At 62.1% G+C, this 56,407-nt stretch carries 52 protein-coding genes, 3 tRNA genes and 2 pseudogenes (2 of these 57 only partly in view); 45 read left to right on the top strand and 12 right to left on the bottom strand.

Annotated elements, in window-relative coordinates; all coding sequences use genetic code 11:
* The 4 genes from rpsI to GSQ88_RS34220 form a co-directional block, all read left to right on the top strand.
* A protein-coding gene (gene rpsI / locus GSQ88_RS34235; protein ID WP_159012649.1) for a 30S ribosomal protein S9 crosses the window boundary here: on the top strand, positions 1 to 378 show its 3' portion. 99 nt of this gene lie to the left of the window's left edge; the window shows 378 of its 477 coding nt (coding positions 100-477); its start codon lies off the left edge, out of view; its stop codon occupies positions 376 to 378.
* 297 nt (positions 379 to 675) lie between these two features.
* Positions 676 to 1,896, top strand: a complete 1,221-nt coding sequence (locus GSQ88_RS34230; protein WP_159012648.1) for a GGDEF domain-containing protein — start codon at positions 676 to 678, stop codon at positions 1,894 to 1,896.
* A 56-nt stretch (positions 1,897 to 1,952) separates the two neighbouring features.
* A complete protein-coding gene (locus GSQ88_RS34225; protein WP_159012647.1) occupies positions 1,953 to 2,189 on the top strand; it encodes a hypothetical protein in 237 nt (78 codons plus the stop codon).
* 102 nt (positions 2,190 to 2,291) lie between these two features.
* Positions 2,292 to 2,591, top strand: coding sequence for an antibiotic biosynthesis monooxygenase family protein (locus GSQ88_RS34220; RefSeq protein ID WP_159012646.1), 300 nt, complete (start codon positions 2,292 to 2,294; stop codon positions 2,589 to 2,591).
* 223 nt (positions 2,592 to 2,814) lie between these two features.
* Here the strand turns inward: GSQ88_RS34220 and GSQ88_RS34215 are convergent, their stop codons facing one another.
* Positions 2,815 to 3,957, bottom strand: coding sequence for an AI-2E family transporter (locus GSQ88_RS34215; protein ID WP_159012645.1), 1,143 nt, complete (start codon positions 3,955 to 3,957; stop codon positions 2,815 to 2,817).
* Between the two features lie 329 nt (positions 3,958 to 4,286).
* Here GSQ88_RS34215 and GSQ88_RS34210 point away from each other — a divergent pair, with 329 nt between their 5' ends.
* The 4 genes from GSQ88_RS34210 (at position 4,287) to GSQ88_RS34195 (ending at position 7,403) form a co-directional block, all read left to right on the top strand.
* Positions 4,287 to 5,054, top strand: a complete 768-nt coding sequence (locus tag GSQ88_RS34210; RefSeq protein ID WP_159012644.1) for a gamma-glutamyl-gamma-aminobutyrate hydrolase family protein — start codon at positions 4,287 to 4,289, stop codon at positions 5,052 to 5,054.
* Positions 5,055 to 5,124: 70 nt separating this feature from the next.
* Positions 5,125 to 6,006 carry a polysaccharide deacetylase family protein gene (locus tag GSQ88_RS34205; protein WP_159012643.1) on the top strand — a complete coding sequence of 294 codons (882 nt, stop codon included), beginning with the start codon at positions 5,125 to 5,127 and terminating at the stop codon, positions 6,004 to 6,006.
* Positions 6,007 to 6,018: 12 nt separating this feature from the next.
* Positions 6,019 to 6,357 carry a hypothetical protein gene (locus GSQ88_RS34200; protein WP_159012642.1) on the top strand — a complete coding sequence of 113 codons (339 nt, stop codon included), beginning with the start codon at positions 6,019 to 6,021 and terminating at the stop codon, positions 6,355 to 6,357.
* Entirely contained in the window at positions 6,354 to 7,403 is a 1,050-nt protein-coding gene (locus GSQ88_RS34195; RefSeq protein ID WP_246785196.1) for a CobW family GTP-binding protein, read from the top strand. Before GSQ88_RS34200 ends, GSQ88_RS34195 begins: the two co-directional genes overlap by 4 nt.
* A gap of 175 nt (positions 7,404 to 7,578) precedes the next feature.
* On the opposite strand, the gene GSQ88_RS34190 is transcribed toward GSQ88_RS34195, so the two are convergent.
* The 3 genes from GSQ88_RS34190 to GSQ88_RS34180 form a co-directional block, all read right to left on the bottom strand.
* Positions 7,579 to 8,541 carry a hypothetical protein gene (locus GSQ88_RS34190; RefSeq protein WP_159012641.1) on the bottom strand — a complete coding sequence of 321 codons (963 nt, stop codon included), beginning with the start codon at positions 8,539 to 8,541 and terminating at the stop codon, positions 7,579 to 7,581.
* Positions 8,542 to 9,016: 475 nt separating this feature from the next.
* Positions 9,017 to 9,847, bottom strand: a complete 831-nt coding sequence (locus tag GSQ88_RS34185) for a hypothetical protein (RefSeq protein ID WP_210253956.1) — start codon at positions 9,845 to 9,847, stop codon at positions 9,017 to 9,019.
* 317 nt (positions 9,848 to 10,164) lie between these two features.
* Positions 10,165 to 10,902, bottom strand: a complete 738-nt coding sequence (locus GSQ88_RS34180) for a TetR/AcrR family transcriptional regulator (protein ID WP_210253955.1) — start codon at positions 10,900 to 10,902, stop codon at positions 10,165 to 10,167.
* Between the two features lie 62 nt (positions 10,903 to 10,964).
* On the opposite strand from GSQ88_RS34180, the gene GSQ88_RS34175 reads away from it, so the two are divergent.
* The 6 genes from GSQ88_RS34175 (at position 10,965) to GSQ88_RS35450 (ending at position 19,500) form a co-directional block, all read left to right on the top strand.
* A complete protein-coding gene (locus GSQ88_RS34175; RefSeq protein ID WP_159012800.1) occupies positions 10,965 to 12,107 on the top strand; it encodes an FAD-dependent oxidoreductase in 1,143 nt (380 codons plus the stop codon).
* A 453-nt stretch (positions 12,108 to 12,560) separates the two neighbouring features.
* Positions 12,561 to 16,343, top strand: a complete 3,783-nt coding sequence (locus tag GSQ88_RS34170) for a hypothetical protein (protein ID WP_159012638.1) — start codon at positions 12,561 to 12,563, stop codon at positions 16,341 to 16,343.
* 54 nt (positions 16,344 to 16,397) lie between these two features.
* Positions 16,398 to 17,387, top strand: a complete 990-nt coding sequence (locus GSQ88_RS34165; protein WP_159012637.1) for a hypothetical protein — start codon at positions 16,398 to 16,400, stop codon at positions 17,385 to 17,387.
* A gap of 112 nt (positions 17,388 to 17,499) precedes the next feature.
* Positions 17,500 to 18,498, top strand: coding sequence for a hypothetical protein (locus GSQ88_RS34160; RefSeq protein WP_159012636.1), 999 nt, complete (start codon positions 17,500 to 17,502; stop codon positions 18,496 to 18,498).
* A gap of 23 nt (positions 18,499 to 18,521) precedes the next feature.
* The gene (locus tag GSQ88_RS34155) at positions 18,522 to 18,704 is read left to right on the top strand and encodes a hypothetical protein (protein ID WP_159012635.1); all 183 of its coding nucleotides are present in this window, start codon (positions 18,522 to 18,524) and stop codon (positions 18,702 to 18,704) included.
* A gap of 541 nt (positions 18,705 to 19,245) precedes the next feature.
* On the top strand, positions 19,246 to 19,500 hold the full coding sequence (locus tag GSQ88_RS35450; RefSeq protein WP_210253954.1) for a hypothetical protein: 255 nt from the start codon (positions 19,246 to 19,248) through the stop codon (positions 19,498 to 19,500).
* Positions 19,501 to 19,542: 42 nt separating this feature from the next.
* Here the strand turns inward: GSQ88_RS35450 and glnA are convergent, their stop codons facing one another.
* Positions 19,543 to 20,952 carry a type I glutamate--ammonia ligase gene (gene glnA, locus GSQ88_RS34150; protein ID WP_159012634.1) on the bottom strand — a complete coding sequence of 470 codons (1,410 nt, stop codon included), beginning with the start codon at positions 20,950 to 20,952 and terminating at the stop codon, positions 19,543 to 19,545.
* A gap of 123 nt (positions 20,953 to 21,075) precedes the next feature.
* Positions 21,076 to 21,414 carry a P-II family nitrogen regulator gene (locus GSQ88_RS34145; RefSeq protein ID WP_159012633.1) on the bottom strand — a complete coding sequence of 113 codons (339 nt, stop codon included), beginning with the start codon at positions 21,412 to 21,414 and terminating at the stop codon, positions 21,076 to 21,078.
* A 24-nt stretch (positions 21,415 to 21,438) separates the two neighbouring features.
* Here GSQ88_RS34145 and GSQ88_RS34140 point away from each other — a divergent pair, with 24 nt between their 5' ends.
* Together GSQ88_RS34140 and GSQ88_RS34135 are read left to right on the top strand one after the other, a co-directional pair.
* Positions 21,439 to 21,849 carry a hypothetical protein gene (locus tag GSQ88_RS34140; protein WP_159012632.1) on the top strand — a complete coding sequence of 137 codons (411 nt, stop codon included), beginning with the start codon at positions 21,439 to 21,441 and terminating at the stop codon, positions 21,847 to 21,849.
* Positions 21,837 to 23,336, top strand: a complete 1,500-nt coding sequence (locus tag GSQ88_RS34135; protein WP_159012631.1) for an NAD(P)H-hydrate dehydratase — start codon at positions 21,837 to 21,839, stop codon at positions 23,334 to 23,336. Before GSQ88_RS34140 ends, GSQ88_RS34135 begins: the two co-directional genes overlap by 13 nt.
* A gap of 13 nt (positions 23,337 to 23,349) precedes the next feature.
* Here GSQ88_RS34135 and GSQ88_RS34130 read toward each other — a convergent pair whose 3' ends face one another.
* Positions 23,350 to 24,576 carry a multicopper oxidase family protein gene (locus GSQ88_RS34130; RefSeq protein WP_349628255.1) on the bottom strand — a complete coding sequence of 409 codons (1,227 nt, stop codon included), beginning with the start codon at positions 24,574 to 24,576 and terminating at the stop codon, positions 23,350 to 23,352.
* A gap of 222 nt (positions 24,577 to 24,798) precedes the next feature.
* Here GSQ88_RS34130 and GSQ88_RS34125 point away from each other — a divergent pair.
* The 6 genes from GSQ88_RS34125 (at position 24,799) to GSQ88_RS34100 (ending at position 31,962) form a co-directional block, all read left to right on the top strand.
* A tRNA-Leu gene (locus GSQ88_RS34125) sits at positions 24,799 to 24,883 on the top strand.
* Positions 24,884 to 25,047: 164 nt separating this feature from the next.
* The gene (tig, locus tag GSQ88_RS34120; RefSeq protein WP_159012629.1) at positions 25,048 to 26,409 is read left to right on the top strand and encodes a trigger factor; all 1,362 of its coding nucleotides are present in this window, start codon (positions 25,048 to 25,050) and stop codon (positions 26,407 to 26,409) included.
* A gap of 231 nt (positions 26,410 to 26,640) precedes the next feature.
* Positions 26,641 to 27,273: an ATP-dependent Clp protease proteolytic subunit gene (locus GSQ88_RS34115; protein ID WP_159012628.1), complete on the top strand. Its 633-nt coding sequence runs from the start codon at positions 26,641 to 26,643 to the stop codon at positions 27,271 to 27,273.
* Positions 27,274 to 27,731: 458 nt separating this feature from the next.
* Positions 27,732 to 29,006, top strand: a complete 1,275-nt coding sequence (gene clpX / locus GSQ88_RS34110) for an ATP-dependent Clp protease ATP-binding subunit ClpX (protein ID WP_159012627.1) — start codon at positions 27,732 to 27,734, stop codon at positions 29,004 to 29,006.
* A gap of 304 nt (positions 29,007 to 29,310) precedes the next feature.
* Positions 29,311 to 31,737: an endopeptidase La gene (gene lon / locus GSQ88_RS34105; protein ID WP_159012626.1), complete on the top strand. Its 2,427-nt coding sequence runs from the start codon at positions 29,311 to 29,313 to the stop codon at positions 31,735 to 31,737.
* A gap of 149 nt (positions 31,738 to 31,886) precedes the next feature.
* Positions 31,887 to 31,962, top strand: a tRNA-Val gene (locus GSQ88_RS34100).
* An 822-nt stretch (positions 31,963 to 32,784) separates the two neighbouring features.
* Here the strand turns inward: GSQ88_RS34100 and GSQ88_RS34095 are convergent.
* Positions 32,785 to 33,108: a hypothetical protein gene (locus GSQ88_RS34095; protein ID WP_159012625.1), complete on the bottom strand. Its 324-nt coding sequence runs from the start codon at positions 33,106 to 33,108 to the stop codon at positions 32,785 to 32,787.
* A 148-nt stretch (positions 33,109 to 33,256) separates the two neighbouring features.
* Between GSQ88_RS34095 and GSQ88_RS34090 the strand changes: the two genes are divergently transcribed.
* Positions 33,257 to 33,487, top strand: a complete 231-nt coding sequence (locus GSQ88_RS34090; protein ID WP_159012624.1) for a hypothetical protein — start codon at positions 33,257 to 33,259, stop codon at positions 33,485 to 33,487.
* A 61-nt stretch (positions 33,488 to 33,548) separates the two neighbouring features.
* The gene (locus tag GSQ88_RS34085) at positions 33,549 to 34,409 is read left to right on the top strand and encodes a class I SAM-dependent methyltransferase (protein ID WP_159012623.1); all 861 of its coding nucleotides are present in this window, start codon (positions 33,549 to 33,551) and stop codon (positions 34,407 to 34,409) included.
* On the opposite strand, the gene pepT is transcribed toward GSQ88_RS34085, so the two are convergent.
* Together pepT and GSQ88_RS34075 are read right to left on the bottom strand one after the other, a co-directional pair.
* Entirely contained in the window at positions 34,406 to 35,662 is a 1,257-nt protein-coding gene (gene pepT, locus GSQ88_RS34080) for a peptidase T (RefSeq protein ID WP_159012622.1), read from the bottom strand. The two genes, GSQ88_RS34085 and pepT, sit on opposite strands and share 4 nt — an antisense overlap.
* A gap of 116 nt (positions 35,663 to 35,778) precedes the next feature.
* The gene (locus tag GSQ88_RS34075) at positions 35,779 to 36,078 is read right to left on the bottom strand and encodes an HU family DNA-binding protein (protein WP_159012621.1); all 300 of its coding nucleotides are present in this window, start codon (positions 36,076 to 36,078) and stop codon (positions 35,779 to 35,781) included.
* 225 nt (positions 36,079 to 36,303) lie between these two features.
* Here GSQ88_RS34075 and GSQ88_RS34070 point away from each other — a divergent pair.
* Positions 36,304 to 36,380: transfer RNA gene (locus tag GSQ88_RS34070), tRNA-Asp, on the top strand.
* Positions 36,381 to 37,088: 708 nt separating this feature from the next.
* Here GSQ88_RS34070 and GSQ88_RS34065 read toward each other — a convergent pair.
* Positions 37,089 to 37,283: a hypothetical protein gene (locus tag GSQ88_RS34065; protein WP_159012620.1), complete on the bottom strand. Its 195-nt coding sequence runs from the start codon at positions 37,281 to 37,283 to the stop codon at positions 37,089 to 37,091.
* A gap of 186 nt (positions 37,284 to 37,469) precedes the next feature.
* Between GSQ88_RS34065 and GSQ88_RS34060 the strand changes: the two genes are divergently transcribed.
* Positions 37,470 to 38,483: a TRAP transporter substrate-binding protein gene (locus GSQ88_RS34060; protein WP_174248177.1), complete on the top strand. Its 1,014-nt coding sequence runs from the start codon at positions 37,470 to 37,472 to the stop codon at positions 38,481 to 38,483.
* A gap of 114 nt (positions 38,484 to 38,597) precedes the next feature.
* Positions 38,598 to 39,419 carry an alpha/beta fold hydrolase gene (locus tag GSQ88_RS34055; protein WP_159012619.1) on the top strand — a complete coding sequence of 274 codons (822 nt, stop codon included), beginning with the start codon at positions 38,598 to 38,600 and terminating at the stop codon, positions 39,417 to 39,419.
* A gap of 12 nt (positions 39,420 to 39,431) precedes the next feature.
* Here the strand turns inward: GSQ88_RS34055 and GSQ88_RS34050 are convergent.
* Positions 39,432 to 39,605 (bottom strand): annotated as a pseudogene (locus GSQ88_RS34050) (spinster family MFS transporter); the annotation flags it as partial.
* Between the two features lie 4 nt (positions 39,606 to 39,609).
* On the opposite strand from GSQ88_RS34050, the pseudogene GSQ88_RS35910 reads away from it, so the two are divergent.
* The 18 genes and pseudogenes from GSQ88_RS35910 to GSQ88_RS33960 form a co-directional block, all read left to right on the top strand.
* Positions 39,610 to 39,757 (top strand): annotated as a pseudogene (locus tag GSQ88_RS35910) (MarR family winged helix-turn-helix transcriptional regulator); the annotation flags it as partial.
* Between the two features lie 217 nt (positions 39,758 to 39,974).
* A complete protein-coding gene (locus GSQ88_RS34040) occupies positions 39,975 to 40,340 on the top strand; it encodes an NADH-quinone oxidoreductase subunit A (RefSeq protein ID WP_159012618.1) in 366 nt (121 codons plus the stop codon).
* Positions 40,331 to 40,936, top strand: coding sequence for a NuoB/complex I 20 kDa subunit family protein (locus GSQ88_RS34035; RefSeq protein WP_159012617.1), 606 nt, complete (start codon positions 40,331 to 40,333; stop codon positions 40,934 to 40,936). The genes GSQ88_RS34040 and GSQ88_RS34035 overlap by 10 nt, the downstream gene beginning before the upstream one ends.
* Before the next feature lie 14 nt (positions 40,937 to 40,950).
* A complete protein-coding gene (locus GSQ88_RS34030; RefSeq protein ID WP_159012616.1) occupies positions 40,951 to 41,565 on the top strand; it encodes an NADH-quinone oxidoreductase subunit C in 615 nt (204 codons plus the stop codon).
* Positions 41,566 to 41,567: 2 nt separating this feature from the next.
* The gene (locus GSQ88_RS34025; RefSeq protein WP_159012615.1) at positions 41,568 to 42,758 is read left to right on the top strand and encodes an NADH-quinone oxidoreductase subunit D; all 1,191 of its coding nucleotides are present in this window, start codon (positions 41,568 to 41,570) and stop codon (positions 42,756 to 42,758) included.
* The gene (locus GSQ88_RS34020; protein WP_174248189.1) at positions 42,758 to 43,720 is read left to right on the top strand and encodes an FkbM family methyltransferase; all 963 of its coding nucleotides are present in this window, start codon (positions 42,758 to 42,760) and stop codon (positions 43,718 to 43,720) included. Before GSQ88_RS34025 ends, GSQ88_RS34020 begins: the two co-directional genes overlap by 1 nt.
* A 13-nt stretch (positions 43,721 to 43,733) precedes the next feature.
* The gene (gene nuoE / locus GSQ88_RS34015) at positions 43,734 to 44,345 is read left to right on the top strand and encodes an NADH-quinone oxidoreductase subunit NuoE (protein ID WP_159012613.1); all 612 of its coding nucleotides are present in this window, start codon (positions 43,734 to 43,736) and stop codon (positions 44,343 to 44,345) included.
* A gap of 66 nt (positions 44,346 to 44,411) precedes the next feature.
* Positions 44,412 to 45,737, top strand: a complete 1,326-nt coding sequence (gene nuoF / locus GSQ88_RS34010; protein WP_159012612.1) for an NADH-quinone oxidoreductase subunit NuoF — start codon at positions 44,412 to 44,414, stop codon at positions 45,735 to 45,737.
* A 5-nt stretch (positions 45,738 to 45,742) separates the two neighbouring features.
* Positions 45,743 to 46,234: a hypothetical protein gene (locus tag GSQ88_RS34005; RefSeq protein ID WP_159012611.1), complete on the top strand. Its 492-nt coding sequence runs from the start codon at positions 45,743 to 45,745 to the stop codon at positions 46,232 to 46,234.
* 7 nt (positions 46,235 to 46,241) lie between these two features.
* Positions 46,242 to 48,317 (top strand): NADH-quinone oxidoreductase subunit NuoG, encoded by a 2,076-nt coding sequence (gene nuoG / locus GSQ88_RS34000; protein WP_159012610.1) that lies wholly within the window; start codon positions 46,242 to 46,244, stop codon positions 48,315 to 48,317.
* 10 nt (positions 48,318 to 48,327) lie between these two features.
* Positions 48,328 to 49,398 (top strand): NADH-quinone oxidoreductase subunit NuoH, encoded by a 1,071-nt coding sequence (gene nuoH, locus GSQ88_RS33995; RefSeq protein ID WP_159012609.1) that lies wholly within the window; start codon positions 48,328 to 48,330, stop codon positions 49,396 to 49,398.
* 7 nt (positions 49,399 to 49,405) lie between these two features.
* Positions 49,406 to 49,900, top strand: coding sequence for an NADH-quinone oxidoreductase subunit NuoI (nuoI, locus tag GSQ88_RS33990; protein ID WP_159012608.1), 495 nt, complete (start codon positions 49,406 to 49,408; stop codon positions 49,898 to 49,900).
* A gap of 9 nt (positions 49,901 to 49,909) precedes the next feature.
* A complete protein-coding gene (locus GSQ88_RS33985; protein WP_159012607.1) occupies positions 49,910 to 50,548 on the top strand; it encodes an NADH-quinone oxidoreductase subunit J in 639 nt (212 codons plus the stop codon).
* Complete coding sequence (nuoK, locus tag GSQ88_RS33980; protein WP_159012606.1) at positions 50,545 to 50,853, top strand: NADH-quinone oxidoreductase subunit NuoK; 309 nt, start codon at positions 50,545 to 50,547, stop codon at positions 50,851 to 50,853. The genes GSQ88_RS33985 and nuoK overlap by 4 nt, the downstream gene beginning before the upstream one ends.
* Before the next feature lie 7 nt (positions 50,854 to 50,860).
* A complete protein-coding gene (nuoL, locus tag GSQ88_RS33975) occupies positions 50,861 to 52,981 on the top strand; it encodes an NADH-quinone oxidoreductase subunit L (RefSeq protein WP_159012605.1) in 2,121 nt (706 codons plus the stop codon).
* Positions 52,981 to 54,486, top strand: a complete 1,506-nt coding sequence (locus tag GSQ88_RS33970) for an NADH-quinone oxidoreductase subunit M (protein WP_159012604.1) — start codon at positions 52,981 to 52,983, stop codon at positions 54,484 to 54,486. Before nuoL ends, GSQ88_RS33970 begins: the two co-directional genes overlap by 1 nt.
* A 22-nt stretch (positions 54,487 to 54,508) precedes the next feature.
* A complete protein-coding gene (gene nuoN / locus GSQ88_RS33965; protein ID WP_159012603.1) occupies positions 54,509 to 55,945 on the top strand; it encodes an NADH-quinone oxidoreductase subunit NuoN in 1,437 nt (478 codons plus the stop codon).
* Positions 55,945 to 56,407, top strand: the 5' portion of a protein-coding gene (locus tag GSQ88_RS33960; protein ID WP_159012602.1) for a biotin--[acetyl-CoA-carboxylase] ligase. 350 nt of this gene lie beyond the right edge of the window; only the first 463 of its 813 coding nucleotides appear in the window; the start codon lies at positions 55,945 to 55,947; its stop codon lies off the right edge, out of view. Before nuoN ends, GSQ88_RS33960 begins: the two co-directional genes overlap by 1 nt.

The following is a 56,407-nucleotide window of genomic DNA, read 5'->3' as shown; positions in this document are numbered from 1 at the left end:
GCCTATGCCACCGGCAAGCGCAAGAACGCGGTCGCCCGGGTCTGGATCAAGCCCGGCGCCGGCAAGGTCACCGTCAACACCCGTGAGGTCGAAGTCTATTTCGCTCGCCCGGTGTTGCGGATGCTGATCCAGCAGCCGCTGGTCGCAGCGGCCCGTGCCGGACAGTACGACGTGATCTGCACCGTGACCGGCGGCGGTCTGTCGGGCCAGGCGGGCGCCGTGCGTCACGGCCTGTCGAAGGCGCTGACCTATTTCGAACCCGATCTGCGCGGCGTTCTGAAGAAGGGCGGTTTCCTCACCCGCGACTCGCGCGTGGTCGAGCGCAAGAAGTACGGTCGCGCCAAGGCGCGCAAGTCGTTCCAGTTCTCGAAGCGCTAATTGCTTCGCTGGAATTTGCCGCAACGGCGGCGATCATGAACTTCGAAAGGCGCCTTCGGGCGCCTTTTTGTTTTTGCCGCATCGATTTCACGCGAGGTGGTTGGCCATTTGAAGGCGGTCGGCCGTGGTAGTTCGCTGCCCATTTTTAGCGACGATTAGACGCAATTTTTCCTGAAAACTTGCGTGTGAACACAAACGGATTGCCAACACGGCCGCATTAGTATCGCAGACTGTGCCGGTGCGTTCGATTAGATCCGCCGCGGCATGTGCATCAAACTCGGGCTGGGTGGCACATCCATGTTACTTGATATTTCGACGCTCTATCTCGTTGCCACGATGATGGCCGCGATGCTTGGCGGCATGCTGCTGTTTTTCGGCGCGCAAGAAAGCATCCCGGCGCTGAAATGGTGGGGGACCGCCTATCTGCTCGGCGCCGCATCCGTCGCGCTCTGGACGCTGGCCGGCGATGCGCTCGGCCGGCTGCCGTTGCTGGCGGTGAACGCCGTGGGCTTCGTGGCCTGCGGCATGGTCTGGAATGCCTCGCGGGTGTTTCACGGCCGCAAACCCAATCTGCCGGGGCTCGTGCTTGGCGCGATGGCCTGGGTCGCGGCCGGCGTGACGCTGGCGCCCGAAGCCGCCGAGCTGCGGATGACGATAGGTGCCGGCATTGTCGCGGTGTATGCGGCGCTGACGGCGTCCGAATTGTGGACCGAGCGCCGCCGCACGCTGCAACGGCGGTGGCCGGCGATCGTGGTGCCGGTGCTGCACGGTTTGGTGCTGATGCTGCCGATCCTGCTTGGCGATTTCCTGCGTCCGCAGGACGCCGCATTCGACGGCAGCATCTGGCTCAAGGTGTTCTCCGTCGAACTGGTGCTCTATGCCGTCGGCACCGTGTTCGTCATCTTCATGCTGGTGTCGGAGCGCGCGGTCACGGTGCACAAGACCGCGGCCTCGATGGATCCTCTGACCGGGATGTTCAATCGCCGCGGTTTTTCCGAAGCCTCGGCGCGGGTGATCGAGCGCGAAGCCCATGCGGGCCGCCCGGTGACGGTATTGATCTTCGACATCGATCATTTCAAATCGATCAATGATCGCTTCGGCCATCCGGCCGGCGACGAAATCCTCAAACTGTTCTCGGCCATCGTCATCAATACGCTGCGGATCACGGATTTGTCGGGACGAATCGGCGGCGAGGAGTTCGCGGCCTTGCTGCCGTGTTCGCTCGAGGAAGGGGTGCTCGCAGCCGAGCGCGTGCGCGAGACGTTCGCCGCATCAGGGATCGCGGTCGACGAAGGCCCAGTCGATACCACCGTCAGCATCGGGGTTGCCGGCGGACCGGCCGGCACTGAGCTCGAAGTGCTGCTGGCGTCCGCCGACACGGCGCTCTATCAGGCCAAGCGTGGCGGCCGAAATCGGGTCGAGGCGGCCGAAGAGTTGCCGCTGTCGCTGGAGAAATGGCGGCGCAAAACCGCGGGCCTATCGAGCGCGCAGCGCGGGGGCGTTCCCAATCCCGCGTAGCTTTTGAAACCGAGTGGTAACTCGCTGTTTACCATTCGCTCCATATCCTCAGCGCTATGGAATCGTACCGCAGACAGCCCGCTGACGCCGCCTTGATGTCGCTCGAAGCCGACGCGATGTCGGCCCGTGGCGGATTTGCCTGTACGTTCTCGAGCTCGGACGAATATGAGAGCGCTCTGATCTCGGAGCGGCGCGCGCAAGGCCGCTACGATCAGCCGCGCAACCGCTGGCCGATCGTGATGTTCGTCGGCTGCACGCTGATGGTTGCGGGTTCCGTGCTGCTGCTGAACTGAGTGGTCCCGGACCGGGCAGATGACGGGCGCCGCGAGGCGCCTTTTTCTTTTGCGGGCAGTTGCGATAGAAAGCGTGCGTCGCAATCCAGAGAACGCACCCCCATGATCACCGAAATCGCCCAGATCGACGTCAAGCCCGGCACCGAGAAAGACTTTGAGGCCGCGGTCGCCAAGGCCCGCCCCTTGTTCCTGCGCGCCAAGGGCGGCAAGGGTTTTGAACTGCACAAGTCGATCGAGAAACCGTCACGCTACCGGCTGATGGCGAAGTGGGAGACGCTGGAAAATCACACGGTCGATTTCCGCGGCTCTGAAGATTTCACAGCCTGGCGCGGCCTGGTCGGACAATATTTCGCAGGCCCGCCCGAGGTCGAACACACCGAGACGGTGGTGACGTCAGGCTGAGCGATCAAGGCTGCTACGCGGCCGACGTCATCCCCGGGATGAACGCAATTGCGTTCACCCGTGAGGTGCGAGCACTTGCGAGCCTCGAAGGATGGCCGCAAGCACCGAGCTGAACATCATCCTTCGCGACGCGGCGAAGACGCCGCTCCTCAGGATGACGGCGAACCCGTTGGCTGCGCATTTCAAAGCTTCGCGGCCTTTCAGGACGATGTCTTGATGCGCGCTACGCTGCCGCGGCAACCGGCGCTTTTTCCTCGGCCTTGAAATAGTCGATCATGACTTTCACGATCGCCATCAGCGGCAGCGCCAGCGCCAGTCCCCAGATGCCGAACACCACGCCGAGCAGGATCTGGAACGCAAACAGCGTAGCGGGCGGAATGTCGAGCGCCTGGCGTTGAAGCATCGGCGTGAGAATGTAGCTTTCCAACGCGTGAATGCCGAGGAAAAGCCCGAAGGCGCTGAGCGCGGCGACCCATCCTGAAGCGAGGCTTGCGAGCACTACGATCAGCCCGGCGAGCAGCGCGCCCACCGTCGGAATAAAAGTAAGCAGGCCGGCCTGGATGCCCAGGATGAACGAACTCTGGATGCCGATCAGCGCGAGCCCGATCCAGGTCACGAGAAACACCGCGGCCATGGTCAGGATCTGGGCGATCAGCCAGCGCTCCAGCGTTTCGCCGATGCGGTCGACGATGATGGTGGCGCGCGCCCGCTGCCGCGCCGGCGCCAGGAATAACAGCCCGTTGCGGTAAACGCTCGGCTGCGCTGCGAAGGTCAGCCCGAGAAACAGCACGATAAAGAAATTCCCGACCGCGCTCACGGTGCCCAGCAGCAGCTTGAGGGTCTGGCTCACGATCGCGCCGCCGCTCGAGGCAAATTCGCTCGCGCTCGGAAGATTGCGTGGCGCGGCAGCAGCGGGAGCGGCAGGTGTTTCCGACGGCGATGCGCCTGCCGCCGGGGCGGTCGATGCATTGCCGAGGTTGAAATAGCTGGTGTCGACGCCGTTTTTCTCCAGGAAACCCTTCACTGTGACCAGCTGCGACTTGATCGTATCGCTCAATACCTTGGCCTGTTGCGCGATGGTGGTGCCGCCGAGGAAGACCACGCCCGACAACAGGCCGGCGAGCACCAGGCAGACGATGGTCAGCCGCAGCGCATGCGGCAGCCTGATCACGCGTCCCAACAGGTTGCTGATGGCGTTGAGCGCGACCCCGAGCAGCATCCCGGCGAAGATCAGGAATAGCGTCGCGGCAAAATACCACGTGAACAGCAACAGCGCGGCAAACGCCACCACGCCAATGCCGCCGACGGAGATCGCCCAGGCAAGGTCGACGCGGGCAGGGACACGAACGTCAATGGAGTTTGGCAATTTGCTTCCCTGTTCGATGGCTGGTCCGAACGCTCACTCTTTAGACAAACGGCCACGGGATCAAGCAGGATGGGGATCAGGCAGCGGAACCCGGCGGACGCCAGCCGATGCTGGCCGTGAAAACCTGGCCGTGAAACGGGGCTTCACGCCCCAATGGGGCCGGTTGGCGCAAAGCTTCCCGGTTTCTTGAGGCTCCCCGGTTCTTGCAGGGCTGTGGGGTGACGAACGCTGGCATAAAATGTTGATCCGCGGGCGTTCGGGAGGCATGATCGCACTGGAATCGTGACCAGGTGTAGATAATTCTTGCCCGAGACCTTGAAAGTGGAGCGATGAGACGGCCCGTCGTCGGCGTGATCGGAAACGCCCACCAAGTCGAAAACCGTTTCGCGACACAGCTCGTCGGTGAGCGGAATCTCCGCGCCGTAGCCGAGGTCGCGGGTGCGTTGCCGCTGATGTTCGCGGGAACCCCTGAGATCACCGACATTGCCGCCTTGCTCGATGCTGTCGATGGCATCGTGCTGACCGGGGCGCGCGCCAATGTTCATCCGACGCGCTTCAAGACCGAGCCGGATGCCAAGCACGAACCCTACGATATTCTGCGCGACGACCTGGCGCTGGCGCTGTCGGAAGCGTGCGTCGCCCGCGGCGTGCCGCTGTTCGGCATCTGTCGCGGCTTGCAGGAAATGAACGTCGCCTTTGGCGGCTCGCTGCACCCGGAAATCCGCGAAATACCCGGGCGCATGAACCACCGGATGCCGCGGCTGGAGAACGGCGAAATCCATCCCGATCCCACGGTCGTGTTCGCCGACCGGCATGACGTCACGCTCACCCCCGGCGGCGCGTTCGCCAAGCTGTTGGGCCGCGAGACCATCCGGGTCAATTCGCTGCACGGGCAGGGCATCCTGGAGCCCGGCAAACGCGTCGTCATCGAGGGCGTGGCGGAAGACGGCACCATCGAGGCGATCCGCATCGCCGACGCGTCAAGTTTCGCACTCGGGGTGCAATGGCATGCGGAGTACGATCCGCAGTGCAATCCGATCAACCGGACGCTGTTCCAGGCGTTCGGCGACGCGCTGACGGGGAGCCAGCGGCGCTAGCCGAAACCTGCGGGGCGCGTGGACCCTCCAAAGCATTCCAAAGTGCCGACACAACGGTGGAGAAGACAGCATGGCCAAGGAAATTCTGTGCGGATTTGGGGTCGATGTCGATGCGGTCGCGGGTTGGCTCGGCTCCTACGGCGGTGAAGACTCGCCTGATGATATTTCGCGTGGGCTGTTTGCGGGCGAGGTCGGAAGCCCCCGCCTGTTGAAGATGTTCGATCGGCTCGGCATCAAGACAACCTGGTTCATCCCCGGCCATTCGATTGAAACCTTTCCCGACGAGATGAAGGCGGTTGCCAATTCGGGCCATGAAATCGGGATTCACGGCTACAGCCACGAAAATCCGATTGCGATGACCCGCGAGCAGGAAGTCGAAGTCCTGGACAAGTCGATCGAGCTGGTCGAAAAACTGTCCGGCAAACGTCCAACCGGCTACGTCGCCCCGTGGTGGGAATTTTCCACCATTACCAACGAACTGCTGCTCGAACGCGGCATCAAGTACGACCATTCGCTGATGCACCACGATCACCAGCCCTACTACGTGCGGGTCGGCGATACCTGGACCAAGATCGACTATTCCAGGAAGCCGTCCGACTGGATGGTTCCGCTGCGGCGCGGGCAGACAACCGACCTCATCGAAATCCCCGCGAGCTGGTATCTCGACGATCTGCCACCGATGATGTTCATCAAGAAGTCGCCCAACAGCCATGGATTCGTAAACCCTCGCGACATCGAGCAGATGTGGCGCGATCAGTTCGACTGGGTTTACCGCGAATATGACTACGCGGTGTTTCCGATCACCATCCATCCGGACGTCTCGGGCCGGCCGCACGTGCTGATGATGCTGGAACGGCTGTACGCGCATATGAGCGCGCAACCAGGGGTCAAATTCGTGACCATGGATGAGATGGCCGATGATTTCGCCAGGCGCTCGCCGCGCACCAAGTAGGAGACGGGTTCGATGTGCGCGCTTTGCGGTGTTTTGGGCGGAGCGGAGCATTGGACTGATGCCCATGACCGGCCCGGCGCGTTCACGCGCAATACCGGCCCGATCGAGCGCCGCAGGGAGCGCGCACGTCGCGTGATCCTGGCAAACCGGATCCTGCGCCATTTTGGCCTGAGCCTCGGCGACTGGCAGGGAAGTACCTTCATATTGTCGACACCGACGGGCAAAACCGAACTCGTCGACAACCTGGCGCATTTGTGGGGTGCCGCCGAGAGGCTTGTCGGTCGCCCGATCGACCCGCTCGATCAGGATTTCCTAGACAGATTGGACATGAGATTGGACTTGCATCCTTGAGCACAAACCTGGATTCCATCCCGGTGTTTTTGCTGACCGGCTTTCTCGGCTCCGGAAAGACGACCTTGTTGGCGCGATTGCTGAAGAATTCCGCCTTCCACGACAGCGCTGTTCTGATCAACGAGTTCGGCGAAGTCGGCCTCGACCATCATCTGCTGGGGCGCATCGATGACACGATGGTGCTGCTCAGTTCGGGATGTCTGTGCTGTACGATCCGCGGTGAACTCGCGTTTGCCATCCGGGAATTGTATTCCAAGCGCGAGCGCGGCCTGATCCCGCGGTTTCGACGGCTGATCGTGGAAACGTCGGGCCTTGCCGATCCGCTGCCTGCGATTGCAACGATCGCAGCCGACAAGGTTCTCAAGCATCATTTTCGGATCGGTGCCGTGATCGCGACGATCGATGCCGTCAACGGTCGCAAGACACTTTTGCAGCAGCCCGAAAGCCTGAAGCAGGCTGCGATCGCTGACCGGCTGGTCCTGACCAAGACCGACCTCTGCGACCAGCGAACCGTTATGGATGTCATCGATGCGGTGCGCATCATCAATCCGGATTCACCCCTCTATGACGCATGCGACGATCGGCTCGACCTGGCCGACGTTCTCGTCGAGCAGTCAACACCGATCCAGCTGCCGAGCGGGATAAGTTGCGCGGAAGTGCCGCCCGGGATGCTGCATGGTCGATCAACGTCGTCCTTTTCACTGCTGATCGACAGACCGGTCGACTGGACGTTGTTCGGCTTGTGGCTGACCATGCTTCTCAATCGCCACGGCGAGAATATCCTTCGGGTCAAAGGGCTTCTCAATGTGGAGGGTACCGATCGGCCAGTTGCACTCCACGGGGTGCAGCAACTGGTGTACCCGCCGACGCACCTTTCGATGTGGCCTGACGACGACCGGCGTTCCAGATTGATTTTCATTCTGCGGGGGGTGGCTTCAACGTCGATTTCGCGTTCGCTGCATGCCTTCGGACTTTTGGACGACGGCAATCCGCCGGGGAACGCGCGACAGCGCATGGCCTCCGGACAAGATATACTGTTCTCGTAAGATTGGATCGGCAAGGATGATCGAGGTTTGATCGACGAAAAAGCTCGCAGGATGGGTTGAGCTCTTCGCGAAACCCATCGTTTTCAAGGACGAAATTGACGGGTATCGCTTCGCTCCACCCATCCTTCGGATCTGCCAAAATCGACGCGAATGACCCAACTCGGACTTCCGCGTGTCAATAAAGGCGCACGGGGAGCGGGACGCCAGCCGGACCGGCCAGCAGGCCCCAGGTCTCGTCGGCAGCGACCTCGAACTCACGGTTCTGCACTGCGCCGCTCGCGACCTTGAGGGTGACCTTGTACGTGCCCGGCGGCAGATTGATTTCCTGGCTCTCGGGCGATTTGCGTCCGGTTGCGGGGGCGTCCGCCAACCTGGCGCCAGCCGCCAGCTCGATGGTCTGCTCGTTGATGGTGATGACGGCCTCTTCATCCGTGTCGTTGCCGAGCAACAGTCTGACCTGCCCTGGCATCGGCAGAATTGGCATCGGCAGGATGGCGGCATCCGTGGCGGCAGGCTTGCGCAGCGACAGATCGGCGATCGTCCGGTCGTCCTGATGGGCGAGCCGAAGCAGCGCCGGCCCATCTGATGTCGTGAACGCGATCACGGCCCCGTCCGACTTGACGACCGCGCCATCAGTCTCCGTCCAGCCGCGCTTGCCCAACTCGAGGCGATAGAAGCGGAGTACGCCTGCGAGATCGAGCGGCGTCTCGACGTGAAACGCCTTGATGAACGTTGAATCCTTCGCCGTCGTGAGAAGCCAGGGCTTGGGCCGCGGCAGACCGGTGACGGGATCGTCGTCCGCCGGCTGTGCCGGCGCCGCTTCCGAGGGGACGGCACAGAGCAGGCGCCTGGCGATGTAATTGCCGGGACAACCGGCAACGGCCCATGACATAACGTCATAGGTTGGCCGGAACGTGTCACGCGAGCCCGATGGGATGGTGCTTGTCGCGTTCGCGGGGGTGGTGAATATCGGGGTCGATTGATGGGTGGTTTTCGATGACCAGTGGTAGGTGCAACTGCTCAACCTTGAAAAACCGGTGTCACAATTACCCTGCGGATCCACGGCCTTTGCGAGCGCCCCCGTCAGGACGACGACCGTCGCTATGGCCGTCACGGCAGCCACGCTGCCGACGAGCAAAACACCTTTCGTTCGACGATTCATCGCCGGAGTCCAACTTCCACGAGAGACTTGGGACCAAGAGCCTTGGGAACAGGTGCTCGTCATGAGCTTAGTGGCGTTGGCCATGTAGAAAGTTCATCGCTCGTTGGTTTTCTCACACCAATTCTACGTTGCGTGAGCGCAGGGATCCCGTTGGTCGCTTGAACGCCCAAACCGACGCTTTCGATCGGCAAACCCGAACAACCAGCACTTCTGAGATTGCTCCGTAACCGGACGTGCCGCGGGCAAGCGGAAATCGACGCGAATGACCCGAAGGCGACATCACGGTCGTTTCAGCAGCGCAGTGTTGAAGTTTGACCTACGAACATCCTGCAAGCCAGGCTACGGCAACTCTCTTCCGCCGCGCTTCTCAACAAAAGCAGATCTCTGCTACGGAGGAAGATAGGACGCAGGCTCGCAGCCGTGAGATCATGTCGAACGCGGCGTATGATGCTTAGCGCTTGCTAACGGCAAGGTTCGGAATGTACTGGCACGGGTCGGATGGATCGACGTAGCCCTGATCGAATTCAATCACGTCGCCCGCATCCACGGTGAGTCCGGCAGGAAGCACCACTATGGCCTTGCCTACCCATGTGTCGGCGAAGACCTCCGTGTTTGTGGCGTAGTTCGGATTGATACGTCTGTCTGCAACGACCTGGCTCGATCGTGTCATGGCTAGCGCCTGAGCCGCGGTTGCTATCCCGATCACCATCGCTTGTTTCCGGATCCTCGCCCGCGGTGGCGACAACTTCGCCTTCGCGCCGCACTCAACCTTCGGCTCCTTGATGGCCGTCAATTCGTCTTCGCCCGACTCGCGCGCCGTCGCCTGCCGTTGTGCGAGGCCGACGGGTTCAACCGCCCAGGACGGGAGGGAAGCAGCGCCGGAAGCGAGGTCGCCGGCAGCGCGCGGCATGGGGAGCTTGGCCGGATTCGAGCTGGGGTCGCCGCCATCGTGTCCTGGCTGCTTCGACAGATCGGCACCATTGACGTCCAGCGTCGCGAGTGGCGCCTTGGCGCGCTTGTCGGCGTCGGCTACGGCTGGAATGCTCGGCAAAACATTCTGTTCATTCGGCGCGGAAACCGGTGGCGGCGGAGCCGCCACAGGCTCTTCCATCACGATTTCAACCGGCGTCGCTGCAATCGAAGCGGGCTCGGTCCGCTCGAAGAACCCGAGCAGTAGAACCAGCGCAATGATGACATGTCCCGCAATCGCCAATCCGTAGGCCATGCGGCGGTTGTTGGATTCCTGCCGAAGGAAATGCTGCAACCACTCCACCACAGCCACCGCGTCAATTGGAACGTGCCTCAACCTATAGCGTTTTCGAGCGAAGTGGGCACCGGTTCGCGTGAAGAAAACGCGTCAAAGCAAAAGACTAGAGCCCCGTTCCGATTCAATCGGAACGGAAAAGGCTCTAGTGCTATTTTACCTTAGGCATGCCGTTGGCTTCAACACTTTCTCCGTCACGCGGATGTGCTCCGACCGACAACGTGTTGGTCTCAGGCCGCTCCAGCGATGTCGGCTTGTGGCACCTTTCGGACGTGAAGCGATGTCCGACGTGAGTCCGTCATGCGCACCAAAGCGGACGTCCGCCGGCGCTTCCTCTACGGCAGTCGCGCGGCGATGCCATCGAGCAGGCATTGCAGGCCCTGTTCGAATCCCTGCTGCACCAGATGCGGATCATGGGGCGTTCGCGCGTCGTCGACGACGCGCATGAACAGGGGAAACTGACCGGAACTGCGGATCGTCTCGACGTACTGCGCCTGGCTTTCCATCCATCGCTCACGACCAAGGCCGGAGCGCGCTTCGGCCTGCTGCTCGGCGATTTCTCCAGCCGCGTAGCCTCGGGCGAAGGTCGAGAGCGTATTGGCGATCACCAGCATGCCGTCGATATCCAGCCCATGCCCGTCCAGCGTTTTCAGCGTGGCTTCCATCGAAGCCAGGCTGTTGGGCCCAAGCGTCGGTCGAAATACCGAGATCGCGATCATCCAGGGATGGCGTTTGATCACCGCGCGCGTGTGATGGGCGATCGCTGCCAGATCCGTTCGCCAGTCGCCTGACCGCTCGGGGCCCCGCGTTTCTCCCATCACCAGATCGACCATCAGGTCGAGCAGTTCGTCCTTGTTGCGCACGTAGCGATAGAGCGAGGTGGCGCGGCTTCCGATCTCGGCCGCCACGCGTCGCATCGAGGCCGCTTCGATCCCATCCGCATCGGCGATCTTCACGGCGGCCTCGGCGATCCGCGCGCGACTATGCGCCGGCTGCGGCCCACGGGACGGCCGGGCAGGCCGCGCGCACAGCAGCGCACTTGATTCCGTCGATACAGGTTTCTTCGTTACCATTGCGTACACTGTACGCAGTATGATAGCGGATGTAAATATCCGCGTTTCTGAAAGGGAATATGATGACGCCACCCGTCACGATCGTCGGTGCGGGCCTCGGCGGCCTGATTCTCGCACGCGTGCTCCACGTCCACGGCATCGCTGCTACGATCTACGAGGCGGAGCCTTCGGCGGGCGCCCGCACCCAGGGCGGCCAGCTCGATATCCACGCGCATGACGGCCAGCTCGCGCTGAAGGACGCCGGCCTGTTCGACGCGTTCCGCGCCATCATCCACGAGGGCGGCGAGGCTTCGCGGGTGCTCGACCAGCGCGGTACGGTGTTGCTCGACGAGCCCGACGACGGCACCGGCGGGCGTCCCGAGGTGCTGCGCGGCGACCTGCGGCGGATCCTGCTCGAGTCCTTGCCCGACGGGATGGTCCAGTGGGGACGCAAGGTCAGCGATGTCAGGCCGCTGGGCGACGGCCGGCACGAGCTGAGCTTCGCGGACGGCTCGACGTTGAGCAGCGGTCTTCTCGTCGGCGCCGACGGCGCGTGGTCGCGCGTTCGCCCGCTGCTTTCGGACGCCAAACCCGACTATGTCGGCACGTCGTTCATCGAGACCTATCTGTACGACGCCGACGAGCGGCACGCCGCGGCCGCCAAAGCGGTCGGCGCCGGCGGGATGTTCGCAGCTGCCCCGGGAAAGGGAATCTTCGCGCACCGCGAGGCGGGCAGTGTCCTGCACACCTACGTCGCGCTGAGCCGGCCCGTCGAATGGTTCGCCGGGATCGACTTTGGCAACGCCGCCGCCGCGACGGCTCGCATCGCGGCCGAGTTCGACGGATGGGCGCCGGAGCTCACCGCGCTGATCACCGATGGCGACACCGCGCCGGTCCTGCGCGTTCTCCACACCCTCCCGATCGCACATCGATGGGATCGCGTGCCTGGGGTGACGCTCGTCGGTGATGCCGCGCATCTGGCACCGCCGGCCGGCGAGGGCGCTAACCTCGCGATGTTCGACGGCGCCGAACTCGGCAAGGCGATCGCCGCGCATCCCCGCGAACTCGAAGCAGCACTCAGCGCCTACGAAGCGGCGCTATTCCCGCGCAGTCAGTCGGCTGCCGCCGACGCGCACGAAATTCTAAAACTTTGCCTCGGTGACAGCGCCCCGTTCGGGCTGGTGGAGTTCTTCGCGCACGCCTCCGCCTCGCAAACGATTTCATGATGCGGTTATTGCGCGCAGCCCGAATGTTCCCGCTCTGACTCCATTCTGTTCTCAAAGAACGAATCGGAGTCAAACAAATCAGCGCGGGCCAAATCCTAATGGCCGGTTACCTCGCAAAAGGGCGGCTTCCAGGTCCGCACGGCTTCAAGGTCTGATTGCCGCGACATGCGCGGATACGGACAGCACAAGAATTCTGCGATTCCGCTTCTTGTCCGTTATATTGTCATGCTACCTAAGGTATAGGGTCAAACTTCTGGCATTCATCCCATCGCATACCGCTGGAGATAGAGCATGGCCGTCACTGGCTCGTCCTTCGGGTTACGGAAGTCTCAGCCGCGCCCGATTGACGCGCTGAACGGCATTCGACGGCCATTGGCCTACGATTTCGCGATACGGCGAGCGCCTGGTCCTTCACGGCAGCCGGCTTCGCAGCAGCCGATTCCGAGCCGCATCGTGCTTATTCTGTCCGATCCGATGGATGCTGCGCGCGACCAGTTGTTCATCGATCAGGTGCCGGTGCCGCGCGACGCCTTTCGCTTCGACCCGCACGATCATATTCTGAGCTGGCGCGGTCTATTCGGTGGCGGTCAATATCATCTCAGTGTCAACAGGCGCTCCGGATCGGGGGTCGTCGGAGCGGGGCTCAATCCTGCGGGGATAGAGGCGACGCAGGTCGTCAGCTTTGTCTGCGACGTCGCCACGGACTGCGGCGCCCAATATGTCACCTCGGGCGGCAAAGCCGAGGGATTCGCCTGGGATCCCGAGTCCGCGGCGTGGAAGGGTGCGCAATGGGCGGCAGGCCGGTTGCAGCTTTCCTATTCGCTCACCCCCGGCGGGCTGATGGATCCGGCGGCGTTTGGCTTCGAATTTGCCGATTTGCAAACGGGCAACGATCCCTGGACCCCGGATGAGAGCGAGGCCGGCGGCACCCTGACGATGGGCGAGCGAAACGGCCGCCTGGTCTGGAATTTGCTGTTCAAGTCATTGGTGGACCCTGATGCAGATCGAGGCCGCTCGACCAGCGGGCCCGACACCGTCTATCCGCTGTGGCTTCAGGCGTTCGAGGATGCCAGCGCCATGAGCATCTCGGGCGCGATGCAGATCGATGGGCATTTCCCAAATGGCAGACTGGTCGGTTTGCAAGGCGTTGCGGCGCTGGCGCAGGCCAACGGCTATTTCAGCATCGCGCCGAATGCCGCGCCATTGGCGGTGTTCGGCGGCCGGCTCGTCATTGCAGGCGAGCCGATTCGCACCTCGCTGCTCAACGGCGACGTGTTGTCGTGGAGCGATCTCACCGCAAGCCAGCAGCACCAGACCGGACTGCCGGTGCGCGGCAGCGTGAAATTTGCAGCCGACGGGTCGACCGCGGCGAGCGCCGACGGCCGCTTGAAAATGCAGCGGCTTTCCGCCAAGGCCGCGCTTGACGCCATCGCGGCCCACCGGGACCTGCATCCGCAGGCCTTTGCCGCGGCGGAACGCCAGCACACCGCCCTGGCTGGCGGCCTGGACATCTTTGGCCTCACGTCGATGACGCCCTTTGTGAAGCAGCAAGGCTCGTGGCAGGACCAGGTCCAGGTCGCGGTGACGCAGGATCTCGGCGCCATCACCAACAGCTTTATGCCTTCCGATTTGTGGAACACGCTGTTTCCGGGAGATCAACCCAAACTGACCGGCAAATTGGCCGAGATCGCCAATTCACCGGTCGACGGTGTTTTCTATCCGGCTGGCTGGTACGGATCGTTGGCGGTCGCCGTGCTCACCCAGGGCCTGGCCGACGGCACCGACGACAACTGCAAATATCTCAACAAGTGGCGGGCCAAGACCTGGCTCAAGACGCAGACCGCTGCCTCCAAGGTCTATCAGGTCCACGGCCAGGCCTTGTTCCAATACGAATGGGACAAGTTGTTTCCGCTGACGGCGCAGTATCGCAGCGACCAGATCAACAACGCGTCCGCCTACCAGCCGCAGATCATGGCGAAGCTCCAGGAGCAGATTGACGATATCGTCAAGAACGTGGCCGACGATCCCGCCAATCCCGGCATGAAGGGCAAGCTGATCGCGCAGATGCAGGACTCCGGCCAATACGCCGTGATGCACAATCTCTACTGGGCGTTCTATTTCTATATCTACAACACCAGTCCTAGATTTCTCAAAAGTTTCTACACCCAGCTCAATATCAGCAGCGGCTCCGACGATACGACCATGCTGTCGCGGCTGTTGCAGGCCAACTCATCGGTGCTCACCGCGCTCGACCCGTCAGGTCACTTCGCCAATGAATATGTCAAGGCCATCAACACCTTCGTCGCCACCAACGTGATGATCGGCACCTACGACTTCAGCAACGATTCGATCGACGTCGACGTGGTGAAGCAATGCCTGCAGAAATTCGTCGACGACAACCTTAACAACAGCGACGCCAAGCTCGCCGCCGCCGCGGCAACTGTGCAGCAGATCCTCGATGACCAGCAGGCCGATGAGATCTTCGTGCAATCGTTCAAGGTCATCAACAGCTTTGCCGAGGCGATCGACGAAGCGATGGCGCTGCCGTTCATTGCCGAGCGTTACGAGAAATGGTTCGTCGCCACATATCCAAGGTTTTCGGTCGGGGTCGAAGTGTTTGGCTCGCTGCTGCTGGGCACCATCAGCGGGCTCGCTGTCGCCAGTCTGGTCGTGTCGTTCAAGGAATGGGGCCGGATGACCGACGATCAGCGTGCGCAGGTCATCATCGACACTGCCGGCCTGGGCCTGCAGTTCGTCGCCGCCGTGGTCCAGCGCGGTGCGCGGCTGTCGCTGGTTTTCGGGGCGGACGGCCTGAGCGCTGGCGAACGCGCGATGGCGTTCGGCCGGATCACCGTGTTGGGCGAAGGCGGCAAGGCGTTCGAGGTCATGTTCACGCGGACCGGCAGCGGCGCGGCCCGGTGGCTCGGCAGCGCCAAGCCAATCGTCGTGACCGGCGACGGCGTGGCGAGCGCGATCCTGGTCAGCGAGAACGCGGCGGCGGAGGATGCCTCGCTGGTGGGCAAGATGTTCGGCAAGAACCTGGAGGAATTCATGGGAACGCGGATCACACCGCTTCTCATCATCGCCGGGCTCTATTTCAATATTTCATCCCTGATACACGACAAGGGCGAGTTGGAAACGGCCAACGACGCGCTCGGCATTGCCAGCGGCGGATTGCTGCTGATTTCCCTGATGGGAACGGCGGCGGTGGGCCTCGGTTGGATGACCGCCGAATGCGGCATGGCGATGTTTTGCTCCGCGTGCGGCGCCTTCGGCATTCTCGCGGCGCTCGCCGGGGTCGGCATCATGATCTATTTGCTGGTCCATCCCGACACGCCGCCGGACCCGGTCGAGACATTTGTCAACAATTATGTCGAGCCGGCCGGCTTCAAGATCCGCAACCGCTGCAGCAGCCTCGATTACGCCAGACCGTTCGTCAATCCCGAACAGTCCGACCTCTTGATGATCGGATTTACGCTTGCCTCGGGCGACCAACTCTTTCGTTGCCGGCCCGACGGCACCATCGACAAGGCGCTAAAGTTCTCCGGCCAGCCGGATATGATCTGGCAGGCGAGCACGGACAGCCTGGGCGTGAGCAAGATCTTCACCGTGGCGCAGCCCGATGAGAGCAGGCCGCCCGTCGTGCTCTATCTCAGCATGATGAACGACCACACGGTTTCGTTCCAGCCGAAGCTGTCGCAGCCGTCCAATGTGTTGACGCAGTCCTGGCTGCACGCTGCGCAATCCGACGCCGTGTGCACCAACGGTGGCGCCTATCTGCTGTCCCTGGCGATGACACTGCAGCCGGTGATGCCGGACACGAGCACGCCGCCGAGCTATCCGCCGCAGAATGCGACGGGCTGGCTGAGCGATAATGGCAGCGGCCTTGGTTTCCAGCCGCTGTTTTTGCGGACGACGTTCACGCTGGCGATGTCGGGCATGGCGCCGAATTTCATGACCATGAAGAATCTCGATTTCCCGCTCGGCACCCAGCCGGATAAGGCGCAAGGCTTCATGCCGCAGTTTGCCGTGCTGCCCAGCGCGCCTCTCACCTGTGCCGTCGACGGCGCGCTGCCTGACTTTCTCGACTTCGATCCGACCTCCGGCGAGTTCAAGCCGAACGGTAAGGCGGCCGCGACAGCCGGCACCTCGACCTTGAAATTATCCGTCAAGAACGCGGTCGGGCAGGCGCAGGCGAGCTTCGCCATCACCGTGGCGGCGCCGCAGCCGTCATAGCGCAGCCGCGGCTGGCCTTATCAGGGGAATTGCGCCGATCAGGAGAAGACCAGAATGGGCGATATGAAACAGTTGCAGCAACGATTGCTCAGCCCCATCACCGGCGCGGCTGCTGGCGGCGACGCCGGGCTGATGCCCGAGCTTGTCGCGCTGGTGGATGCCCTGCCGTACTACGACAGCGATGAATTTTCATCGTGTCATCGCGGCACCTTGCTCAATCTCTTGATCACGAGACTTACTACCAATCCTGACCGGGACCGGTATAGCCGCGGCGATCCGGACCTTTCGCCGTACGGCTTTGCGGTGTTCCACCAGACCCTGCGCACCGAGGCGGCCACCGCCCTCTTTGCGTATTGGAGCGCCGGAGGCCCATTCTTCGATCTGCCGATATGTTATCCGCATAATCCGCCTTCGTCACCTCGTGATATCAGCATGACGTACCCTCTGTTTTTCAGCCATCATCTCCTGATCGACCTGTTGCGCAACAGGGGCGGATGGGCGCCTGACGGGTTCGACGACCGCCTGAGGCTGTTCAATCAAAGTTTCAACACTGGCGGATTGGCGAGCAGCGTCATGAGCGTGTTCAATACCGGTTACGATCCGGTGGCCAAGGCGTTGGCGGCTCTGCGTTCCGCCGCGCCACCCGCCGAGGCGGTCAAGGCCTTGAACGACACGCTGATGGGCCGCAACCTGGCCGGCCAGGGCCTGCGGACCAACATCAATACGGCGGTCAGCGAGGGCGGCGACAGCGCCATCGCCGCCACATGGCTGCTGTTCGTGTTGTGGGTGACGTTTGCCTGCCTGGAGGCGGATGATATCAAGATCGAGGCCATCATCCTCGAAGTCCGCTCCAGTGGTCTCCACGTTCCCGAACTGGTTTGGGAAAAGGTCTGGCACACGCAATATTCGAACTGGTTCGCACCGCTCAGCGGTGCCGATTTGGCGCCGCTGCTGCCGAACGTTGATGCGAGTTTCGCGAGTGAGCTCATCTGGGGTGAGAGATCTACCTGGTATCCGCCGGTAGGCTATCCTCCTTGGCATTAGGTGCGACTTCGGGTGCAGAGCGCATGATCAATGCCACCGGCAGCATCAGCGCGTTGCAGCTCAGCATCGACGGCACCCCGATTGCGGTTGCGCCGATCAGGAGAAGATCAGCATGGGCGATATGAAGCAGTTGCAGCAACGATTGCTCAGCCCCATCACCGGAACGGGTGCCGGCGGCGACGCCGGGCTGATGCCCGAGCTCGTCGCGCTGCTGGATGCCCTGCCGTACTATGACAGCGATGAGTTTTCGTCGTGTCATCGCGGTACTTTGCTCAATCTCATGCTGACGCGAATTATTCCCGCTGCTGAGTGGAATAAATTTCACGACGGCGATCCGGACCTTACGCCGTACGGCTGGGCGCTGTTCCGCCACATCCCGCGCACGGATGCGGCGGCCGCTCTCCAGGCCTATTGGGGCGCTGGAGGCCCTTTCGTCAATCTGCCCTTATGTTTTCAGAATTCGACGCCTGGGCCACCGCTTGCTACCTGCGTCACGTACTACCTGTTTTTCAGCCATCATCTCCTGATCGACCTGTCGCGTGACAGAGGTGGATCCGCGCCTGACTGGTTAGACGACCGCCTCGGGCGGTTCAATCAAAGTCTCAAGGCCGGCGGATTGGCGGCCAGCATCATGAGCGTGTTCAACACCGGTTACGATCCGGTGGCCAAGGCCCTGGCTGCTCTGCGTTCGGCCGCGCCCCCCGCCGAGGCGGTCAAGGCCTTGAACGACACGCTGATGGGCCGCAACCTGGTTGGCCAGGGCCTGCGGACCAACATCAACACATTGGTCAGCGAGGGCGGCGACAACGCCATCGCCGCCACATGGCTGCTGTTCATGTTGTGGGTGACGTTTGCCTGCCTGGATGCCGACGATCTCGTGATCCAGACCATCATCCTCGAAGTCCGCTCCAGCGGTCTCGACGTGCCCGAACTGGTTTGGGAAAAAGTCTGGCATACGCAATATTCGAACTGGTTCGCAGCGCTTAGCGGTGCCGATTTGCAGCCGCTGTTGCCGAACATTGATGCGGATTACCTGCCGGTTATCATCAGGTCGGCGAGCTACGTCTGGTATCCGCCGGTAGGCTATCCCGTTCCGCATGGTGGCCATTAAGTGCGAGCTCGCGTGCAGAGCGCATGATCAAGAACACCGGCAGCGTCAGCGCACTGCAGCTGGCCAGGGGCGGGGGCATCACGCCGTCCAGTCGGATCAACTATGCCCGCGACATCAGCATTGATATGGCTGATGCAGCTGCCGCTGGAGGCGCAAATGTTCCTGATGTGGCTCTCACGGTGGGAGTAGGCGATAACTCCGACTGAGGCGCTCCGACCGCGAGGTGAAACGCGGCAGCGCCCGTTGCGCGTAAAATCTTAATTGTTGGCTCGATTCAATATGATTTGCCTTGTCCAGTCCTTCACACCGCTACATCATTTCTGATTTTCAGAAATTGTCCTTGACTTTTGACCCAACTCAGTTGCTATTGCTCGCATCCCGTCCCGGAAGAGGGGGCGTTGGCCATCGTCACTGACGTTGGGGCGGGGAGCGATGGACGCGGATGCGCTTTTGACGAACGGCGCGTGAAGCGGACGGCAAAGTCGTGTGGTCCTGATGCCCCAATGGCAGGTGCGTCAAGTTCGCAGGAAGCTCACGTTTCCTGGGAGCGACGGTGACAAACAAGCCCTGGTCTCGCCGGGGAGAGCACGAAGATAAGCCGTAAAACCATTGCGCAGGGAAGGCCGGACTGCTTCCGCTGAACCTGTATGCTCGTGTGCGCTTTTTGCTACGTGCATCTTGGCACATGAGACCGCGGGTGCAGCGCGCACCCGGTCTTCCCTGCGCCCTCTCGTTTTTTGAGGGCCGATGAATTTGCAAACCTCGGGCGCATCGTGCCGCGAGAACGCCCACGTTCGTCATCGTCCGCGAAGGCGGACGATCCAGTATTCCGCGACGTTGGAAATTGATCAGTCGCGCCTCGTATTACTGGATACCCGCCGGAGCCTGTCATCGGGCGCGCATTCGCGCGACCCGGTGGCGGGTATGACGGCGGTGGGTGGAGCAACGTCGATCTTCCCAACGCCAAACAAAAAAGGGCGCTCCATCGGGAGCGCCCTTTGATGTGGTGGCTGCTATTCGCGGGGCGAAATCCCCGCGAATAAATTACAGCGAGTAGTACATCTCGAATTCGACCGGATGCGGGGTCATTTCGTAGCGCGCGACTTCGGTCATCTTCAGCTCGATGTAAGCGTCGATGAAGTCGTCGTCGAACACGCCGCCGTTCTTGAGGAAGCCGCGATCCTTGTCGAGATTCTCCAGCGCCTCGCGCAAGCTACCGCACACCGTCGGGATCGCCTTCAGCTCTTCCTTCGGCAGGTCGTAGAGATCCTTGTCCATCGCCGGACCCGGATCGAGCTTGTTCTTGATGCCGTCGAGGCCCGCCATCAGCATCGCGGCGAAGCCGAGATACGGATTGGCCATCGGATCGGGGAAACGAACCTCGACGCGCTTGGCCTTCGGGTTGGAGGTGTAGGGGATGCGGCAGGACGCCGAGCGGTTGCGCGCGGAGTAGGCCAGCAGCACCGGGGCTTCATAGCCCGGGACCAGGCGCTTGTAGGAGTTGGTCGAGGGGTTGGTGAAGGCGTTGATCGCCTTGGCGTGCTTGATGATGCCGGCGATGTAGGACAGGCAGGTCTCCGAGAGGTCGGCATATTTGTTGCCGGCGAACACCGGCTTGCCGTCCTTCCAGATCGACTGATGGACGTGCATGCCCGAGCCGTTGTCGCCATAGACCGGCTTCGGCATGAAGGTGGCGGTCTTGCCGTAGATATGCGCGACCTGATGGATGCAATATTTGTAGATCTGCATCTGGTCGGCCATCAGCGTCAGGGTGTCGAACTTCATGCCGAGCTCGTGCTGGGCCGAGGCGACTTCGTGGTGATGCTTCTCGACCTTGACGCCCATCTTGGCCATCGCGCCCAGCATTTCCGAGCGCATGTCCTGCACCGAATCCTGCGGCGGCACCGGGAAATAGCCGGCCTTGGTGCGGATGCGGTGGCCGAGATTGCCGCCTTCATATTCGGTGTCCGAATTGATCGGCAGTTCCGACGAGTCCAGCTTGAAGCCGGTGTTGTAGGGCGTGGTCTGGAAACGGACGTCGTCGAACACGAAGAATTCGGCTTCCGGTCCGACGAAAATGGTGTCGCCGACACCCATCGACTTGACCATGGCTTCGGCCTTCTTGGCCATGCCGCGCGGGTCGCGGTTATAGGGCTCGCCGGTGGTCGGCTCCAGCACGTCACAGGTGATGACCATGGTGGTTTCGGCGAAGAACGGATCGATCGTCGCGGTGACGGGGTCGGGCATCAGGCACATGTCGGATTCGTTGATCGCCTTCCAGCCGGCGATCGAGGAGCCGTCGAACATGGTGCCTTCGGCGAAGATGTCTTCGTCGATCATGCTGATGTCGAAGGTCACGTGCTGCCACTTGCCGCGCGGATCGGTGAAACGCAGGTCGACGTATTTGACGTCGTTGTCCTTGATCGATTTCAGGACGTCTTTGGCGGTCTTCATGAATTCCCCTTATGTCTGCGGGTCTGTTTCCAGGAGAGGACGACGATTTCGCGAACGAAATCAGGCCGCCGAAGCAGCCTTGTTTCTTGTTTTTGGGTCGCGAAAGGCGGGATAGCACCCGGCTCAGATAGCGTCCAGCCCGGATTCCCCGGTTCGGATGCGAATGGCTTCCTCGATGTTGGACACGAAGATTTTGCCGTCGCCGATGCGGCCGGTCTGGGCCGCGCGGCGGATCGCGTCGATCGCCCGTTCGACCAGGTCGTCGGAGATCACGATCTCGATTTTGACCTTGGGCAGGAAGTCCACGATGTATTCGGCGCCGCGATAGAGTTCGGCGTGCCCCTTCTGTCGACCGAAACCCTTGGCTTCGGTGACGGTGATACCTTGCAGTCCAACCTCCTGAAGCGCCTCCTTCACTTCGTCGAGCTTGAACGGTTTGATAATGGCTTCGATTTTCTTCACTGAACGCCTCCCGGGCATTTCGATATGTCAGAGCGTAGCATCGTCCGCATGGCGCCTGGCGCGCTCGCGCTGGTTGTTCGAGGGATTGTCCTGGCGAGCAGCCTGCAGGCTTCGGATGCCGACCAGCCGGATGATCCGGAGCGGGCTTCCAAAGCTAGTTGCCAAGGCCGATTTCCAAGGCTGGCTTCCTTGCCAGAGTTCGGCTTCCTCAAAAGCAGGGTCTATGCCAAGTTGTTGGGGAGCCTGATATTGAAACGTTATCAGGCTTTTAACGGGTATCCTGCAGAGCTTGACACGGGAGCCTACGAAATCGGCGGCCTATCCGATAGGCAAACAGCTCAATCGGTATGCATTCGTCAAGGGGTTGACGACAAACAGTCCGGAAATGCCTCAGGAAGAGGCGCTCGCATCGGGAATTTGACATGGAAGTCCTGACAACGGCTGAAATGGAACGTGCCGACCGGCTGACCATTGGCGCCGGGACGCCCGGCTTCGCGCTGATGATGAGCGCGGGGCAGGCCGTTGCGGAAGCCGCGATGGAGCTGGTCGAGGAGGGGCCGATCGTGGTGGTCGCCGGCCGCGGCAACAATGGCGGCGATGGTTTTGTGGCCGCAGCCGAGCTTGCGGCGCGCGGCCGCGAGGTCTCGGTCATCCTGCTGTGCGAGCGTGACAGTTTGCAGGGCGATGCCGCGTCGGCGGCGCGGGGATGGAAGCATCCGGTGCTGCCGTTCAATCCGCAGGCGATCGGCAAGCCGGCATTGATCATCGACGCGCTGTTCGGGGCCGGCCTCAACCGGCCGGTGAAGGGCGATCCCTATGAGATGATCGAGGCGATCAACGCCAACGGCGCGCCGGTGCTGTCGGTCGATCTGCCGAGCGGCATCAATGGTACGTCGGGGGCGGTGATGGGCGCAGCGATTAACGCCACCGAGACCGTGACCTTCTTCCGCAAGAAGCCCGCGCATCTCTTGCTGCCGGGCCGGATTCACTGCGGTGTTGTCCGGGTTGCCGATATCGGCATCGAGGCGCATGTGCTGGATGAAATCGCACCGCGGACCTTCGAAAACCTCCCGCAGCTCTGGCACGGCGCGTTTCCGGTGCCGCGGATCGATGGCCATAAATATGCCCGCGGCCACGCCATCGTGGTGTCCGGCGATCTCGCCGCGACGGGAGCGGCGCGAATGTCGGCGCGCGGGGCGCTGCGGGCCGGCGCGGGACTCGTGACCCTGGCCTCGCCGCGTGATGCGCTGGCGGTCAATGCAGCCGCGCTCACCGCGGTGATGGTGCAGGCGACCGATACCGTGGTCGAGTTTGCCGAACTCCTGAATGACAAGCGTCTCAATGCCTGCGTGATCGGGCCGGGGGCCGGGGTCGGCGAGCGCACCTGCGATTTCGTCCTGACCGCGCTGTCTGCCAAGCGGCATTTGGTGCTCGACGCGGACGCGCTGACCAGTTTTGCCGGCGCGCCCGATCGGCTGTTCGAGGCGATCAAGTCGGAGCCCGACCCGCAGGTGGTTCTGACGCCGCATGAAGGTGAATTTCCGAGGCTGTTCAGCGACATCAGCAACAAACATCCGCTTCGCTCGAAGCTGGAGCGGGTGCGGGCGGCCGCCGAGCGCTCGGGTGCGGTGGTGCTGCTCAAGGGGCCGGATACGGTCGTGGCCTCACCGGACGGACGGGCGGCCATTGCCGCCAACGCGCCGCCATGGCTCGCCACCGCCGGCGCCGGCGATGTGCTGTCTGGAATCATCGCAGGCCTGTTGGCGCAGGGCGCGCCGGCGTTCGAGGCGGCCTGCGTCGGGGTCTGGATGCATGGCGAGGCCGGGCGCGAGGCCGGGCCTGGCCTGATCGCGGAAGATCTGTCGGAAACGCTGCCGGCGGTGTTCCGGCGTCTCTATGACGCGTTCGGGGTCGACTATTGAGGTCCCAGCTTCCTTACTCGACAGCGTACCATCGCAGCAGCCGCGGCGCGGCCCAGTCTGCCGCCGTGGCCTCCAGCAGCCAGCGCCCGGCCGTGTCGGCGGCAAAGGCGATGCGCTGGATCTGGCCGGGCTCGACCGCGAGCGTATCCAGCCAGAACGGCTTCCAGCCGTCGTCGAGCCGGTCCAGCAGCCGAAAATGGTGGCCATGGAGATGGAACACGGTGGCCTTGTCGGCCGGGTTGCTCAGCGCCAGCACGACGATGCGGCCGGCCTTCGCCTTGAAAGCAGGATTGGCCTTGAACGCTGGCGCCGCCGATGCTGCGAAGGTCGAAGGCGGGACCCAGCCGGCCTGCGGTCCGCTCAGCGGCAGGTCGATGCGCAGGGCGCTCTTCAAATCCAGCCGCTCCGGCAGGCCGTTGGATGGGAGTGGTGGGGCGGCCGCCAGCGGTGCGGCGCGGACCGGCGGTTCCCGTGAGCCGACCAGCCGGGCGATCGGGCGGGCCTCGGTTCCGTCGTGCAACAGGATCGATGATACCGCCGCCGGCGCCATGTTCGCGTCGATGAAGGCGTCGACCCGTCCGCCAGGAGCGATCACCAGTGCGCCGTTGCGCGCCGGAAACGGCTCCGAAGGCTGCCCATCCAGCGCCATCACCTGGACGTCATGATTTTCAATTTTTATAGCGATAACATTACGTTGAAACCCATTGATGAAGCGAAGCCTCAGGCGCTCGTGGAGGCGAGCGGGGATATCCAGCGTCCTCTGCCGATTGACCGTGCAAACCGGCGCGGTGCCATTGGGGTCGGCCCCCGGAGCGATCGCTGTTCCGTCGGGCCGCAGCCGCCAGTCCTCGAACAACAACATTTCGTCGCGGTCGACCGCGACCGGCTCGTTCTCGGCGACGATCAGCGCGCGCGCCGCCGACGGCGGCCCTTCGCCGTCGCCCAGCAGCCTGAGGTCGCACATGAAGGTACCGGCGTGACGCAAGGGAATCGTGAGGCTTTGCTTGCCTTGAGGAGGGAGCACCGCCTGGGCCAGCAACGGCTCGGCGGCCGCAACGCCGTCGATGCCATGCCAGTTGAGCGCCACCGGTGCCGTCGTGTCGTTGGCGAGCCGCACGTCGAGCGCGTCGCCGCGTCTAAAGCGCAGGGCGTTCGGGGTTGCCGCGCCCAGCGACCAGATCGGTGTGTCGGGCTGCCCCGGGCGCAATGCGAGGGTGTCGGCCTTGGCCTGCAGCGCCAAGGCGGCCCGCGCCTCGGTGGCGGCCATCGACGGCAGGGCTGGGCCGACCATTGCGGCCCCCAATCCAGCCAACAGTTCGCGCCGGTCAGGGCGGAAAATGCGGTTCACCATGGGAGGATGCGGACCATTTTCCACTGGATATGTCCAGTCGCCGTTGTTAGGTCTCCCATGGCTTCCGAACGGGTATTTTTTTGCTGCGAACCGTCGGACATGATGCTATCGGCGGGCGTGGCGGAATTGGTAGACGCGCTGGATTTAGGTTCCAGTGACGAAAGTTGTGGGGGTTCGAGTCCCTCCGCCCGCACCAAGCGCTCATCAAGCGTTTGCATGAGATTGCCGGCGAGCCTTTCTCTTTGAACAAGAGGGGGTTGGCCTAACCACTGGCGCAGGCTTAATAAGGTCGCGCGCCGACCAGATTGACAATGTCCTGGGCCTTAATGCTCGCGACGAAAGCGGAAGAAGATTGACATCATGCAGGTCACAGAAACCCTGGCCGAGGGATTGAAGCACGAGTTCCAGATCAGCGTCCCGGCGGCGGATCTCGACGCCAAAGCCGGCGCTCGTCTGGTGGATCTCAAGGACAAGGTCCGTCTCAACGGCTTCCGTCCGGGCAAGGTGCCGGTCAGCCATCTGAAGAAGGTCTACGGCAAGTCGGTGATGGCGGAGACCGTCGAGCAGACGATCCGCGACACCAACTCGCAGATATTCACCGAGCGCGGCTTCCGCCTGGCGACCGAGCCCAAGGTCACCATGCCGACGGAAGAGAAAGCCGTCGACGATATCCTGACCGGCAAATCCGACCTGACCTATACGGTTTCGATCGAAGTGGTGCCGGCGATTCAATTGGCCGACTTCAAGACCTTCAGCGTCGAGAAACCGGTCGTGGAAGTCACCGACGCCGACGTCGATGAAGCGGTCAAGCGCATCGCCGACCAGAACCGCGGCTATGCCGCCAAGGCCGAGGACGCAAAGGCCGAAACCGGAGATCGGGTCACGATCAACTTCAAGGGCTCCATCGACGGCACGCCGTTCGAAGGCGGCGCCGGCGAGGGCATCCAGGTCGTGATCGGTGCCGGACAGTTCATTCCCGGATTCGAGGAGCAACTGGTCGGTATCGGCGCGAATGAAACCCGTCTGCTGAAGGTCGCGTTCCCCAAGAATTACGCCAGCGAGAAACTGGCCGGTCAGCCCGCCGAGTTTGACACCACGGCGACCGCGATCGAAGCGCCGCAGGACACCGTGATCGACGACGAGTTCGCCAAGTCGCTCGGCCTCGAATCGCTCGACAAGCTGAAGGAAGCCGCGGGCGAGCGGCTGAAGGCCGAATTCGCCGGCGCCACCCGTCAGCGCGTCAAGCGCACGCTGCTGGATCGCCTCGACGAAACCCATCGCTTCGAGGCGCCGCCGTCACTGGTCAATGAAGAATTCCAGCTGATGTGGAATTCGATCAAGGCCGAGATGGAATCCAGCAACAAGACCTTCGCAGACGAGAACACCACGGAAGAGGCCGCCCAGGAAGAATATCGCAAGATCGCCGATCGGCGGGTGCGGCTCGGTCTCGTGCTGTCGGAGATCGGCGAGAAGAACAAGATCACGGTCACCGACGATGAAGTCAGCCGCGCGGTGATCGAGCGCGCACGCAGCATGCCGGGACGCGAGAAGGAAGTCTGGGACTACTATCGCAACAATGCCAATGCGCTGGCCCAGCTTCGTGCGCCGATCTATGAGGACAAGGTCGTCGATTTCATCCTGGAACTCGCCAACGTGACCGAGAAGAAAGTCACGCGTGAAGAGCTCCTGAAGGAAGAAGACGACGAGAAGAGCGCGGCCTGAGATCGCCATTGGGCGAGTACCTGACCGGTTGGGCAGGTGCCCTTTCAGGCAGTCGGCGTTAATGATGAACCGCGAAAGCGCCTTGGCGACGGCTTCCGTCGCTAGGCGCAGCGTGGCGAATCAGCTTGAACTCGCCCCACTGACCGCGCCGTTGCCCGGTCTTGTCACTGGGGAATTGGCCCATATCTGTGCCGCTACCTAGCCGTTGTACCTAAACCTTTGGGGTGACTGATGCGCGATCCCGTTGAAACCTACATGAACCTCGTGCCCATGGTGGTCGAGCAGACGAACCGCGGTGAACGCGCCTACGACATTTTCTCGCGCCTGTTGAAGGAGCGCATCATCTTCGTGACCGGTCCGGTCGAGGACGGCATGTCGACGCTGACGGTTGCCCAGCTGTTGTTCCTGGAAGCCGAGAATCCGAAGAAGGAAATCTCGATGTACATCAACTCGCCGGGCGGGGTGGTGACATCGGGACTCGCGATCTACGACACCATGCAGTTCATCCGTCCGCCGGTGTCGACGCTGTGCACGGGGCAGGCGGCCTCGATGGGTTCGCTGCTGCTGGCCGCGGGCGAGAAGGACATGCGGTTCTCGCTGCCGAACTCGCGCATCATGGTGCATCAGCCCTCCGGCGGTTTCCAGGGCCAGGCTACCGACATCATGCTGCACGCGCAGGAGATCCTGAACCTCAAGAAGCGGCTCAACGAGATCTATGTGAAGCACACCGGCCAGACCTACAAGGCGATCGAGGACGCGCTGGAACGCGACAAGTTCCTCACCGCCGACATGGCTCGCGACTTCGGCATTGTCGACAAGGTGATCGACAAGCGTTCCGAAGAACCGACGCCCAAAGCACCCTGACCCAAAGGGTGCCCCGACGAAAGGCCTTGTAATCCTGCAATTCCTGCCTTTTGCTGGCGTCAACCATGGTGCCGCGGCCGGCAATCCGGCTGTCAGGGGTACTTTGTTGCCCTCGCTTGGGCGCAAAGTTCCGCTTTCGTGCTGGTTTGGCGGCGTGGTAATCCCGCAACGCTTGGCTGATTTCAGCATTCGGCGGTCGCGTGACCGCCGCAAATCACGGTATTGTCACGGGTATCCGAGGCGCGGCCGATTAGGGAATTCTTGATAGTCGGGTGTCAGCATGGTTGGCTAGGTCGAATAGGGTATGTTTGGTCGGGATTTGAGTTGGCCGCGATTCGCGGTATCGGGAGCGCAGGGCTTTTTTGGTACGAATTTTGCTCTATCTATCATTCTGTGCCGGCGGTGCCGGAGTGGGACACGGAAGATAGAACGGGATCGAACGGCGGACGGAGATAAGAATGAGTAAAGTCGGCACGAGCGAGTCCAAGAACACGCTATACTGCTCGTTCTGTGGCAAGAGCCAGCACGAAGTGCGCAAGCTGATCGCGGGTCCAACCGTGTTCATCTGCGACGAATGCGTTGAGCTCTGCATGGATATCATTCGCGAGGAGAACAAATCCTCGCTGGTGAAGTCGCGCGATGGCATCCCGACCCCGAAGGAAATCTGCAAGGTCCTCGACGATTACGTGATCGGCCAGAGCCATGCCAAGAAGGTGCTCTCGGTCGCGGTGCACAATCACTACAAGCGGCTCAATCACCAGACCAAGCACAATGATGTCGAACTGGCGAAGTCGAACATCCTGCTGATCGGTCCGACCGGTTCGGGCAAGACGCTGCTGGCCCAAACGCTGGCGCGGATTCTCGACGTGCCGTTCACGATGGCGGATGCGACGACGCTGACCGAAGCCGGTTACGTCGGCGAGGACGTCGAGAACATCATCCTGAAGCTTTTGCAATCGGCCGACTACAATGTCGAGCGCGCGCAGCGCGGCATCGTCTATATCGACGAAATCGACAAGATCAGCCGCAAGTCCGACAACCCGTCGATCACCCGCGACGTGTCGGGCGAGGGTGTGCAGCAGGCACTGCTGAAGATCATGGAAGGTACCGTTGCCTCGGTGCCTCCGCAGGGCGGCCGTAAGCATCCGCAGCAGGAATTCCTGCAGGTCGACACCACCAACATCCTCTTCATCTGCGGTGGCGCGTTCTCCGGCCTCGAGAAGATCATCTCGGCGCGCGGACGCTCGACATCGATCGGCTTTGCCGCCCAGGTGCTGGCGCCGGAAGACCGCCGCACCGGCGAAATCTTCCGCCACGTCGAGCCGGAGGATCTGCTGAAGTACGGTTTGATCCCGGAGTTCGTCGGCCGCTTGCCGGTGGTGGCAACGCTGGAGGATCTCGACGAAGCTTCGTTGAAGAAGATTCTGACCGATCCGAAGAACGCGCTGGTCAAGCAGTATCAGCGGCTGTTCGAAATGGAGAACATCGAGCTGACGTTCGCCGACGAAGCGCTTGGCGCGGTTGCCCGCCGGGCGATCGAGCGCAAGACCGGCGCGCGCGGACTGCGTTCGATTCTCGAAAGCATTCTGCTCGAAACCATGTTCGATCTTCCAGGGCTGGAAGGCGTCGAAGAGGTGGTGATTTCGCGCGAAGTGGTGGAGGGGACGGCGCGTCCGCTCTACATCTACGCGGATCGTTCCGACCGCGCGGTCGAAAGCAGCGCCAGCGCCTGATCGCGCTCGGCTTGAGTAGTCGAAAAAGACGGCTGCGGGAGTTTTTCCGCGGCCCCGACGGCGTACCTCCAAGCGTTTGCAAGCTTGTATTAAGCCCCATTTGGCGGGCATTTCCCAGACTTGACACCCCCCCAGTCGATAGCCACCTAATGCTATCGGCGGCGAAAATTCGACTTGAGATTCGTCGCTCAGTGAACCGGGGAAGTAGGCTCCAGCAACGCCGAACGACCCCATCTCGGCACCTTGTGGCGGTTGCGCAAAGCGGCGGACTGCGTGCAAGGGGGCACAACAAAAGGAATAGGCCATGACGACCCCAAAACCCCGGCCAACCATCGTCCACGGCGAAAGCCGCTCTTATCCGGTGCTGCCGCTCCGCGATATCGTCGTTTTCCCCAACATCATCGTGCCTCTGTTCGTCGGCCGCGAGAAATCGATCCGCGCGCTCGAAGAGGTGATGAAGAACGACGCCCTGATCATGCTGGCGACGCAAAAGAATGCGTCGGATGATGATCCGACTCCGGATTCGATCTACGAGACCGGTACGCTCGCCAGCGTGCTGCAGCTGCTCAAATTGCCCGACGGCACCGTCAAGGTGCTGGTGGAAGGGCTCGAGCGCGCGCGCGTCGAGAAATACTCCGACCGCACGGAATATTACGAAGCAACCGCGGTTGCGCTCGCCGACACCGACGGCAGTTCGGTCGAGGCGGAAGCCCTGGCGCGCTCGGTGGTGTCCGACTTCGAGAGCTATGTGAAGCTCAACAAGAAGATTTCCGCCGAAGTCGTCGGCGTGGTTCAGGCGATCACTGATTTTGCCAAATTGGGCGATCAGGTCGCTTCGCATCTGGCCGTCAAGATTGCCGATCGGCAAGCCATCCTGGAGACGCTGTCTGTCACCGCGCGCCTTGAGAAGGTGCTCGGCCTGATGGAGAGCGAGATCTCGGTGCTGCAGGTCGAGAAGCGCATCCGCTCGCGCGTCAAGCGCCAGATGGAGAAGACCCAGCGCGAATATTATCTCAACGAGCAGATGAAGGCGATCCAGAAGGAACTCGGCGACGACGAGGGCCGGGATGAACTCGCCGATCTCGAAGAGAAGATTGCCAAGACCAAGCTGTCGAAGGAAGCCCGCGAGAAGGCGCAGCATGAGCTGAAGAAGCTGCGCCAGATGTCGCCGATGTCCGCGGAAGCGACCGTCGTGCGCAACTATCTCGACTGGCTGCTGTCGATCCCGTGGAACAAGAAGTCCAAGGTGAAAAAGGATCTGGTCGCGGCGCAGGCCGTGCTGGACGACGATCACTATGGGCTGGAGAAGGTCAAGGACCGCATCGTCGAGTATCTGGCGGTGCAGTCGCGCGCCAACAAGCTGACCGGCCCGATCCTGTGCCTGGTCGGCCCTCCCGGCGTGGGCAAGACCTCGCTCGGCAAGTCGATCGCGAAGGCGACGGGACGCGAATTCGTTCGCGTGTCGCTCGGCGGCGTGCGCGACGAAGCCGAGATCCGCGGTCACCGCCGCACCTATATCGGCTCGATGCCCGGCAAGGTCATCCAGTCAATGCGGAAGGCGAAGACCTCGAATCCGCTGTTCCTGCTGGACGAGATCGACAAGATGGGCGCCGATTTCCGCGGCGATCCGTCGTCGGCGCTGCTTGAGGTCTTGGACCCCGAGCAGAACTCGACCTTCAACGACCACTACCTTGAGGTCGACTACGATCTGTCCAACGTGATGTTCATCACCACCGCGAATACGCTCAATATTCCCGGACCGCTGATGGACCGCATGGAGATCATCCGGATCGCCGGCTATACCGAGAACGAGAAGGTCGAGATCGCGCGCAAGCACCTCATCCCGAACGCGATCTCCAAGCATGGCCTGGATTCCAAGGAATGGTCGATCGAAGACGATGCGCTGTTGCTGATGATCCGCCGCTACACCCGCGAAGCGGGCGTGCGTAACCTGGAGCGTGAGCTGTCGACACTCGCCCGCAAGGCGGTGAAGGAGCTGATGATCTCCAAGAAGAAGTCGGTGAGGGTCACCGAGAAATCCCTTGAGGAATTTCTCGGCGTGCCGAAGTACCGCTACGGCGAGATCGAGAGCGAGCCTCAGGTCGGTATCGTGACGGGCTTGGCCTGGACCGATGTCGGTGGCGAGCTGCTCACCATCGAAGGCGTCATGATGCCCGGCAAGGGCAAGATGACGGTCACCGGCAATCTGCGTGACGTGATGAAGGAGTCGATTTCGGCGGCGGCGTCTTATGTCCGCTCGCGCGCGATCGTCTACGGCATCGAGCCGCCTTTGTTCGACAAGCGGGACATCCACGTCCACGTGCCGGAGGGGGCAACCCCGAAGGACGGACCGTCGGCGGGTGTCGCGATGGCCACCACGATCATCTCGGTCATGACCGGCATTCCGGTCAGGCACGATGTCGCGATGACCGGCGAGATCACGCTGCGCGGCCGGGTGCTGCCGATCGGCGGCTTGAAGGAGAAGCTGCTGGCTGCAGCCCGCGGCGGCATCAAGACGGTGTTCATACCGGAAGACAACGCCAAGGATCTCACGGAGATTTCCGATGCGATCAAGGGTGGGATGGATATCATTCCGGTGGCTTACCTCGACGAGGTCGTCGCCAAGGCCTTGGTGCGGCCGCCGGTGCCGATCGTCTGGGAAGAGGACACCAAGGTGCCGGTCAAGTCCGACGCCACCGACGAGGCCGCAGGCGGCCTGACGGCGCACTGAACGTTGCAACGAGACCAACAGCGGCGTCCCATTCGGGGCGCCGCTTTTTTATGGCGCCGACCTTGTGATAACCGGCTTGGTGACGACCAGCTTTGTGACACTGGCTGCGGCTTGCGCCGGAGGCCACCGCGGGGCTAAACAGGGCACGAGGGCGATTAGCTCAGTTGGTAGAGCGCTTCCTTTACACGGAAGATGTCGGCGGTTCGAGTCCGTCATCGCCTACCATGATATGACTTGGTCCGTGTGGCGACCTCTCGGCGCCGCGACTTCGTCGTCGGCCAATTCAAGGCGGCCGGCTATCCATATTGACGAGCCATCTTGTTCCCGCATGGGCCACGCCACTGTCCCATAATGGGAACCATCGCGCCGTATTTTGGCCACTTGATCTTACTTAAACGCCCGAGCCGGAATTGAATTCCGCGCAGTAAACCGCGCCGCCGGATGCTCCCGAGCGTCCTACTCAAGCGCTGTCTTGATCGCATTGAAGCGATCTTTCCCCCCGACTGAGGACTTGTATTAATGCGTACCATCTTAGCTGCAACGGCTGTGCTTTGCGCGCTCGCGTCGAGCGCGGAAGCCCGATCCTATCATCATCACCATCTGCGCTATGCAGGTCGGCACGCCCACGATGCCGGGCGGCCTGGGGCTTGGTGTGGGTGGTACATGCGCAGTCAGGTAGGTAGCGATCCCGGTCCTTCGTATAATCTTGCGCGATCGTGGGCTAATTATGGGTCGAATGCAGGTGGTCCGACCGTCGGAGCCATCGTGGTCTGGCGTCACCACGTCGGAAAAATCGTCGGCGAAGAGAATGGTCAATGGATCGTTCAGAGCGGCAATGACGGCCACGCCGTCCGGACACGTCCGAGGTCGCTTGCCGGTGCGATTGCCTTCCGGAATGCGTACGCCGCCTTCTAGGCCGCGACGGCCCTGGCAACGGCAGCCTTTCTGAGCCAGCGGTAAGGGCTGCCGACGAAAACGACCCGCCTCGGAGACGAGGCGGGCTGGAGGCCTCTTGGAGTGGCCTCGTCTGTTGTGGGACAGGAAACTCTACGCCGCGAGCACTGTCATGCAGTTCTGAAGGTTGCGCCGTATATCTGCACCCGCGAACTTCACTGCGGAAAATAAAATGCTGGATGTCAAAGCTGTTGCCGGCCTGCGGGTCTGTTTTTTCCTAAGCGCAATCGGATGTGCGTCGGGCGCGCTCAGCCCCTCGGCGGCATTGGCTGCTCCAAACTGTACCGATTTCTTCTTCAATTCAGATGGTTCATGGAGCCCGACGCATCCGATCCTGATTGCAGGCCCGACGTTGCAGACCCAGGTGATGCCGAGCGACAAATTCCGTCCCGGCATGCCCGGATTGGGCGGCCGCATCGCCGCCTCGTTGAACGCGTCTTGTCGCTACGCGAGAACTTCCGTTGGTTCGCGAAACATTCCCAGGGTACCATAGGCGAAGGCAGGCCATTCGGGCGCGCGGCAAGATCGCGTGCCAGGCTTGCGCGGACTTGAACCCGAGAGCGACATGCGCCGTTTCCTGACCGCATTGCTTGGCCTGTTGATCGGCTATCCGCTTTTCGCGTTTGTGGGCTATTGGGCCATTGCATTGTTTTCAAACAATCACTTCGACGGTAGCGTCGAAGCCAGCATGACCGCGGCGTTTGTCTTTGGACCCGCGGGCGCGGTGATCGGATTGATCGCGGGAGCCGTCCTGGGCAAATCAAGGACGGTCCCGGTAGATAAGCCGGGAAGATAAACCTCTGTCGAAAGTCGGCAAACGACTTTCCAGATTTCACACAAGACCGGAGCGCGCGCAGATGGACACACCCACAGGCCACGATCAAAACGCCGATCAGATTGCGTACTGGAACGGACCGGGTGGCCAGCGCTGGGCCAGCCGGCAGCAGGCGCAGGATATCCTGCTGAAACCGGTGGCCGACATCCTGATCGATCGCGCCAGGCCTTTGGCGGGTGAGCGGGTGATCGATATCGGCTGCGGCAGCGGCGCCACCACGATCGCGTTCGCGCAAAAGGTCGGGCCGTCAGGTCATGTGCTCGGCGTCGACGTATCCGGACCCATGCTGGAGCGGGCGCGACAGAGCGCGCCCAAGGATTTGTCGGTTGAGTTCGCGCTCGCCGATGCCACGATCTATCCGTTCGATTCCGCAAGCAGAGACCTGCTGACGTCGCGGTTCGGCGTAATGTTCTTCGCCGACCCAGCAAAATCTTTCGCGAATATGCGCAAGGCGCTGCGGCCATCGGGCCGGCTGGCGTTCGCCTGCTGGCGCGAGCCGCGCGAAAATCCCTGGATGATGACGCCATTGCAGGCGGTCTACAAACACGTTCCGAAATTGCCGCAGCAGGGGCCGGAGGATCCCGGGCCGTTCGCGTTTGCCTCGGAGGCGCGGGTGCACCGGATTCTCGGCGAGGCCGGTTTTGCCGGGATTGCGATGGAGCCGTGCCCGCTTTCGCTCGATATCGCGATCGGCGGCGGGCTCGACGCGGCGGTGCAGAGCGCACTTGAAATCGGACCGGCCAACCGCGCGCTGGAGGGAGCACTGCCTGAGATTCGCACCGCCGCCACCAACTCGATCCGTGACGTTCTTGCGCCTCTGGTCAAAGGAAACGCCGTGCCGCTTTCGGCCTCGATCTGGATCGTGACCGCGCGGGCTTCCTAAGCCCGCTCTTCCCAGATCGTCGCGAGATGGACGATGGTCTGCGTGGCCTTTTCCATGTCCTGCACGCTGACCCATTCGATGCGCGAATGAAACGCGTGCTCGCCGGCGAAGATGTTGGGGCAGGGCAGTCCCATGAACGACAGCCGCGAACCGTCGGTGCCGCCGCGGATCGAGGTCTTTACCGGCTTGAGCCCGGCGCGGCGGATCGCCTCCATCGCGTAGTCGATGATCTCGGGGTGAGCGTCGATCACCTGCTTCATGTTGCGGTATTGCGGCTTGATCTCCAGCCGATACCTCGAGTGCGGAAAATCCCGCATCACCGATTTGACGATGTGTTCCAGCAGCAGCTCTTTTTCCTTCAGCCCTTGGTCAGTGAAATCGCGCACGATGAAGCCGACGGTGGCCTGCTCCAGCGCGCCTGAAATTCCGATCGGATGCAAAAAGCCCTGCTTGCCCTCGGTGGTCTCGGGCGAACAGGTGTCCTTTGGCAGGCGGTCGACGATGGCGGCCGCGATCTTGATCGCATGCTCCATCTTGCCCTTGGCAAAGCCTGGATGGGTCGAGACGCCCTCGATGGTGATGGTGGCGGCGTCGGCCGAGAAGGTTTCGTCCTCGATATTGCCGGCGGTTTCGCCGTCGATGGTGTAGGCGAAGTCGGCACCGAGTTTTTTCAGATCGGCCTTGTCGACGCCGCGGCCGATCTCTTCGTCGGGCGTGAACAGGATCTTGATGACGCCGTGCTTGATCTCCGGATGGCGCATCAGAAACTGCGCCGCGTCCATGATCTCGGCTAAGCCTGCCTTGTTGTCGGCGCCCAACAGCGTGGTGCCGTCGGAGGTGACGATGTCGTTGCCAATCTGGTCGGCCAGCGCGGGCTGGTCCGCGAGGCGGATGACTTGCGAGGGATCGCCGGGCAGCACGATGTCGCCGCCGCGATAATTCCTGACGATCTGCGGCTTGACGTTCGTGCCGGTGCAATCGGGCGAGGTGTCCATATGCGAGCAGAAGCAGATCACCGGGACCTTCTTGTCCGACGTCGCTGGGATGGTCGCATAGACGTAGCCGAATTCGTCGAGATGGGCGTCGTCTACTCCCATCGCTTGCAGTTCGCTGGCGAGCAGGCGGCCAAGGTTCTTTTGCTTCTCGGTGGAAGGGCAAGTGGGCGAGGCCGGGTCCGACTGGGTGTCGATGACCACATAGCGCAGGAAGCGCTCGGTGACGCCGTGGGTAAATTTGAGCGAGGAAACCAGCATGAGACGACCGCGACAGGATGAGGAGACGGGACCGCTCTATAACAGAAAAGCGCCATTCCGGGGCCGCGTCACGAGCCGGAATGGCGCTTAGAAATCAATCAGAAAGGGGCGTCTTCTCAGACCGCTTCCTTGAGTTCCTTGGCGGCGCGGAACGCCACCTTCTTGCTGGCCTTGATGTGGATCGCTTCGCCGGTGGCGGGGTTGCGGCCCATGCGGGCGGCGCGCTTGCGCACCTGCAGGATGCCGAGGCCGACGATACGGATGCGCTCGCCCTTTTTCAGGTGCTTGGTGATCTTGCTGACCAGGTCGCCCAGGATAGCTTCGGCGCTCTTCTTCGACAATTCGTGCTCTTCCGCAAGCGCCGCTGCAAGGTGCTTCAGCGTGATCGTAGCCGGGGTCGCTGCTTTCTTCGCCATATTTGGCCCTCCTCGTTGTTGATGGCTCAGGAAACTAAGACGTAGCAGGCCTTAAATGATTCGGCGGCCGGCTGACTACGCTGTTTTGCCGATAAAATGGGCCTTATTTGCATCGAGGTCGCAAAAACGCCTACCTGGCAAGGGGATTCGCAACTGCCTTGACTAAAGCGGGACAGCCCTTTATGCCCTCGGTTCTGCGCGGATCAGCATCTGATTACGGCATCCGCGGGAGTAGCTCAGTTGGTTAGAGCGCCGCCCTGTCACGGCGGAGGCCGCGGGTTCGAGTCCCGTCTCTCGCGCCAGTTTTTTCAATCACTTAGCTCAAATTCCAGATTTCAAAAGTGTCATAAGGGATGGTTGTGTGACGCTTTCGGTCGCATTCTACACCGCCCTTGACCCGCGCTTCACGGCCGCGGAGGCGGCCTCCGTAAGCGAATCTCACAACAGTGACGTCGTTCGGTTTTGAACCTCTCGTGGCCTGCTTGGTTAATATCGGTGGAGTTGGCCATCTTGCCGGTCCAATTGTCAGGCGTGCGCCTCAAGCGGCCTGAATGGAGCTCATATGATCGGGAAACTCAGTCTACTTATCGGCGCGGTCGCATTGTGTTCAAGCGTGGGCGCATTGGTTCATGCGCAAGCGATCGATTCCGCAAGGCCGGGCTCAGCAGTTTCGCCCAGAGCCGCCGCAACCGACGAACCCGCCGATTTTCGATCGTTGGTTTCTCCGATCAAATATCGTCGCGGCCGCGTTGCTGCGCACCGCCGACCGGCAGCCGCAGTTTCTCGCGACGGCTACTGTGATTATGATGTATATCCATCCTGCTACTATGACGGGTACGCTTTTACAGGCAACGGACTGGCTATCGTCGGAGGTCTTCCTGTCGTCCACCACGAAGGCAAGAATTCCCGATTGTCGCGGCCGTAGACATTAGCGCGCGATACCCGCCCAAACGACCAAAGCCGCCCAGGCGGGCGGCCTTGGTCTCATTTCCCTAAATTGCGGGACAGCCTCAGCGGACCATCGTCGTATCCGAACTGGTCACCGCCACCGGCTTGCCGGCCTTAATCACATGCGCGGTCTGGGTGTAGTCCGTATTGGTGCGCGCCGAGATACCCAACCCGGCCACGACAATACCGGCCACCAGGGCAACCACCACGATCTTGAGGTGCGTCGAACGGTCTGCGGAATGAATTGAGTGGTTCATTTGAGCCTCCGGGCGTCTTTACCGCCGTTTGTTGGCTCTAGACCTATCCCGCGCGTGTTTCGGGAGGGTTTCGCGGGTTCCGCAAAATGGTTTCACGGCCCGCCAATGTGTGTTTCGTACATTGGCTTGCAGTGCAGCGCGGTTCCGCCGAAACTGCCCATAAGTATCCGGGAGAGAAGCATTAATATGAAAATGACCCGCAGGGGCGCGCTTGGCGCGGCCTCGGCCGCCTTGGCCACCACCATCCTCGGTAAACCGGCCAGCGCGGCCGCTGAATTCGAATTCAAGCTTGGCGTCGACACGCCGGACGAGCATCCGTTGACGATTCGGCTGATCGAGGCGGCGCGTGCGATCGGGTCGCAGTCGGGCGGCCGGCTCAACATCGCGGTTTTCTCGAACAGTCAATTGGGTGGCGATCCCGAAATGCTGTCGCAGGTGCGGGCCGGCGGCATTGAACTGATGGCAGCGCCCAGCCTCACGCTGTCGATCCTGGTGCCGCTCTCGGGCCTGCCCAGCATCGGTTTTGCCTTTCCCGGCTACGATCAGGTCTGGTCAGCGATGGACGGTGGGGTCGGCGATCTCGTCCGCGACGCTATCGGCAAGGCCGGGGTCGTGCCGATGCGGAAAGTCTGGGACAATGGTTTCCGGCAAATCACGTCATCGTCGAGCCGGCAGATCAACAGCGTCGAGGATCTCAAGGGATTCAAGATACGCGTTCCGGTCACCGCACTCCTGACCTCGCTGTTCTCCGGGCTCGGTGCGCTGCCGGCGAGCATCAGCGTCAGCGAGCTCTATTCGTCGCTGCAGACCCACATCGTGGAAGGGCAGGAAAATCCGCTGGCGCAGGTGTCGACCAACAAGATGTACGAGGTGCAGAAATATTGCGCGCTGTCGAACCATTGCTGGAGCGGTTACTGGATCATTGGTAATCGCCGCGCGCTGTCCGGTCTGCCGGCCGACCTGCTGGAGATCCTCAACGGCGGTTTCGATGCCGCCGCCGCCAAGGAGCGCGCCGACCTCGTGGAGATGGACCGCTCGCTGCAAGCCGAACTCACCGGCAAGGGCATGATTTTCAACAGGCCGGACCCGGTGCAGTTTCGTGCTGCCTTGGTGAAAGCGGGCTTTTACGCCCAATGGCAGAAGACCTATGGCGCGGAGGCTTGGGCGCAGCTCGAGAAATATACCGGGCCGCTGATCTGATATCACCGGCGCGCTTACCTCCGGCGTAATCGCGCGCGCTACCGCGGCAGGGCATGATCCAATCATCGGCAACAAGTTCGCCGACCGATCATGTCTTGCAAACGGAGATGCGCGATGAACCCTCGATCTGTCCTCCAGGTCCCGGCAAAGGACGGCACCAAATTGTTTGTGCAGGATTGGGGCAGCGGCCGGCCGCTGCTGTTTCTTGCCGCCTGGACCTTCAATTCCAGCGTCTGGGGCAGCTACATCGCCGCGCTGAACGCGAGGGGTTTTCGCTGCATTGCGCCGGATCGGCGTGGGCACGGCCGGTCCGACATGCCGGCAACCGGATATGACATCGACACGCTGGCCGACGATTTGGCTGCGATCATCGAGCAGCGTGACTTGCGCGACGTGACGCTCGTGACCCATTCGATGGGGTCGATCGAGGCGGTCAACTATTTGGCGCGGCACGGGTCGGCTCGGATTGCGAAACTGGTGCTGCTGGCTCCGACGACGCCATTCCTGGTGCAGACCGAAGACAATCCGGACGGGGTTCCGCAAGCCGCCATCGAGGCCGACAACGCGGTCGTCGCGCAGGACTTCCCGAAATGGATCGCCGCAAACGAGGCGCCGTTCTTCATGCCCGACACACCGGAGATCACGCGAGCCTGGGTCCGGGAGATGATGCTGAGCGTGCCGCTGCCGGTCGCGCTGGCGTGCCGCAAGACCATCTCCTTTGCCGATCTTCGCGCCGCGGCCGCCGGGATCGATCGCCCGACCTTGATCGTGCAGGGCGACCAGGACGCCAGCGCGCCATTGCCGCTGACAGGCGCCAAAACGGCCAAGCTGATCAAGGGCAGCAAGCTTGTCGTCTACGAGGGAGCGCCGCACGGACTGACGCTGACGCACAGCGAACGCCTTGTTTCCGACCTGCTTGCCTTCGTGGCGGGCTGAGCAGCGGGTGGGCTAGCTCGCCCGCTGGATATCGGCACGGATCGAGCGCGCCGCGAGGGCGAACAACAGCGCGCCGAGCGTGGTCGCCACCGCTGCCGAGAGCAGCGAATAGCGCACGGCGTCGGCGCCGTAATCGTTCTTGAGGGCGTCGTTGAGCATGCCCACCGCCAGCGGGCCGATACCCTGAGGCGGGGGGGGCCTGCGCTACAAGCGCATGGCGGGGCTTTCCTCGGGTGGAATTCGGGCTGGTGGTCTCGCTCGGGCGCCGGCCGCCGACGGACGTGGTCCGTCAGGCCGGGGCAGTCGGCACGGACAAGGGACAGATCGGTCGGCCGCTGCCCGGAACGATCGCATCGGGAGACCGGCGCTGCGGTGGCGGGGGGTGCCGGATCGGCCTGACCGATCGACCGGCGTTCGGGGTTTCCCACCGCGCCCGGGGATGGCTGGAACTGTCAAGATAGCTTGTCTTGCGCCCCTTGTTGCGCTGCGCTAAGCCTCAGAATAATTCCAATCAACGAATCTGCGGGACCAAAACCGCGGGAAAAGGCCTCGCCGATGACCGGCATCTTGCAGAACTACCTTCCACTCGTGGTGTTTATCGGGGTTGCAAGCCTGATCGGTCTGGTGCTGCTGATCGCCCCTTTCCTGGTCGCCTTTCAGCAACCGGATCCGGAAAAGCTCTCCGCCTATGAGTGCGGATTCAACGCTTTCGACGACGCCCGCATGAAGTTCGACGTTCGCTTCTATCTGGTCGCGATCCTCTTCATTATCTTCGACCTCGAAGTGGCATTCCTGTTTCCGTGGGCGGTGGCGTTCGGAAAACTCGGCGTCACCGGCTTCTGGTCGATGATGGTTTTCCTTGCCGTCCTCACCGTCGGCTTCGCCTATGAATGGAAGAAAGGCGCGCTCGAATGGGATTGAGCCCCGCTGCCACAACCGCAAGACCCGTATCGGCAAGACCCGCAGTCGCGCCAGCCGCGACCGGCATTATCGATCCGTCCACCGGAAGGCCGGTCGGCGCCAACGATCCTTACTTTCTCGAGGTCAACCACGAGCTGTCCGACAAGGGCTTTTTCGTTGCGGCGGCCGACGACCTGATTACCTGGGCGCGCACCGGCTCGCTGATGTGGATGACGTTCGGTCTCGCCTGCTGCGCGGTCGAGATGATGCAGGTCTCGATGCCGCGCTATGACGTCGAGCGGTTCGGCTTTGCGCCGCGCGCCTCGCCGCGGCAATCCGACGTGATGATCGTGGCGGGCACGCTGACCAACAAGATGGCGCCGGCGCTCCGCAAGGTCTACGACCAGATGCCGGAGCCGCGTTACGTGATCTCGATGGGGTCGTGCGCCAATGGCGGCGGCTACTATCATTATTCGTATTCGGTGGTGCGCGGCTGCGATCGCATCGTGCCGATCGACATCTACGTGCCCGGCTGCCCGCCGACCGCGGAGGCGCTGCTGTACGGCGTGTTGCTGCTGCAGAAGAAGATCCGCCGCACCGGTACCATCGAACGCTAAGTAAGGGTTGTGTAATGGACGACGGCAGGCTCGACGCCCTGGGGCAGACGATTGTTAGCGCGCTTCCGGGTGCCGCGACCGGTCATGCGGTCGCGTTCAACCAGCTCACGGTGACGGTCGAGGCGGAGAAGATCGTCGATGTGGTGCGTTTCCTGCGCGACGATCCTGCCTTGCGCTTCGTCAATTTCACCGATGTGACCGCGGTCGACTATCCCGGGCGCGAGAAGCGCTTCGACGTGATCTATCATTTTCTGTCGCCGACACTGAATGCGCGGCTTCGGCTGCGCGCGCAAGCCAGCGAAACCACGCAGGTGCCCTCGATCATCGAGGTGTTTCCGGGCGCCGACTGGTTCGAGCGCGAGTGCTATGACCTCTATGGCGTGATCTTCGTCGGCCATCCGGACATGCGGCGGTTGTTGACCGATTACGGCTTCGACGGCCACCCGCTGCGCAAGGATTTTCCGCTCACCGGTTTCGTCGAGGTGCGTTACGACGATCAGGAGAAGCGGGTGGTGTACGAACCCGTCCGGCTCAATCAGGAATTCCGCAAATTCGATTTCCTCTCGCCATGGGAAGGCGCTGATTATCCGCCGCTGCCCGGGGACGAGAAGGCGGAACCGAAGGTCTGACCATGAACGAGCAAAACCTCCGCAATTTTACCATCAACTTCGGGCCGCAACATCCGGCGGCGCATGGTGTGCTGCGTCTGGTGCTGGAACTCGACGGCGAGGTGGTTGAGCGGGTCGATCCGCATATCGGCCTCTTGCACCGCGGCACCGAGAAGCTGATCGAGACCAAGACCTATCTACAGGCGATCCCGTATTTCGACCGCCTCGACTATGTCGCGCCGATGAATCAGGAGCATGCGTTCTGCCTTGCGGCGGAAAAGCTGCTCGGCATCGAGGTGCCGCGCCGCGGGCAATTGATCCGGGTGCTGTATTGCGAGATCGGCCGCATCCTGTCGCATCTACTCAATGTCACTACGCAGGCGATGGACGTCGGCGCGCTGACCCCGCCATTGTGGGGCTTCGAAGAGCGCGAAAAGCTGATGGTGTTTTATGAGCGCGCCTCCGGCTCGCGCATGCATGCGGCGTTTTTCCGGGTCGGCGGCGTGCATCAGGATCTGCCGCCGAAACTGATCGACGATATCGAGGCCTGGTGCGATCCGTTCCTGCAGGTTGTCGCCGACCTCGAGACGTTGCTGACCGGCAACCGCATCTTCAAGCAGCGCAACGTCGATATAGGCGTGGTGACGCTGCAGCAGGCGTGGGAATGGGGTTTCTCGGGCGTCATGGTGCGCGGCTCGGGCGCGGCGTGGGATCTGCGCAAGGCGCAGCCTTATGAATGTTACGCCGAGATGGATTTCGATATTCCGATCGGCAAGAACGGCGATTGCTACGATCGCTACTGCATCCGCATGGAAGAAATGCGCCAGTCGGTGCGTATCATGCGGCAGTGCATCGCCAAACTGCGCGCCGCCGACGGGCAGGGGCCGGTGGCCGTCCAGGACCACAAGATTTTCCCGCCGCGTCGCAGCGAGATGAAGCGTTCGATGGAAGCGCTGATCCATCACTTCAAGCTCTACACCGAAGGCTTCCACGTGCCGGCCGGCGAGGTCTATGTCGCGGTTGAAGCGCCGAAGGGCGAGTTCGGCGTCTATCTCGTCGCCGATGGCAGCAACAAACCGTATAAATGCAAGATCCGCGCACCGGGTTTCGCGCATCTGCAGGCGATGGATTTCATCTGCCGGGGCCATCTGTTGGCCGACGTCTCGGCCATCCTGGGCTCGCTCGACATCGTGTTTGGAGAGGTCGATCGGTGATGGCGCAAGCGCCGATCCAATTTGACCGGACTTCAGGAGCTCTCGAGGGAGCCAACCTGTGGGAGCGAACGGCCGCGCTGGCGCTGGCGACGGGCTCTAAAATATCGTCGCACTTCTCGCATCGCGGCTACATCGGCTGCGCCAATCTGCTGCGCAAGACGCTGCCCGAGCGCAACATCGCGATCAAGCTCAACCCCGACGCGACCTTCGAATTCCCCTATGGCGATGGCTACTGGAGCAAGCTGCTCAATCGTTCCTACCACTATGAGGACGAACTGGAGTTGCTGTTCCGGGATTCCGCCAACGTCGATTACACGTTGCTCGATTGCGGCGCCAATTATGGCTATTGGTCGGTGCTGGTCTCGAGCGCGCCCATGGGCTCGCACAAGGCCATCGCGATCGAGCCGTCGTCGCAGAATTTCGCCAAGCTGAAGAATAATGCCGAGATCAATGGCAACCGCTTCGAGTCGATGAAATGCGCGATCGGGGCTGCGCGCGGAACGGCGCGGCTCTCCGGCACCAAGCACGAGGCGTTCAGTATCGCGGGCGGGCCGGCCAGCGACGGCGAGGATGTGCCGGTGATCGCCCTCGACAATCTACTGGATGACGGCAAGGTTTCCGCCGACGGCAAATATCTGATCAAGCTCGATGTCGAAGGCGTCGAAATCGAGGCCATCAAGGGCGGCACACGGCTGTTGCAGGCCGACAGCGTGATCCTGTGCGAGGAACACGGCAACGATCCGCAGCATACCGTGTCGCGCTATATCCTCGAACAGACCCCGCTGAAGCTGATCGTCTACGATCCCAGGAGCAATCGCCTGGAAACCGTCACCGAGCTTTCGATTCTCGACCGCATCAAGGTTTCATCCCACGTCGGCTATAACGTATTCGGCACCGCAAGCGCATTTTGGCAGGACAGGATCAATGCCCTGAACGCCAACGCCGCGCGCCGCTCGCAATGAGAGACTGAGAGAAATGTCCGTCCGCCGTCTCGCACCAAAGGAACTTCAGCCCGCGAACTTCGAGTTCTCGGCCGAGAATCTGGCTTGGGCCAAAGCCCAGATCGTCAAATATCCGGAGGGCCGCCAGGCTTCCGCAGCGATCGCGATCCTGTGGCGGGTGCAGGAACAGCACGAGGGCTGGGTTTCGGAAGCCGCGATCCGCGCGGTCGCGGACCTGCTCGATATGCCCTACATCCGCATGCTCGAAATCGCGACCTTCTATACGATGTTCCAGCTGCAGCCGGTCGGCAAGAAGGCCCACGTCCAGGTGTGCGGCACCACGCCGTGCCGGTTACGCGGCGCCGGCGACCTGATCGAGGTATGCGAGAGCAGGATCCATCACGACCCCTTCCATCTGTCCGCCGACGGCAATTTCAGCTGGGAAGAGGTCGAGTGTCTCGGCTCCTGCGTGAATGCGCCGATGGTGATGATCTGGAAGGACACCTACGAAGACCTGACCAAGGACAGCTTCGGCAAGGTGCTGGACGGCTTTGCCTCCGGCAATCCGGTGCAGCCGGGGCCGCAGAATGGCCGTCAGTTCTCCGCGCCGCTGGGCGGACCGACCACGCTGAAGGAAACCACCTGATGCGTGCTCACGCCAAGTCTTATCCGTTAAGCAGTCTTATTCGTTGATCTGAGGAAAATTCACGTCATGCTCGACGACAAGGACCGGATCTTCAAGAACCTCTACGGCCTCCACGATTGGGGTCTCGAGGGCGCGCGCCGCCGTGGCGCCTGGGATGGCACCAAGGCGATCATCGACAAGGGCCGCGACTGGATCATCGCCGAGATGAAGGCTTCGGGCCTGCGTGGGCGGGGCGGGGCGGGCTTTCCGACCGGGCTAAAATGGTCGTTCATGCCCAAGGAATCCAAGGACGGCCGGCCGAGCTATCTGGTGGTCAACGCCGACGAATCCGAACCCGGTACCTGCAAGGACCGCGAGATCATGCGGCACGATCCGCACCTTCTGATCGAAGGCTGCCTGATCGCGAGCTGCGCGATGGGCGCGCACGCCTGCTACATCTATGTGCGCGGCGAATTCATCCGCGAGCGCGAGCATCTGCAAGCTGCGATCGACCAGGCCTATGAGGCCAAGCTTGTCGGCAAGGACAATGTCAACGGTTGGCCGTTCGACATCTATGTTGCGCACGGCGCCGGCGCTTATATCTGCGGCGAAGAGACCGCGCTGTTGGAGAGCCTGGAAGGCAAGAAGGGCCAGCCGCGGCTGAAGCCGCCGTTCCCGGCCAATGTCGGCCTCTATGGCTGCCCGACCACCGTCAACAACGTCGAGTCGATCGCGGTCGCGCCCGACATTCTGCGGCGCGGCGCGGCATGGTTCGCGGGTATCGGCCGGCCCAACAATGTCGGCACCAAGCTGTTTTGCATTTCCGGCCATGTCGAGCGCCCCTGCAACGTCGAAGAGGCGATGGGCATTCCGTTCCGCGAACTGATCGACCGTCATTGCGGCGGCATCCGCGGCGGCTGGGACAATCTCAAGGCGGTGATCCCCGGCGGCTCGTCGGTGCGCATGGTGCCGGCCGAGCAGATCATCGATACGCCGATGGATTTCGACAGCCTCGGCAAGCTGCGCTCCGGTCTCGGCACCGCGGCCGTCATCGTGATGGACAAGTCGACCGACCTGATCCGCGCCATCGCGCGCATTTCCTATTTCTACAAGCACGAGAGCTGCGGCCAGTGCACGCCGTGCCGCGAGGGCACCGGGTGGATGTGGCGGGTGTTGAACCGGATGGCCGAAGGCCGCGCCCACAAGCGCGAGATCGACATGCTGCTCGAAGTGACAAAACAGATCGAGGGCCACACGATTTGCGCGCTGGGCGACGCCGCGGCGTGGCCGATCCAGGGCCTGATCGCCCATTTCCGTCACGAGATCGAAGAACGGATCGACCAATATTCGCACAAGGCGGATGTCGACGATGCCGGCATCCTCGATCCCACCCATATGGTCGCGGCGGAGTGATCGCGATGTCGCAGCCGAGCATTTTCTGGTGGCAGAAATTCGGAACGCTGGCGCAGATGGCGCAGGCTGGCGTTGCGTTGCTCGGTTTTGTGGCGATCCTGTTCCAGATCAACGAAATTCGTGGCAACAGCCGCGCCGCGAGCGCCCGGCAGGCCTTCCTCGGCTATACCGACCTGGCGTTTAGAAATCCGAAATTCTCCGTTCCCGACTACGACGTCATCAAGACCGGGGGCGGCGACGAGCGGGCGCAGTATGAGAGTTTTGTCTCGTATTTCCTCTACGCCTGCGAAGAGGCCACCGCCGCGTTCGCCGGCAAGCCGGAATGGCAGGCTTCCTGCGACTACGATTTGAGGCCGCATCTGCCGTTCTTGTGCGAAAAGAACGTCGCCGAGCCGGCTTATCTCGCGACCTACAGCGCCGACACCCAGCAATGGGTGAAGGCGTCCATGAAGACCGCCAGCGTCACACCACCCGACTGCAAGCTCGGAAAGACTTGAGAGCGCAATGACCATACTCATCGTCGATGGCAAAGAGATCGATGTTCCCGCGGAATACACGCTGCTGCAGGCGTGCGAGGCCGCGGGCGCCGAAATTCCGCGGTTTTGCTACCACGAGCGGCTGTCGATCGCCGGCAATTGCCGGATGTGTCTCGTCGAGGTGAAGGGCGGCCCGAAGCCGGTCGCGAGCTGCGCCTGGGGCGTTCGCGATTGCCGTCCCGGTCCCAAGGGCGAGCCGCCGGAAATCTCGACCCGCTCGCCGATGGTCAAGAAGGCGCGCGAAGGCGTGATGGAATTCCTCTTGATCAACCATCCGCTGGACTGCCCGATCTGCGATCAGGGCGGGGAGTGCGACCTGCAAGATCAGGCGATGGGCTATGGCGTCGACACCAGCCGCTTTGCCGAAAACAAGCGCGCGGTCGAGGACAAATATCTCGGCGCGCTGGTCAAGACCTCGATGAACCGCTGCATCCAGTGCACGCGCTGCGTCCGCTTCTCCGCCGAGGTTTGCGGCGCGCCGGAAATGGGCGCCACCGGCCGCGGCGAGGATATGGAGATCACCACTTATCTCGAGTCTGCGCTGACCTCGGAATTGCAGGGCAATCTGGTCGATATCTGCCCGGTCGGCGCGCTGACCTCGAAACCGTATGCGTTCGCCGCACGGCCGTGGGAGCTCGGCAAGACCCAGTCGGTCGATGTGATGGACGGCGTCGGCTCGTCGATCCGGGTCGATACCCGCGGCCGCGAGGTGATGCGGATTTTGCCGCGCATCAACGAGGCGGTGAACGAGGAGTGGATTTCCGACAAGACCCGTCATGTCGTCGACGGCCTGCGCACGCAGCGGCTCGACCGCCCCTACATCAGGGAGAACGGCCAGCTCCGCGCCGCGTCGTGGCAGGAAGCCTTCGCCGCGATCGCGGCCAAGGTCGGTCGGATCGACGGCAAACGGATCGGCGCCATCGCCGGCGACCTTGCCGCGGTCGAAGAGATGTTCGCGCTGAAGGAATTGCTGGCGAAATGCGGCTCTGCGAATCTCGCGGTCCAGGGCGGCGAAGCGTTCGATCCCAAGGCCGGGCGCGCTTCGTATATTTTCAATCCGACCATTGCCGGCATCGATCAGGCCGACGTGCTTCTGATCGTGGGCTCGAACCCGCGCAAGGAAGCGGCTGTGTTCAATGCGCGGATCCGCAAGCGCTGGCGCAGCGGTCAGCTCAAGATCGGTGTCATCGGCGCCAAGGCCGACCTGACCTACGGCCACGACTATATCGGTGCGGGCACGGACTCGCTCAGCGATCTCGCCGCCGGCAAGCATTCCTTCGCCGACGTGCTTAAAGCTGCGAAAAATCCGGTCGTGCTGGTCGGCGCCGGCGCGTTGGCGCGCCAGGACGGCGCCGCGGTGCTGGCACTTGCCGCCAAGCTCGCGTCGGATGTCGGTGCGATCAAGGATGGCTGGAACGGCTTTGGCGTGCTGCACGAAACCGCCTCGCGGGTCGGTGCGCTCGATATCGGCTTTGCCGCCGGCGCAGGCGGCTTGAACGCGGCGCAGATGACCACGTTCGGCACGCTCGACGTGCTGTTCTTGCTCGGCGCCGACGAGATCAAGGCGCCGGATGGCACGTTTGTCGTTTACATCGGCACCCATGGCGACCGCGGCGCGCACCGCGCCGATGTGATCCTGCCGGGGGCTGCCTATACGGAAAAGCAGGGGCTGTTCGTCAACACCGAAGGCCGGGTGCAAACCGCCAACCGCGCGGCGTTCCCGCCGGGAGAGGCGCGCGAGGACTGGGCGATCATTCGCGCGCTATCGGACGTTCTCGGCAAGAAGCTGCCCTTCGATTCGCTCGGCGCGCTGCGCCAGGCGCTCTTCAAGGCGGTGCCGCATCTGATGCGGGTCGACCAGATCGAAGCCGGCAATGCGGCCGACCTGAAAACGCTTGGCGGCAAGGGCGGCAGCGTGGAGAAGGCGCCGTTCAAGACGCTGGTCGAGGATTACTATCTGACCAACCCGATCGCGCGCGCGTCGGCTGTCATGGCGGAATGCTCCCGCCTGGCTTCCGGGCACATGCTGACCGCAGCGGAGTGAGCGTGACCTGATGGCTGATTTCTTCGCAAGCGCATTCTGGACCGGCTTCCTGTGGCCGCTGATCATCATGGTCGCGGAAAGCCTGCTGCTGCTCGTGGTGCTGTTGATCGCGATCGCCTACATCCTGCTGGCCGACCGCAAGATCTGGGCCGCGGTGCAGATCCGGCGCGGCCCCAACGTGGTCGGGCCGTTCGGCCTGTTTCAATCCTTCGCCGACCTCCTGAAGTTCGTGCTGAAGGAACCGACCATTCCGGCCGGCGCCAACAAGGGCGTGTTCCTGCTGGCGCCCCTGGTATCGTGTGTCCTGGCGCTCGCGGCCTGGGCCGTGATCCCGATGAATCTCGGCTGGGTGATCTCCGACATCAATGTCGGCGTGCTCTATATTTTCGCGATCTCCTCGCTGTCGATCTACGGCATCATCATGGCCGGCTGGTCGTCGAACTCGAAATATCCGTTCATGGCAGCCCTTCGCGCCGCGGCCCAGATGGTGAGCTACGAAGTCTCGATCGGCTTCGTCATCATCACGGTGCTGCTGTGCGCGGGATCGCTGAACCTGTCGGCGGTGGTCGAGGCGCAGAATACCCGCGGATTCGCCAGCCTGATCGGCCTGCCGCAACTGACCATCCTGAACTGGTACGTCTGGCCGTTGTTCCCGATGTTCGTGGTGTTTTACGTCTCGGCACTGGCTGAGACCAACCGGCCGCCGTTCGATCTGGTGGAAGCTGAATCCGAACTGGTCGCGGGCTTCATGGTCGAATATGGCTCGACGCCCTATCTGCTGTTCATGCTCGGCGAGTATGTCGCGATCACCACGATGTGCGCGATGGCCGCGATCCTGTTCCTCGGGGGCTGGCTGCCGCCGGTGGCGCTGCCGCCGTTTACCTGGGTGCCCGGGATCATCTGGTTCGTGCTCAAGGTATTTTTCATGTTCTTCATGTTCGCGATGGCGAAGGCGATCGTGCCGCGCTACCGCTACGATCAATTGATGCGGCTCGGCTGGAAAGTCTTCCTGCCGCTGTCGCTGGCGATGGTGGTGATTGTGGCCGGCGTGCTGCAATTCACCGGCATCGCGCCGAAGTGAGGTCGCCATGAGTGTCAACATCAACGCCACGGCCCGTTCGCTGCTGCTGTCCGAATTCGTATCGGCGTTCATTCTCGCCATGCGTTATTTCTTCAAGCCGAAGCCGACGCTGAACTACCCATTCGAGAAGGGGCCGATCTCGCCGCGCTTCCGGGGCGAGCATGCTCTGCGACGTTATCCGAACGGTGAGGAGCGCTGCATCGCCTGCAAGCTGTGCGAGGCGATCTGCCCGGCGCAGGCGATCACCATCGAGGCCGGCCCGCGCCGCAACGACGGCACCCGCCGCACCGTGCGTTACGACATCGACATGGTGAAATGCATCTATTGCGGCTTGTGCCAGGAAGCCTGTCCGGTCGATGCCATCGTCGAGGGACCGAATTTCGAATTCGCGACCGAGACCCGCGAGGAACTCTATTATGACAAGGCGAAACTTATCGCCAATGGCGACCGTTGGGAGCGTGAGATTGCAAAATCGATCGAACTCGACTCGCCGTACCGGTGAGGTGAGGACATGATCCTTCCGGCGCTGTTCTTTTATCTGTTTGCCGGCATTTGCGTCGCGTCCGCCGTGATGGTGATCGTGTCGCGCAATCCCGTGCACTCGGTGCTGTTCTTGATCCTCGCCTTCGTCAATGCGTCCGGCCTGTTCATGCTGATGGGTGCCGAATTCCTGGCGATGATCCTGGTCGTGGTCTATGTCGGCGCGGTCGCGGTGCTGTTCCTGTTCGTGATCATGATGCTCGACGTCGACTTCGTCGAACTGCGCGAGGGTTTTAGCCAATACCTGCCGTTCGGTCTGGTGATCGGCGGGATATTCCTCGCCGAATTGCTGCTGGTCGGCGGCGGCTGGGTCATCAACCCCGGCGTCGCCAAATCGATTACGTCGGCGATTCCGACCAATGTCAGCAACACCGAGGCGCTCGGCCTCGTGCTCTATACGAAATACATCCACTACTTCCAGGTCGCGGGCATGGTGCTGTTGGTCGCCATGATCGGCGCCATCGTGCTGACGTTGCGCCACAAGGTCAGCGTCAAGCGCCAGGAGATCAACGTGCAGAATGCCCGGACGCCGGAACTGGCGATGGCGGTGCGCAAGGTGACGTCGGGGCAGGGCCTTCAGGACGCGGACGCGGCGGAGTGGGTGCAATGACGATCGGTCTTGGACATTACCTCGCGGTCGGCGCCATCCTGTTCACGACCGGGATTCTCGGCATCTTCCTTAACCGCAAGAATATCATCGTCATCCTGATGTCGATCGAGCTGATCCTGTTGGCGGTCAACATCAACCTGGTGGCGTTCTCGACGTTCCTCGGCGATATCGTCGGCCAAGTGTTCGCGCTGTTGGTGCTGACGGTGGCCGCGGCGGAAGCGGCGATCGGTCTGGCGGTGCTGGTGGTGTATTTCCGCAACCGCGGCTCGATTGCGGTTGAAGACGTCAATCTGATGAAGGGCTAGCGCTTCCATGATCCAGGCAATCGTCTTCCTGCCGCTGATCGGCGCTATCCTCGCGGGGCTGATCGCGATATTCGGCGCGCATGCGCGCAATCCGAGCGGCGACGCGGTCGAGCATCATGATGACGCGCACGGCGCCGATGCGCATGCCCAAGACTCCCACACTTCTGATGCCCACGCTTCCGTGGCGCGCGCTTCCATTGCCCATGACGATCATGCGACCGACGATCACGGCCACGGCGATCATCACGCGGTTGAGCCGGCGGCTGCCGGATCGCGCGCGGCGGAGTTGATCACCACGGGCCTGCTGCTGGTCTGCGCGGGATTGTCGTGGTTCGTTTTCTTCGACGTCGGCTTCGGGCATCACGACGCGCGGATCGCGCTGTTCCCGTGGATCACCTCAGGCGACCTGCAAGTGTCGTGGTCGCTGCGGGTCGATACGCTGACTGCCGTGATGCTGGTGGTGGTCAACACCGTGTCGTCGCTCGTGCATCTTTATTCGATCGGTTACATGGACGAAGACCCGTACCGGCCGCGGTTCTTCGCTTATCTTTCGCTGTTCACCTTCGCGATGCTGATGCTGGTGACCTCGGACAACCTTGTGCAGATGTTCTTTGGCTGGGAAGGCGTCGGGCTCGCGAGCTATCTATTGATCGGGTTCTGGTACCAGAAGCCGACGGCGAACGCCGCTGCGATCAAGGCCTTCGTGGTCAACCGGGTCGGCGATTTCGGTTTTGCGCTCGGCATCTTCTCGGTCTTCGCGCTGATCGGCTCGACCGATTTCGAAACCATTTTCGGCGGCGCGCCGGGCCTCACTGGCAAGACCATCGATTTCTTTGGCTGGCATCCCGAGGCGCTGACCCTGGCCTGCCTGCTGCTGTTCATGGGCGCGATGGGTAAGTCAGCCCAGTTCCTGCTGCACACCTGGTTGCCGGACGCGATGGAAGGCCCGACCCCGGTGTCGGCGCTGATCCACGCGGCGACCATGGTCACCGCGGGCGTGTTCATGGTGGCGCGGCTGTCGCCGTTGTTCGAACTCGCACCGGACGCCCAGGCCGTGGTGATGTTCTTCGGCGCGACGACGGCATTCTTTGCCGCCACGATCGGCCTGGTGCAGAACGACATCAAGCGCATCGTGGCCTATTCGACCTGTTCGCAGCTCGGCTACATGTTCGTGGCGATGGGAGCAGGGGCCTACTCCGTCGGCATGTTCCATCTGTTCACGCACGCCTTCTTCAAGGCGCTGTTGTTCCTTGGCTCGGGTTCGGTGATCTACGCGATGCATCACGAGCAGGACATCCGCAACATGGGCGGGCTGTGGCGCAAGATTCCGTTTACTTTCGCGGTGATGTGCGTCGGCACCCTGGCGTTGACGGGTTTTCCGATGTTCGCCGGCTATTTCTCAAAGGACGCGATCATCGAGTCCGCTTATGCCTCGCATAATCCGTTCGCGACCTATGCCTATATCCTGACGATCGCGGCCGCCGGCCTGACCTCGTTCTATTCGTGGCGGTTGATCTTCAAGACCTTCTTTGGCGAGCCGCACGATCAGGAGCACTACGAGGCGGCGCATGAAGCCCCGCTGACGATGCTGATCCCGATCGGTGTCCTGGCGATCGGCTCGATTGCCGCGGGCTTTGCCTTCAAGGCGTTGTTCGTCAGTCCGGCAGGCGTCGAGGAGTTCTTCCGCGAATCGGTCAAGATGAACCCGCATATCCTCGAAGACATGGAGCAGATGCCGCATCTGCTGGGATATCTGCCGTTTGTGATGATGGTGCTGGGCTTTGCCGTCTCGTATCTGTTCTATATCCGCAGGCCCTATCTGCCGGTCGAACTCGCAAACCAGCAGCCGTTGCTCTACCAGTTCCTGCTCAATAAATGGTATTTCGACGAGCTCTACGACTTCATTTTCGTTCGCCCGGCAAAATGGCTCGGCCGCTTCCTGTGGAAGGTCGGCGACGGCAAGATCATCGACGGCTTCGGGCCGGATGGCTTTTCGGCCGGGGTGCTCTATGTCACGCGCAACGTCGTGAAGCTGCAGACCGGCTATCTCTACCACTACGCCTTCGCGATGCTGATCGGCGTCGCGGGATTGATCACCTACTTCATGTTCGGCGTGGGAGGCCAGTGATGACTACCTGGCCCATTCTCTCCGTCGTCACCTTCCTGCCGGCGTTCGGCGCGTTCCTGATCTATCTCAGCCGCGGCAACGACGAGGCTGCCGAACGCAATTCGCGCTGGATCGCGCTGTGGACCACGCTGATCACCCTTGCGGTGTCGTTGATCCTGGTCTGGCGCTTCGATCCGGCGCAGCCGGATTTTCAATTCGTCGAAAAGGCGCCATGGCTCGCCAGCGCCATCACTTACCATATGGGCGTCGACGGCATTTCGCTGCCGTTCGTGATCCTGACCACCGCCATCTTGCCGTTCTGCATCATCGCGAGCTGGAAGTCGGTGAAGATGCGGGTGCGCGAATACATGATGGCGTTCCTGGTGCTGGAAACGCTGATGATCGGCACGTTCTCTTCGCTCGACCTCGTGCTGTTCTACCTGTTCTTCGAGGGCGGCCTGATCCCGATGTTCCTGATCATCGGGGTGTGGGGCGGCCCGCGCCGGGTCTATGCCAGCTTCAAGTTCTTCCTCTACACGCTGCTCGGCTCGGTATTGATGTTGCTGGCGATCATGGCGCTGTACTGGAATGCCGGCACCACAGATATCCCGACCCTGATGCATACCGCGGTTCCGCGGTCTTTGCAGACCTGGGCGTGGCTGGCGTTCTTTGCGTCTTTTGCGGTGAAGATGCCGATGTGGCCGGTTCACACCTGGTTGCCGGATGCGCACGTCGAAGCGCCGACCGCGGGCTCGGTGATCCTGGCCGCGATCCTCCTGAAGATGGGCGGCTACGGCTTCCTGCGGTTCTCGCTGCCGATGTTCCCGCTCGCCTCGCACGACTTCGCGCCGCTGATCTTCACGATGTCAGCCATCGCCATCATCTACACCTCGCTGGTGGCGCTGATGCAGGAAGACATGAAGAAGCTGATTGCCTATTCGTCGGTCGCCCATATGGGCTTCGTCACGATGGGCATTTTTGCCGGCACCGTTCAGGGCGTGGCCGGCGGCGTGTTCCAGATGGTCTCGCACGGCATCGTGTCGGGCGCGCTGTTCCTCTGCGTCGGCATTATCTACGACCGGATGCACACCCGCGAGATCGCGGCCTATGGCGGGCTCGTGAACCGCATGCCGCTCTATGCTCTCGTGTTCCTGGTCTTCACCATGGCCAATGTCGGTCTGCCCGGCACCTCCGGCTTCGTCGGCGAGTTCATGACCCTGATCGGCACCTTCAAGGTCTCGCTGCCGACCGCGTTCTTTGCTACCACCGGCGTGATCCTGTCGGCAGCCTATGCGCTGTGGCTCTATCGCAAGGTGGTGTTCGGAGCGCTGGTGAAGCCGTCGCTGGCGAGCATGAAGGACCTCACGGCGCGTGAATGCCTGACGCTGCTGCCGCTGCTGGCCCTTACCCTGCTGTTCGGGTTCTATCCGAAGCCGGTGCTCGACATGTCGGCGGCATCGGTGCAGCAACTCGTTACCAATTACAGCCACGCGCTGACGACGCAGGCCGCCGCGCTGTTGCAATGAAAAGACTGGTTAGGACGACGCCATGAGCTTCGAGAGTGCAGGTTATCAGTTGCTGCCCGTGCTGCCGGAGCTCGTGCTGGCCGGCGGCGCCATGGTGCTGCTGATGGTCGGGGCCTACCGCGGCCCGCAGACCACCGGCCTCGTGACCGCGCTTGCCGTGTGCCTGCTGATCCTGACCGGCGTGCTGGAACTGACGCTGCCGGCCGGAAAACTCACCACCTTCGGCGGCAGTTTCATTGTCGATGACTTCGCCCGGTTCCTCAAGATCCTGGCGCTGATCGGCTCCGGCGTCACGCTGATCCTTTCCTCGGAGTTCCTGTCCGACCCGTCCCGGCGCATCTTCGAATATGCCATCCTGGTATTGCTCTCGACGCTCGGCATGCTGGTGCTGATCTCGGCCGGCGATCTCATCATGCTCTATCTCGGGCTCGAACTGATGTCGCTCGCGCTTTACGTGGTGGCGTCGAGCAACCGCGACAATCTGAAATCCACCGAGGCCGGCCTGAAGTATTTCGTTCTGGGCGCGCTGTCGTCGGGCATGCTGCTGTATGGCGCTTCGCTGATTTACGGTTTTACAGGCACCGTCAGTTTCGCCGGGATCGCGGTCGCGGTGAAAACCGGCAGCATCGGTATCGTGTTTGGGCTGGTGTTCCTGCTGGCCGGGCTGTGCTTCAAGGTTTCGGCGGTGCCGTTCCACATGTGGACGCCCGACGTCTATGAGGGCGCACCGACGCCGGTGACGGCGTTTTTTGCGTCCGCGCCCAAGGTGGCGGCGCTGGCGGTGTTCACCCGCGTCGCGCTGACCGCATTCCCGGGCATCGTGCCGCAATGGCAGCAGATCGTGGTGTTCGTCTCGATCGCCTCGATGGCGCTGGGATCGTTCGCGGCCATCGGCCAGAAGAACATCAAGCGGCTGATGGCCTATTCCTCGATCGGCCATATGGGCTTTGCCCTGGTGGGGCTCGCGGCTGGTACCGCCGAGGGCGCGCAGGGCGTGCTGGTCTACATCGCGATCTATGTCGCGATGACGCTCGGCAGCTTCGCGGTGATCCTGTCGATGAAGCGCAACGGTCAACACGTCGAGCAGATCAGCGATTTTGCCGGGCTGTCGCGCACCAACCCGCTGTTGGCTTTCTTCTTTGCGATGTTTCTGTTCTCGCTGGCGGGCATTCCGCCGCTCGCGGGATTCTTCGCGAAGTTCTATGTCTTTATTGCCGCGATCAAGGCCGGACTGTTTACGCTCGCCGTGATCGGCGTGCTCTCCAGCGTCGTCGGCGCGTTTTACTATCTCACCATCATCAAGGTGATTTATTTCGACGAGCCGCTCGCCAAGCTCGATCCGATGCGCCTGGAGCTGCGCACGGTGCTGGCGGTCGCAGGCCTCTTCAACATCTTTTTCTTCGTCTATCCGGGACCGCTGGTCAGCGTCGCGACAGTCGCGGCGAAGTCACTGTTTTGATGGCATTCGCGCTCGGTCCACGAGCCATATCGGCGGGTTACCGGCTCGCGGCTTTCGATCAAATCGGCTCGACCAACGCGGAGGCGTTGTTGCGTGCGCGCGACGGCGAAACCGGGCCGAAATGGTTCGTGACGTCGGAGCAGACGGCCGGGCGCGGGCGGCGGCATCGCGCCTGGATCGCGCCACGCGGCAATCTCGCCAGCAGCATCCTCGAGGTGATCGAAATATCGCCGTCGGTGGCGGCGACCCTGGGGTTCGCGGCGGGACTTGCACTTGAGACAGCGCTGCAAAAAGTAAGCGTTGAGGCATCGCTGAGATCAGCGGGATCGGATCACATGAAGTTTGCGCTGAAATGGCCCAATGATGTGCTGGCGGGGCGGCAGAAGCTCGCCGGCATCCTGCTGGAGGCGGAAGCGGTCGGGGATAAACGGCTCGCCGTCGTGGTCGGGATCGGCACCAATG

The organism is Bradyrhizobium sp. S69 (genome assembly GCF_009766005.1).
Taxonomy (GTDB): domain Bacteria; phylum Pseudomonadota; class Alphaproteobacteria; order Rhizobiales; family Xanthobacteraceae; genus Bradyrhizobium.
The sequence above is the reverse complement of the archived record's forward strand: the minus strand, read 5'-3'. Positions and strand labels throughout refer to the sequence as shown.

Bases quoted from the DNA above. Each gene is read 5' to 3' on its own strand.
- GSQ88_RS34005 (WP_159012611.1), top strand. From the start codon at position 45,743: ATGTCGCAGCCGAGCATTTTCTGGTGGCAGAAATTCGGAACGCTGGCG.
- clpX (WP_159012627.1), top strand. From the start codon at position 27,732: ATGAGTAAAGTCGGCACGAGCGAGTCCAAGAACACGCTATACTGCTCG.
- GSQ88_RS34140 (WP_159012632.1), top strand. From the start codon at position 21,439: ATGTCAGAGCGTAGCATCGTCCGCATGGCGCCTGGCGCGCTCGCGCTG.
- GSQ88_RS34020 (WP_174248189.1), top strand. From the start codon at position 42,758: ATGGCGCAAGCGCCGATCCAATTTGACCGGACTTCAGGAGCTCTCGAG.
- GSQ88_RS34035 (WP_159012617.1), top strand. From the start codon at position 40,331: ATGGGATTGAGCCCCGCTGCCACAACCGCAAGACCCGTATCGGCAAGA.
- GSQ88_RS35450 (WP_210253954.1), top strand. From the start codon at position 19,246: ATGAATTTGCAAACCTCGGGCGCATCGTGCCGCGAGAACGCCCACGTT.
- GSQ88_RS34030 (WP_159012616.1), top strand. From the start codon at position 40,951: ATGGACGACGGCAGGCTCGACGCCCTGGGGCAGACGATTGTTAGCGCG.
- tig (WP_159012629.1), top strand. From the start codon at position 25,048: ATGCAGGTCACAGAAACCCTGGCCGAGGGATTGAAGCACGAGTTCCAG.
- GSQ88_RS34225 (WP_159012647.1), top strand. From the start codon at position 1,953: ATGGAATCGTACCGCAGACAGCCCGCTGACGCCGCCTTGATGTCGCTC.
- GSQ88_RS34155 (WP_159012635.1), top strand. From the start codon at position 18,522: ATGATCAAGAACACCGGCAGCGTCAGCGCACTGCAGCTGGCCAGGGGC.
- GSQ88_RS34040 (WP_159012618.1), top strand. From the start codon at position 39,975: ATGACCGGCATCTTGCAGAACTACCTTCCACTCGTGGTGTTTATCGGG.
- GSQ88_RS34230 (WP_159012648.1), top strand. From the start codon at position 676: ATGTTACTTGATATTTCGACGCTCTATCTCGTTGCCACGATGATGGCC.
- GSQ88_RS34200 (WP_159012642.1), top strand. From the start codon at position 6,019: ATGTGCGCGCTTTGCGGTGTTTTGGGCGGAGCGGAGCATTGGACTGAT.
- GSQ88_RS34210 (WP_159012644.1), top strand. From the start codon at position 4,287: ATGAGACGGCCCGTCGTCGGCGTGATCGGAAACGCCCACCAAGTCGAA.
- GSQ88_RS34205 (WP_159012643.1), top strand. From the start codon at position 5,125: ATGGCCAAGGAAATTCTGTGCGGATTTGGGGTCGATGTCGATGCGGTC.
- GSQ88_RS34095 (WP_159012625.1), bottom strand. From the start codon at position 33,108: ATGCGGCCGCCCAATCCGGGCATGCCGGGACGGAATTTGTCGCTCGGC.
- GSQ88_RS34135 (WP_159012631.1), top strand. From the start codon at position 21,837: ATGGAAGTCCTGACAACGGCTGAAATGGAACGTGCCGACCGGCTGACC.
- GSQ88_RS34220 (WP_159012646.1), top strand. From the start codon at position 2,292: ATGATCACCGAAATCGCCCAGATCGACGTCAAGCCCGGCACCGAGAAA.
- GSQ88_RS34180 (WP_210253955.1), bottom strand. From the start codon at position 10,902: ATGGTAACGAAGAAACCTGTATCGACGGAATCAAGTGCGCTGCTGTGC.
- lon (WP_159012626.1), top strand. From the start codon at position 29,311: ATGACGACCCCAAAACCCCGGCCAACCATCGTCCACGGCGAAAGCCGC.
- nuoH (WP_159012609.1), top strand. From the start codon at position 48,328: ATGGCTGATTTCTTCGCAAGCGCATTCTGGACCGGCTTCCTGTGGCCG.
- GSQ88_RS34090 (WP_159012624.1), top strand. From the start codon at position 33,257: ATGCGCCGTTTCCTGACCGCATTGCTTGGCCTGTTGATCGGCTATCCG.
- GSQ88_RS34165 (WP_159012637.1), top strand. From the start codon at position 16,398: ATGGGCGATATGAAACAGTTGCAGCAACGATTGCTCAGCCCCATCACC.
- nuoE (WP_159012613.1), top strand. From the start codon at position 43,734: ATGTCCGTCCGCCGTCTCGCACCAAAGGAACTTCAGCCCGCGAACTTC.
- GSQ88_RS34160 (WP_159012636.1), top strand. From the start codon at position 17,500: ATGGGCGATATGAAGCAGTTGCAGCAACGATTGCTCAGCCCCATCACC.
- nuoN (WP_159012603.1), top strand. From the start codon at position 54,509: ATGAGCTTCGAGAGTGCAGGTTATCAGTTGCTGCCCGTGCTGCCGGAG.
- GSQ88_RS34060 (WP_174248177.1), top strand. From the start codon at position 37,470: ATGAAAATGACCCGCAGGGGCGCGCTTGGCGCGGCCTCGGCCGCCTTG.
- nuoG (WP_159012610.1), top strand. From the start codon at position 46,242: ATGACCATACTCATCGTCGATGGCAAAGAGATCGATGTTCCCGCGGAA.
- GSQ88_RS33985 (WP_159012607.1), top strand. From the start codon at position 49,910: ATGATCCTTCCGGCGCTGTTCTTTTATCTGTTTGCCGGCATTTGCGTC.
- GSQ88_RS34065 (WP_159012620.1), bottom strand. From the start codon at position 37,283: ATGAACCACTCAATTCATTCCGCAGACCGTTCGACGCACCTCAAGATC.
- GSQ88_RS34025 (WP_159012615.1), top strand. From the start codon at position 41,568: ATGAACGAGCAAAACCTCCGCAATTTTACCATCAACTTCGGGCCGCAA.
- pepT (WP_159012622.1), bottom strand. From the start codon at position 35,662: ATGCTGGTTTCCTCGCTCAAATTTACCCACGGCGTCACCGAGCGCTTC.
- GSQ88_RS34055 (WP_159012619.1), top strand. From the start codon at position 38,598: ATGAACCCTCGATCTGTCCTCCAGGTCCCGGCAAAGGACGGCACCAAA.
- GSQ88_RS34075 (WP_159012621.1), bottom strand. From the start codon at position 36,078: ATGGCGAAGAAAGCAGCGACCCCGGCTACGATCACGCTGAAGCACCTT.
- nuoF (WP_159012612.1), top strand. From the start codon at position 44,412: ATGCTCGACGACAAGGACCGGATCTTCAAGAACCTCTACGGCCTCCAC.
- nuoL (WP_159012605.1), top strand. From the start codon at position 50,861: ATGATCCAGGCAATCGTCTTCCTGCCGCTGATCGGCGCTATCCTCGCG.
- nuoI (WP_159012608.1), top strand. From the start codon at position 49,406: ATGAGTGTCAACATCAACGCCACGGCCCGTTCGCTGCTGCTGTCCGAA.
- GSQ88_RS34085 (WP_159012623.1), top strand. From the start codon at position 33,549: ATGGACACACCCACAGGCCACGATCAAAACGCCGATCAGATTGCGTAC.
- glnA (WP_159012634.1), bottom strand. From the start codon at position 20,952: ATGAAGACCGCCAAAGACGTCCTGAAATCGATCAAGGACAACGACGTC.
- GSQ88_RS33970 (WP_159012604.1), top strand. From the start codon at position 52,981: ATGACTACCTGGCCCATTCTCTCCGTCGTCACCTTCCTGCCGGCGTTC.
- nuoK (WP_159012606.1), top strand. From the start codon at position 50,545: ATGACGATCGGTCTTGGACATTACCTCGCGGTCGGCGCCATCCTGTTC.
- GSQ88_RS34115 (WP_159012628.1), top strand. From the start codon at position 26,641: ATGCGCGATCCCGTTGAAACCTACATGAACCTCGTGCCCATGGTGGTC.
- GSQ88_RS34175 (WP_159012800.1), top strand. From the start codon at position 10,965: ATGACGCCACCCGTCACGATCGTCGGTGCGGGCCTCGGCGGCCTGATT.